This window comes from Streptosporangium sp. CA-135522, from assembly GCF_050949235.1.
In the GTDB taxonomy this organism is placed as follows: Bacteria; Actinomycetota; Actinomycetes; order Streptosporangiales; family Streptosporangiaceae; genus Streptosporangium.
Genome location: NZ_CP192026.1, coordinates 5953739 through 6006904, shown reverse-complemented (window position 1 = coordinate 6006904; position 53166 = coordinate 5953739). Strand labels below are relative to the sequence as shown.

Annotated in this window: 60 protein-coding genes and 6 pseudogenes (1 of these 66 running past the window's edge); 39 read left to right on the top strand and 27 right to left on the bottom strand. The window is 67.5% G+C overall.

The genetic code is table 11. The features are described 5' to 3' along the window. Positions 1–17: 17 nt before the first annotated feature. Positions 18–1022 carry an AsnC family transcriptional regulator gene (locus ACQPYK_RS28615; protein ID WP_433237301.1) on the bottom strand — a complete coding sequence of 335 codons (1005 nt, stop codon included), beginning with the start codon at positions 1020–1022 and terminating at the stop codon, positions 18–20. 125 nt (positions 1023–1147) lie between these two features. Here ACQPYK_RS28615 and ACQPYK_RS28610 point away from each other — a divergent pair, with 125 nt between their 5' ends. Next, a complete protein-coding gene (locus tag ACQPYK_RS28610) occupies positions 1148–2647 on the top strand; it encodes an MFS transporter (RefSeq protein ID WP_433237298.1) in 1500 nt (499 codons plus the stop codon). A gap of 1 nt (position 2648) precedes the next feature. Here the strand turns inward: ACQPYK_RS28610 and ACQPYK_RS28605 are convergent, their stop codons facing one another. Further along, entirely contained in the window at positions 2649–3032 is a 384-nt protein-coding gene (locus ACQPYK_RS28605) for a hypothetical protein (RefSeq protein WP_433237295.1), read from the bottom strand. A 232-nt stretch (positions 3033–3264) separates the two neighbouring features. After that, positions 3265–5406, bottom strand: a complete 2142-nt coding sequence (locus tag ACQPYK_RS28600; protein WP_433237292.1) for a LuxR C-terminal-related transcriptional regulator — start codon at positions 5404–5406, stop codon at positions 3265–3267. 87 nt (positions 5407–5493) lie between these two features. On the opposite strand from ACQPYK_RS28600, the gene ACQPYK_RS28595 reads away from it, so the two are divergent. From ACQPYK_RS28595 to ACQPYK_RS28565, 7 genes and pseudogenes are all read left to right on the top strand, one after another. Beyond that, positions 5494–5661 carry a hypothetical protein gene (locus ACQPYK_RS28595; RefSeq protein WP_433237289.1) on the top strand — a complete coding sequence of 56 codons (168 nt, stop codon included), beginning with the start codon at positions 5494–5496 and terminating at the stop codon, positions 5659–5661. Between the two features lie 212 nt (positions 5662–5873). Continuing rightward, positions 5874–6464, top strand: a complete 591-nt coding sequence (locus tag ACQPYK_RS28590; RefSeq protein ID WP_433237286.1) for a GNAT family N-acetyltransferase — start codon at positions 5874–5876, stop codon at positions 6462–6464. A gap of 10 nt (positions 6465–6474) precedes the next feature. Then, positions 6475–7554, top strand: coding sequence for an alkene reductase (locus ACQPYK_RS28585; RefSeq protein ID WP_433237283.1), 1080 nt, complete (start codon positions 6475–6477; stop codon positions 7552–7554). Continuing rightward, the gene (locus ACQPYK_RS28580; RefSeq protein ID WP_433237280.1) at positions 7551–8006 is read left to right on the top strand and encodes a hemerythrin domain-containing protein; all 456 of its coding nucleotides are present in this window, start codon (positions 7551–7553) and stop codon (positions 8004–8006) included. Before ACQPYK_RS28585 ends, ACQPYK_RS28580 begins: the two co-directional genes overlap by 4 nt. A 330-nt stretch (positions 8007–8336) precedes the next feature. Next, positions 8337–8681, top strand: a pseudogene (locus ACQPYK_RS28575) (IS982 family transposase); the annotation flags it as partial. Positions 8682–8873: 192 nt separating this feature from the next. Beyond that, positions 8874–9738, top strand: a pseudogene (locus ACQPYK_RS28570) (IS5 family transposase). Positions 9739–10262: 524 nt separating this feature from the next. Continuing rightward, positions 10263–10850 (top strand): isochorismatase family protein, encoded by a 588-nt coding sequence (locus tag ACQPYK_RS28565; RefSeq protein WP_433237277.1) that lies wholly within the window; start codon positions 10263–10265, stop codon positions 10848–10850. A 160-nt stretch (positions 10851–11010) separates the two neighbouring features. Here the strand turns inward: ACQPYK_RS28565 and ACQPYK_RS28560 are convergent, their stop codons facing one another. After that, the gene (locus ACQPYK_RS28560) at positions 11011–11145 is read right to left on the bottom strand and encodes a hypothetical protein (RefSeq protein ID WP_433237274.1); all 135 of its coding nucleotides are present in this window, start codon (positions 11143–11145) and stop codon (positions 11011–11013) included. 348 nt (positions 11146–11493) lie between these two features. Between ACQPYK_RS28560 and ACQPYK_RS28555 the strand changes: the two genes are divergently transcribed. Together ACQPYK_RS28555 and ACQPYK_RS28550 are read left to right on the top strand one after the other, a co-directional pair. Further along, the gene (locus ACQPYK_RS28555; protein ID WP_433237271.1) at positions 11494–11769 is read left to right on the top strand and encodes a hypothetical protein; all 276 of its coding nucleotides are present in this window, start codon (positions 11494–11496) and stop codon (positions 11767–11769) included. 23 nt (positions 11770–11792) lie between these two features. Continuing rightward, entirely contained in the window at positions 11793–12863 is a 1071-nt protein-coding gene (locus tag ACQPYK_RS28550; protein ID WP_433237268.1) for an IS701 family transposase, read from the top strand. A 201-nt stretch (positions 12864–13064) separates the two neighbouring features. Here the strand turns inward: ACQPYK_RS28550 and ACQPYK_RS28545 are convergent, their stop codons facing one another. After that, positions 13065–13826 carry a hypothetical protein gene (locus tag ACQPYK_RS28545; protein ID WP_433237265.1) on the bottom strand — a complete coding sequence of 254 codons (762 nt, stop codon included), beginning with the start codon at positions 13824–13826 and terminating at the stop codon, positions 13065–13067. Between the two features lie 536 nt (positions 13827–14362). Between ACQPYK_RS28545 and ACQPYK_RS28540 the strand changes: the two genes are divergently transcribed. Then, the gene (locus tag ACQPYK_RS28540; protein WP_433237262.1) at positions 14363–14944 is read left to right on the top strand and encodes a permease; all 582 of its coding nucleotides are present in this window, start codon (positions 14363–14365) and stop codon (positions 14942–14944) included. A 578-nt stretch (positions 14945–15522) separates the two neighbouring features. Here the strand turns inward: ACQPYK_RS28540 and ACQPYK_RS28535 are convergent. After that, the gene (locus ACQPYK_RS28535) at positions 15523–15744 is read right to left on the bottom strand and encodes a hypothetical protein (protein WP_433237259.1); all 222 of its coding nucleotides are present in this window, start codon (positions 15742–15744) and stop codon (positions 15523–15525) included. Between the two features lie 114 nt (positions 15745–15858). Here ACQPYK_RS28535 and ACQPYK_RS28530 point away from each other — a divergent pair, with 114 nt between their 5' ends. Next, complete coding sequence (locus tag ACQPYK_RS28530) at positions 15859–16137, top strand: zinc finger domain-containing protein (protein ID WP_433237256.1); 279 nt, start codon at positions 15859–15861, stop codon at positions 16135–16137. On the opposite strand, the gene ACQPYK_RS28525 is transcribed toward ACQPYK_RS28530, so the two are convergent. Together ACQPYK_RS28525 and ACQPYK_RS28520 are read right to left on the bottom strand one after the other, a co-directional pair. Continuing rightward, complete coding sequence (locus tag ACQPYK_RS28525) at positions 16066–16803, bottom strand: ABC transporter permease (protein ID WP_433237253.1); 738 nt, start codon at positions 16801–16803, stop codon at positions 16066–16068. The two genes, ACQPYK_RS28530 and ACQPYK_RS28525, sit on opposite strands and share 72 nt — an antisense overlap. Then, positions 16800–17513, bottom strand: coding sequence for an ABC transporter ATP-binding protein (locus tag ACQPYK_RS28520; RefSeq protein ID WP_433237250.1), 714 nt, complete (start codon positions 17511–17513; stop codon positions 16800–16802). The genes ACQPYK_RS28525 and ACQPYK_RS28520 overlap by 4 nt, the downstream gene beginning before the upstream one ends. Positions 17514–17651: 138 nt before the next feature. Between ACQPYK_RS28520 and ACQPYK_RS28515 the strand changes: the two genes are divergently transcribed. Then, a complete protein-coding gene (locus ACQPYK_RS28515; protein ID WP_433237246.1) occupies positions 17652–18845 on the top strand; it encodes a sensor histidine kinase in 1194 nt (397 codons plus the stop codon). Positions 18846–18848: 3 nt separating this feature from the next. Next, positions 18849–19487: a response regulator gene (locus ACQPYK_RS28510; RefSeq protein ID WP_433237243.1), complete on the top strand. Its 639-nt coding sequence runs from the start codon at positions 18849–18851 to the stop codon at positions 19485–19487. A gap of 251 nt (positions 19488–19738) precedes the next feature. Here the strand turns inward: ACQPYK_RS28510 and ACQPYK_RS28505 are convergent, their stop codons facing one another. Continuing rightward, positions 19739–20017, bottom strand: coding sequence for a hypothetical protein (locus ACQPYK_RS28505; RefSeq protein ID WP_433237240.1), 279 nt, complete (start codon positions 20015–20017; stop codon positions 19739–19741). Between the two features lie 332 nt (positions 20018–20349). On the opposite strand from ACQPYK_RS28505, the gene ACQPYK_RS28500 reads away from it, so the two are divergent. Together ACQPYK_RS28500 and ACQPYK_RS28495 are read left to right on the top strand one after the other, a co-directional pair. Further along, positions 20350–21072, top strand: coding sequence for an alpha-L-fucosidase (locus tag ACQPYK_RS28500; RefSeq protein ID WP_433237237.1), 723 nt, complete (start codon positions 20350–20352; stop codon positions 21070–21072). 7 nt (positions 21073–21079) lie between these two features. Then, a protein-coding gene (locus ACQPYK_RS28495; RefSeq protein ID WP_433237234.1) for an IS5 family transposase occupies positions 21080–21897 on the top strand; the annotation gives its coding sequence in 2 pieces (ribosomal slippage) (positions 21080–21422 and positions 21422–21897; 819 coding nt in all). Between the two features lie 8 nt (positions 21898–21905). Here ACQPYK_RS28495 and ACQPYK_RS28490 read toward each other — a convergent pair. Beyond that, positions 21906–22100, bottom strand: a pseudogene (locus ACQPYK_RS28490) (IS256 family transposase); the annotation flags it as partial. Between the two features lie 312 nt (positions 22101–22412). Next, the gene (locus ACQPYK_RS28485; protein ID WP_433237231.1) at positions 22413–22736 is read right to left on the bottom strand and encodes an ArsR/SmtB family transcription factor; all 324 of its coding nucleotides are present in this window, start codon (positions 22734–22736) and stop codon (positions 22413–22415) included. Positions 22737–22834: 98 nt separating this feature from the next. Between ACQPYK_RS28485 and ACQPYK_RS28480 the strand changes: the two genes are divergently transcribed. Beyond that, complete coding sequence (locus ACQPYK_RS28480) at positions 22835–24043, top strand: MFS transporter (RefSeq protein ID WP_433237228.1); 1209 nt, start codon at positions 22835–22837, stop codon at positions 24041–24043. 21 nt (positions 24044–24064) lie between these two features. Here the strand turns inward: ACQPYK_RS28480 and ACQPYK_RS28475 are convergent. Continuing rightward, a pseudogene (locus ACQPYK_RS28475) lies at positions 24065–24214 on the bottom strand (tautomerase family protein); the annotation flags it as partial. A 92-nt stretch (positions 24215–24306) separates the two neighbouring features. Here ACQPYK_RS28475 and ACQPYK_RS28470 point away from each other — a divergent pair. Beyond that, a complete protein-coding gene (locus ACQPYK_RS28470) occupies positions 24307–25203 on the top strand; it encodes an IS3 family transposase (RefSeq protein WP_433237225.1) in 897 nt (298 codons plus the stop codon). A gap of 59 nt (positions 25204–25262) precedes the next feature. Continuing rightward, positions 25263–25858, top strand: a pseudogene (locus ACQPYK_RS28465) (helix-turn-helix domain-containing protein). Between the two features lie 261 nt (positions 25859–26119). On the opposite strand, the gene ACQPYK_RS28460 reads toward ACQPYK_RS28465, so the two are convergent. Continuing rightward, positions 26120–26719: a TetR/AcrR family transcriptional regulator gene (locus ACQPYK_RS28460; protein ID WP_433237222.1), complete on the bottom strand. Its 600-nt coding sequence runs from the start codon at positions 26717–26719 to the stop codon at positions 26120–26122. Between the two features lie 206 nt (positions 26720–26925). On the opposite strand from ACQPYK_RS28460, the gene ACQPYK_RS28455 reads away from it, so the two are divergent. The 5 genes from ACQPYK_RS28455 (at position 26926) to ACQPYK_RS28435 (ending at position 30331) form a co-directional block, all read left to right on the top strand. Beyond that, on the top strand, positions 26926–27645 hold the full coding sequence (locus ACQPYK_RS28455) for an SRPBCC family protein (RefSeq protein ID WP_433237219.1): 720 nt from the start codon (positions 26926–26928) through the stop codon (positions 27643–27645). 143 nt (positions 27646–27788) lie between these two features. Then, positions 27789–28187, top strand: a complete 399-nt coding sequence (locus ACQPYK_RS28450; RefSeq protein ID WP_433237216.1) for a hypothetical protein — start codon at positions 27789–27791, stop codon at positions 28185–28187. 476 nt (positions 28188–28663) lie between these two features. After that, entirely contained in the window at positions 28664–28978 is a 315-nt protein-coding gene (locus ACQPYK_RS28445; protein WP_433237213.1) for an erythromycin esterase family protein, read from the top strand. Between the two features lie 129 nt (positions 28979–29107). After that, entirely contained in the window at positions 29108–30043 is a 936-nt protein-coding gene (locus ACQPYK_RS28440; protein ID WP_433237210.1) for a proline dehydrogenase family protein, read from the top strand. A gap of 27 nt (positions 30044–30070) precedes the next feature. Continuing rightward, the gene (locus tag ACQPYK_RS28435; RefSeq protein ID WP_433237207.1) at positions 30071–30331 is read left to right on the top strand and encodes an ATP-binding cassette domain-containing protein; all 261 of its coding nucleotides are present in this window, start codon (positions 30071–30073) and stop codon (positions 30329–30331) included. A 47-nt stretch (positions 30332–30378) separates the two neighbouring features. Here ACQPYK_RS28435 and ACQPYK_RS28430 read toward each other — a convergent pair whose 3' ends face one another. The 3 genes from ACQPYK_RS28430 to ACQPYK_RS28420 form a co-directional block, all read right to left on the bottom strand. Then, positions 30379–30930, bottom strand: a complete 552-nt coding sequence (locus tag ACQPYK_RS28430) for a hypothetical protein (protein WP_433237204.1) — start codon at positions 30928–30930, stop codon at positions 30379–30381. A gap of 190 nt (positions 30931–31120) precedes the next feature. Continuing rightward, positions 31121–31327, bottom strand: coding sequence for a hypothetical protein (locus ACQPYK_RS28425; RefSeq protein WP_433258929.1), 207 nt, complete (start codon positions 31325–31327; stop codon positions 31121–31123). 373 nt (positions 31328–31700) lie between these two features. After that, positions 31701–32147 carry an OB-fold nucleic acid binding domain-containing protein gene (locus tag ACQPYK_RS28420; protein ID WP_433258927.1) on the bottom strand — a complete coding sequence of 149 codons (447 nt, stop codon included), beginning with the start codon at positions 32145–32147 and terminating at the stop codon, positions 31701–31703. On the opposite strand from ACQPYK_RS28420, the gene ACQPYK_RS28415 reads away from it, so the two are divergent. Continuing rightward, positions 32146–33753 carry an N-acyl-D-amino-acid deacylase family protein gene (locus ACQPYK_RS28415; RefSeq protein WP_433237201.1) on the top strand — a complete coding sequence of 536 codons (1608 nt, stop codon included), beginning with the start codon at positions 32146–32148 and terminating at the stop codon, positions 33751–33753. The two genes, ACQPYK_RS28420 and ACQPYK_RS28415, sit on opposite strands and share 2 nt — an antisense overlap. Positions 33754–34731: 978 nt before the next feature. Here the strand turns inward: ACQPYK_RS28415 and ACQPYK_RS28410 are convergent. Then, a complete protein-coding gene (locus ACQPYK_RS28410) occupies positions 34732–35223 on the bottom strand; it encodes a hypothetical protein (protein WP_433237198.1) in 492 nt (163 codons plus the stop codon). A 284-nt stretch (positions 35224–35507) separates the two neighbouring features. Between ACQPYK_RS28410 and ACQPYK_RS28405 the strand changes: the two genes are divergently transcribed. Further along, positions 35508–35738: a TOBE domain-containing protein gene (locus tag ACQPYK_RS28405; RefSeq protein ID WP_433237195.1), complete on the top strand. Its 231-nt coding sequence runs from the start codon at positions 35508–35510 to the stop codon at positions 35736–35738. A 65-nt stretch (positions 35739–35803) separates the two neighbouring features. Here ACQPYK_RS28405 and ACQPYK_RS28400 read toward each other — a convergent pair whose 3' ends face one another. Together ACQPYK_RS28400 and ACQPYK_RS28395 are read right to left on the bottom strand one after the other, a co-directional pair. After that, positions 35804–36313, bottom strand: coding sequence for a molybdopterin-dependent oxidoreductase (locus tag ACQPYK_RS28400; RefSeq protein WP_433237192.1), 510 nt, complete (start codon positions 36311–36313; stop codon positions 35804–35806). A 508-nt stretch (positions 36314–36821) separates the two neighbouring features. Then, on the bottom strand, positions 36822–37610 hold the full coding sequence (locus ACQPYK_RS28395; protein ID WP_433237189.1) for a S1 family peptidase: 789 nt from the start codon (positions 37608–37610) through the stop codon (positions 36822–36824). Between the two features lie 576 nt (positions 37611–38186). Here ACQPYK_RS28395 and ACQPYK_RS28390 point away from each other — a divergent pair. The 4 genes and pseudogenes from ACQPYK_RS28390 to ACQPYK_RS28375 all read left to right on the top strand — a co-directional run. Beyond that, a pseudogene (locus ACQPYK_RS28390) lies at positions 38187–38460 on the top strand (hypothetical protein); the annotation flags it as partial. A 50-nt stretch (positions 38461–38510) separates the two neighbouring features. After that, entirely contained in the window at positions 38511–38750 is a 240-nt protein-coding gene (locus ACQPYK_RS28385) for a hypothetical protein (protein WP_433237186.1), read from the top strand. Continuing rightward, positions 38747–39910 carry a cyclophane-forming radical SAM/SPASM peptide maturase GrrM/OscB gene (gene grrM, locus ACQPYK_RS28380; protein ID WP_433237183.1) on the top strand — a complete coding sequence of 388 codons (1164 nt, stop codon included), beginning with the start codon at positions 38747–38749 and terminating at the stop codon, positions 39908–39910. The genes ACQPYK_RS28385 and grrM overlap by 4 nt, the downstream gene beginning before the upstream one ends. A gap of 350 nt (positions 39911–40260) precedes the next feature. Beyond that, positions 40261–41226, top strand: a complete 966-nt coding sequence (locus ACQPYK_RS28375; protein WP_433237180.1) for a serine hydrolase domain-containing protein — start codon at positions 40261–40263, stop codon at positions 41224–41226. Here ACQPYK_RS28375 and ACQPYK_RS28370 read toward each other — a convergent pair. Together ACQPYK_RS28370 and ACQPYK_RS28365 are read right to left on the bottom strand one after the other, a co-directional pair. Beyond that, positions 41141–41695, bottom strand: coding sequence for an AraC family transcriptional regulator (locus tag ACQPYK_RS28370; protein ID WP_433237177.1), 555 nt, complete (start codon positions 41693–41695; stop codon positions 41141–41143). The two genes, ACQPYK_RS28375 and ACQPYK_RS28370, sit on opposite strands and share 86 nt — an antisense overlap. A gap of 292 nt (positions 41696–41987) precedes the next feature. Next, complete coding sequence (locus ACQPYK_RS28365; RefSeq protein WP_433237174.1) at positions 41988–42569, bottom strand: TetR/AcrR family transcriptional regulator; 582 nt, start codon at positions 42567–42569, stop codon at positions 41988–41990. Positions 42570–42855: 286 nt separating this feature from the next. Between ACQPYK_RS28365 and ACQPYK_RS28360 the strand changes: the two genes are divergently transcribed. Continuing rightward, complete coding sequence (locus ACQPYK_RS28360; protein WP_433237171.1) at positions 42856–44004, top strand: FAD-dependent oxidoreductase; 1149 nt, start codon at positions 42856–42858, stop codon at positions 44002–44004. Between the two features lie 126 nt (positions 44005–44130). Beyond that, positions 44131–44292, top strand: a complete 162-nt coding sequence (locus ACQPYK_RS28355; RefSeq protein WP_433237168.1) for a hypothetical protein — start codon at positions 44131–44133, stop codon at positions 44290–44292. Positions 44293–44607: 315 nt separating this feature from the next. Here ACQPYK_RS28355 and ACQPYK_RS28350 read toward each other — a convergent pair whose 3' ends face one another. Then, positions 44608–44904 carry a hypothetical protein gene (locus ACQPYK_RS28350; protein ID WP_433237165.1) on the bottom strand — a complete coding sequence of 99 codons (297 nt, stop codon included), beginning with the start codon at positions 44902–44904 and terminating at the stop codon, positions 44608–44610. 92 nt (positions 44905–44996) lie between these two features. On the opposite strand from ACQPYK_RS28350, the gene ACQPYK_RS28345 reads away from it, so the two are divergent. From ACQPYK_RS28345 to ACQPYK_RS28335, 3 genes are all read left to right on the top strand, one after another. Beyond that, positions 44997–45584: a TetR/AcrR family transcriptional regulator gene (locus tag ACQPYK_RS28345; RefSeq protein ID WP_433237162.1), complete on the top strand. Its 588-nt coding sequence runs from the start codon at positions 44997–44999 to the stop codon at positions 45582–45584. A gap of 328 nt (positions 45585–45912) precedes the next feature. Continuing rightward, the gene (locus ACQPYK_RS28340) at positions 45913–46572 is read left to right on the top strand and encodes a class I SAM-dependent methyltransferase (protein WP_433237159.1); all 660 of its coding nucleotides are present in this window, start codon (positions 45913–45915) and stop codon (positions 46570–46572) included. A gap of 72 nt (positions 46573–46644) precedes the next feature. After that, entirely contained in the window at positions 46645–46845 is a 201-nt protein-coding gene (locus ACQPYK_RS28335) for a hypothetical protein (RefSeq protein WP_433237156.1), read from the top strand. 117 nt (positions 46846–46962) lie between these two features. Here ACQPYK_RS28335 and ACQPYK_RS28330 read toward each other — a convergent pair whose 3' ends face one another. Next, positions 46963–47889, bottom strand: a complete 927-nt coding sequence (locus tag ACQPYK_RS28330; RefSeq protein ID WP_433237153.1) for an NAD-dependent epimerase/dehydratase family protein — start codon at positions 47887–47889, stop codon at positions 46963–46965. A 64-nt stretch (positions 47890–47953) separates the two neighbouring features. Between ACQPYK_RS28330 and ACQPYK_RS28325 the strand changes: the two genes are divergently transcribed. Further along, positions 47954–48550 (top strand): TetR/AcrR family transcriptional regulator, encoded by a 597-nt coding sequence (locus ACQPYK_RS28325; RefSeq protein WP_433237150.1) that lies wholly within the window; start codon positions 47954–47956, stop codon positions 48548–48550. 25 nt (positions 48551–48575) lie between these two features. On the opposite strand, the gene ACQPYK_RS28320 is transcribed toward ACQPYK_RS28325, so the two are convergent. Continuing rightward, the gene (locus tag ACQPYK_RS28320; protein ID WP_433237147.1) at positions 48576–48707 is read right to left on the bottom strand and encodes a hypothetical protein; all 132 of its coding nucleotides are present in this window, start codon (positions 48705–48707) and stop codon (positions 48576–48578) included. On the opposite strand from ACQPYK_RS28320, the gene ACQPYK_RS28315 reads away from it, so the two are divergent. After that, on the top strand, positions 48697–49005 hold the full coding sequence (locus tag ACQPYK_RS28315; protein ID WP_433237144.1) for a TetR/AcrR family transcriptional regulator C-terminal domain-containing protein: 309 nt from the start codon (positions 48697–48699) through the stop codon (positions 49003–49005). The two genes, ACQPYK_RS28320 and ACQPYK_RS28315, sit on opposite strands and share 11 nt — an antisense overlap. A 68-nt stretch (positions 49006–49073) precedes the next feature. Here the strand turns inward: ACQPYK_RS28315 and ACQPYK_RS28310 are convergent, their stop codons facing one another. Further along, the gene (locus ACQPYK_RS28310) at positions 49074–49544 is read right to left on the bottom strand and encodes a hypothetical protein (RefSeq protein ID WP_433237141.1); all 471 of its coding nucleotides are present in this window, start codon (positions 49542–49544) and stop codon (positions 49074–49076) included. Positions 49545–49996: 452 nt separating this feature from the next. On the opposite strand from ACQPYK_RS28310, the gene ACQPYK_RS28305 reads away from it, so the two are divergent. Further along, positions 49997–50122, top strand: a complete 126-nt coding sequence (locus ACQPYK_RS28305) for a hypothetical protein (protein ID WP_433237138.1) — start codon at positions 49997–49999, stop codon at positions 50120–50122. Between the two features lie 68 nt (positions 50123–50190). Here the strand turns inward: ACQPYK_RS28305 and ACQPYK_RS28300 are convergent, their stop codons facing one another. Further along, positions 50191–51552: a sensor histidine kinase gene (locus ACQPYK_RS28300; protein WP_433237135.1), complete on the bottom strand. Its 1362-nt coding sequence runs from the start codon at positions 51550–51552 to the stop codon at positions 50191–50193. Next, positions 51545–52207: a response regulator transcription factor gene (locus ACQPYK_RS28295; protein ID WP_433237132.1), complete on the bottom strand. Its 663-nt coding sequence runs from the start codon at positions 52205–52207 to the stop codon at positions 51545–51547. Before ACQPYK_RS28295 ends, ACQPYK_RS28300 begins: the two co-directional genes overlap by 8 nt. 67 nt (positions 52208–52274) lie before the next feature. Between ACQPYK_RS28295 and ACQPYK_RS28290 the strand changes: the two genes are divergently transcribed. Then, a protein-coding gene (locus tag ACQPYK_RS28290; protein WP_433237129.1) for a UDP-N-acetylglucosamine--N-acetylmuramyl-(pentapeptide) pyrophosphoryl-undecaprenol N-acetylglucosamine transferase crosses the window boundary here: on the top strand, positions 52275–53166 show its 5' portion. 179 nt of this gene lie beyond the right edge of the window; 892 of the gene's 1071 nt are visible here — the first part of the coding sequence; the start codon lies at positions 52275–52277; its stop codon lies beyond the right edge, outside the window.

The following is a 53166-nucleotide window of genomic DNA, read 5'->3' as shown; positions in this document are numbered from 1 at the left end:
ACTGAACGCCTCAGCCGTCAGCGGCGCGGTGTATCCAGGAAGGCCGGGTCGAGGACGGCGCCGACGCGCTTGACGTTCTGGACGATGGGGGCGGTCTCGACGTGGCCGATCGACTTCAGGGCGGCCACCCGTTCGGTGAGGTAACGGTAGAGCTCGCGGGAGTTACGGCATACGACCTGGACGGCCAGGTTGGTGGGCCCGGTGGTGGCCGCAGCGAAGACGACCTCGGGGTGCCCGGCGAGCGCCTGCCCGGTAGCGACCAGCTCCGCGGGGGCGACCGTCGCCCACAATCGGGCCGCGGTGTGGAAACCGACGTATGAGAGATCGAACTCGGCGTAGTAGTGGAGCACGCCGATGCCGCGCAGATGGTCGAGACGGCGTCCGACGGTGGACTGCGACCAGCCGGTCGCGGCGGCGAGCTCGGCGTGGCCGGCCCGGCCGTCACGGGCCAGGATGTCGAGGAGCTGCTGGTCGCCAGGATCCAGAGGCTGGATGTCGTCGATCTCCGGCGCCGGCTCGGGGCTCAGCCGCTGGACCTCCTCCGGGCTGAGAGCCTCCAGGCTGCGGATCCTGCCGGGTGAGCCGTAATAGGTGTGCAGGACCGAATGCGCAGCGATGGCGACGACCCGGTTACCGCGCGGCAACCCGTCCAGCAGGAGCTGCTCGCTCTCGACCTGGCTGCGGGTGCGTGCGATGCAGAGCAGTTCGGTACCGCCGGAGACGATCTGGACCCAGGCGGTGTCAGGACGCCGCGCCAGGGTGGCGGCGACGCTCTGCGCTGCGCCGGGCGCGCAGCGGAGCCTGAGGAGCCATCGGCCGTGGGCGACGTAGTTGGCTGGGGGGACGCCGACGATGCGCAGCACGCCCTGCGAGCGCAATCGGCGGTAGCGGCGGGCGATCGTCTGGTCGGAGACGCCGAAGACGTCGGCGATACGGCTGAACGGTGCCCGACCGTCCAGTTGCAGCGCGTGGATGAGCTTGCGATCGAGGGCGTCGGCAACGGCGCCGATGGGGAAATTCACCACTCAAGAGTAAAAGATGTCGAAAATATGGATTTACGCCCTTCTGGATGGATCTCTCACAATTCTTCGGCGATCGTTGCCGCCTGACCGCTCCGGCGGTCCGCAACGACCGACGGAGGACTGATATGGGCAAGTGGTGGCCGCTGACGGCGGTCTGTCTCGGGGCGTTCATGCTGCTGGTGGACGTCAACATCGTGACGGTGGCGCTGCCGGACATCGCGATGGGGATGAAGTCGTCGTTCTCCTCGCTGCAGTGGGTCATGGACGTCTACGCGCTGGTGCTGGCCGCGCTGCTGATGGGTGCGGGCGCGCTCGCCGACCTGGTGGGACGCCGCAAGGTGTATGTGAGCGGGCTGGCGCTGTTCGCGCTGTCGTCACTGGTCTGCGGGCTGGCTCCGGACGCGGTGGTGCTCGTCGGCGCGCGGGCGGTGCAGGGCGCCGGCGCGGCGATGATGTTCGCGACGACCGTCGCCTTGGTCAACGCCTCCTACGAGGGACGTGACCGGGGAGTGGCGTTCGGCGTCTGGGGGGCGGTGAACGGCGCGGCAGCGGGCGTCGGGCCGCTCCTGGGCGGGCTGGTGACGCAGGAGTTCGGCTGGCGGTGGATCTTCCTGGTGAACCTGCCGGTCAGTGTACTGGCCGTGGGGCTGACCCTGAGGGTGGTTCGCGAGTCGCGCGACCCGGCGGCACGGCGGATCGATCTGCCCGGTGTGGCGCTGTTCGTCCTGGCCGCTGGCGCGGTGACGTACGCGCTGACAAGGGCGGGAGAGAACGGATGGACCTCGGCGACGACGCTCGGCATGTTCGCGATCGGGACAGCCGCCTTGATCGCCTTCGTCGTGGTCGAGATCCGTGCCCGGCATTCCCTGCTGGACCTGCGTCTGTTCCGCAACCCGACGTTCGCCGGGATCATGATCGCCTCGCTGGTGATGTCGGGGGCGGCCTTCGCCCACCTGCTCTACACCTCGCTGTGGCTGCAGTCCGTCCAAGGGTTGAGCGCGATCGGGGCCGGGCTGGTCATCCTGCCGATGAGCGGCCTGTCGTTCGTGACCTCCTGGCTGACCGGGCGCTTCCTCCACCGGGTGTCACCCCGGTGGACCGTCGGCGCCGGAATGCTGCTCATCGGGATCGGGACGCTGAGCCAGGCGGTGCTGACCGCGAGATCGGGCTGGACCGCCGTCATCCCCGGGTTCGCGATCACCGGGATCGGCGTCGGACTGGCCCTCCCCAACGTCACGGCGGCGGCGATGGGCTCCGTTCCGCCGGAGCGAAGCGGGATGGCGGCCGGTGCTGTCAGCGCGTTCAGGCAGCTCGGCTACGCGCTGGGAATCGCGGTGCTTGGCAGCGTCTTCCGTGCGACGCTGCAACATTCCCTGGAGGGCGAGGTGCCCGATCCCGCCGCCATGACGGAGGCTCTCACCGGCGGCCAGGCCGCGCAGGCGATCAGCCAGTTCTCCGACGCGACCGTCGTCCCGGCCGCCTACGCGGCCGGCCTCAACGCCGCGACCATGACCACGGCGGCGATTGCGCTCGCCGCCGCAGTGGCGACGATCGCCCTGGTACGCCGTCCGGCTCCGGCCCCGAGCCCGGCCGCGCCCGAACCCGCTACGGCCTCAGCGCCCTGACCTAAGCTTGATCTTTAACCTGTCTGTCCAAGCCGGGCAGCGAGGGCGGTTTCTCGCTTGATGGTTTTGCCGACGTCGTAGTGGGGTGCCGGTCGGCGGTTCGTGGAGCCGGATGGTCGTCCGGGGCCGGGATTTCCGGGTTTGGGTGCGTGGTCCAGCCCAGAGTCTGCTTGAACAGCCGGAAGGTATGCTCAAGATCGAACCTGCGCGGGAACACCTGCCAGAGCCGGTCGACCTGTTCTGCGGTCAGGCCGGTGTGCGAGGACCACAGCCACACCGGCTTGGGCTCGTTGTCGCCGGGCAGGCGCTCAACCTGCAGCCGGATCGGTGATCCTTCCAGAATCGGGGTTGAGGAACAGCGGAACGGCCGTTGGCGGTAAGCCACTACATCGCAGGTCTCGGAAGGCTGTGCGGGGTCCCGGTAGTAATGGCTGTGAATCCAACGATGTTGTCGCTGATCTGCGGAGACTCCCGGGGAACATGATCACGAGAACGGTAGGTCAAGCTCTATCCACGCAGGTCAGACGCATATCCGTGGGATTTTCCGCGATTACTCCCTGGACCCCGAGCTGACGGGATCCCGTCTGATCATCGCGATCAGGCGGGATCTTGTCGTTTCAGGATTTCCGCGCCGGGCCACCCGCGGCTGAGGTCACGCGGCCACCCTCGTCACCTGTAGGGGAGCCGTTTCTGAGCACGGTGTGAAGTTCGTGTCGGGAGGCGACGCCGAGTTTCGGATATGCCTTGTAGAGGTGGTATTCCACGGTTCTCGGACTGATGAAGAGCTGTGCGGCGATCTCACGGTTGCTGACGCCCGCTGCGGCCAGCCGGACGATGCGGCGTTCCTGTGAGGTGAGTTGGCTGAGCGGGTCTGCTCGCGAAGCGGAGTGTTCACCGGCCGCATGCAGTTCGGCACGAGCCCGCGTGGCCCACGCTGCGGCGCCGAGATGCTCGAACAGTTCCGCCGCCAGGCGGAGCGGATGCCTCGACTGGGACGTGCGGTGTGCTCGGCGGAGCCGCTGACCGTACAGCAGAGCGGTGCGGGCTCGCTCGAAGGGACGTCCGCCCCGCTCGTGAAGGTGCACGGCGCGCGCCAGCAGGTCGTCGGCCTGTTCGCCCTGGCCGGCCAAGGCCTGGATGCGCAGTGCCACCGCCATGGCCCAGTCCTGGCCGGCCCGCTCGGCCCACTCGGTGAAGCGGGCGAGCGGCTCGGCGGCGCGTTCGGGCCTGCCGGCCATGATCGCTGCCTCTACCAAGTCGGCGGCGGCGATCATGGGAGTGTCTGGTTGGCGCCAGCGCGCTTCCAGGTGGGGGAGGGCCTCGTGGAACTGGCCGAGCCCGAGTTCCAGCAGACCCGGCAGACCATCGGAGGAACCTTCGAGGGCGGCGATTTCGGCGAGGAGGTCAGGTGTGGGAGCAGCGTCAGTGGCGATCTGGGCGGCCTCCTCGACAGCTGCTCTGGCCTCGGAAAACCGGCCTGCGGCGATCAGAGCCCGGGCCAGCCAGCCGAGCGGTTCTGGCAGCGCGTCGCATCGGCCTTGCTCGCGCAGCCGCGCCACCTGCCGGGTGGCGAGAGCGAGGGCGGCGTCGTCGTCTCCGGCCAGCAGCAGTGCTTGGACGCTCTCCTGGCCCGCGAGGCGGGGCAGCGCCCGCTCGTAGTCGTGGGCGCGCAGGAGTCGTCTGGCGGCCGCGCCGCTGCGCCGGGTGCGTTGTTCCGGCTGGGCGCTGAGGAGCGCGGCGTGGTCGTAGATGCAGGCCGCCAGCAGGGGATCGGCGCGGCGGGCGAGGTCTTCGAGCTCTGCTGCGATCTTCTCGTCCGGGGTCATGGTGGCCGCGAGTTGGTGCGCCAGGTGGCGGACCGGGTCGTGTACGGCGTTGGACAGCAGGCGGTGCGCGCGTAGCCGGTCCGCGAGCGGGACCAGATAGTAGGCGGCGGCGCGGTCCAGGGGGTGCCGGAACTCTACCCGCATCCCCGTGACACGCAGGACGCCCTCTGCTTCCGCAAGGTCGTTCTCGGTCAGGCCGAGCGCGGCCGCTGCCGTCATGATGGCGGCCAGGTCGCCATCGCGTTCCGCGGCGATCAGGGACAGGAGCGGGCGGCTGCCCTCGGAGACCGCGGCGGCCAGCCGGTGACCGAACCGGCCGAGCACGCGCGGGCGTACGGCGAGCAGGGGCGGCGGTATTACGCGGCCGAGACGTTGCTCGGTGGTGAGTGCGGCGGCGAACTCGCGCAGCGCGAGCGGGTTGCCTTCCGCTTCCCGCACGATCCGCTCGCGGACCTGGGGGTTCAGTTCGACGTCGGCGATGAGCTCCGCTGCCTCGGCCGCGTCCAGGGCGGGCAGGGCCAGCTCCGGTACGCCGGGAGCGTCGAAGTCGTCGTCGGCCGCGAAGATGATCGCCACACTCTCGGCATGCGCTCGGCGCGCGGCGTAGACAAGCGCGTCTGCGGAGAAACGGTCCAGCCAGTGGGCATCGTCGACCAGGACAACCCGAGGGCCTTCCCTCAATAGCGCTATCAGCGCCTCCCCAGCCTGGAACGGGTCGGTGGCATTGCGCAGTGATGTGGGACGTAGGAGCCGGTCGAGAGCTGCCGTCTGCAGGCCGTACTCGGTCTCGATGCCGGTGGTGCGCAGCGTTCGCCGACCGTGCGCGGCCTCCTCCAACAGGGTGGACTTGCCCGATCCCGCCGCGCCTCGGATGAGCAGGGTGCCGCCGGTTGCCTGCTTCACCAGCGCGGATATTTCCGTTTTTACTGTCATCTGCACCCCCGTGACGCTACCCCGCGGGCACTACGGATGTCGGCCCAGTGGTCCCGTCCTTAACGTCCCTGTCTTGGCCAAGACGTCATGGCCAAGACACTGTTTGACAGCGTGACCGTCGGCAAGCTCGACCTGCCCGACCGGCTGGCGATGGCCCCGATGACCCGCAGCCGGGCCGCCACCGGAGGGCTAAGCGCCTATCCAGAAGTTCTGCGCGTAACAGAGCGTGAGGCCGCCGGGATAGGCAGGCATTGACAAGGGCATCGCCGGGACAGAGCTCCGATCCGCGTCCCGGACAATATGACGCAGATCTGCTTTCCCGGGCTGTCGGCGTGGGGCCGAAGGCCGGGCTGTTCCGTGATCTACGGGCTCAGTAGTAGCGCGAGTGGATCCTCTCGGCTCGCGAGGCCACGAACGGGCGCCATCCCCCTGCACCGCGCACTGGGTGAGGGCTTACGCTGCACACCATGTTTCCTCCAGTGAAGATCATCTCCGGTGGGTTGGAGATTCGTGAGTTCGGGCCGCAGGATGCTGTATCTGTGGTGGCATTCGTGGCGGCCGGGGATCGAACGGCACTGCCGCCGGGCTCCCCTGGGGCGGTCGCTGACGTGGACGGATGGCTGACTGACAAAGTGCACCAGCGGCGATTGGACGGCGAGGGTGTCCACCTGGCGATAGTGGAGCAGAGCACCGGCAAGATCGTCGGCAGCATCGGGTTGCGGGACACCGACTGGGAGGCTGGTCGCACCGAGATCGGTTACGGAATGCACACCGGTCAACGAGGTCGAGGCTATGCGACCGAGGCGGCGCGCGCGGTTGGACGGTGGGCGCTTACCGACGGCGGGATGCGGCGGGTTCAGTTGCACTCCCGCGTCGACAACGTCGCTTCCCTGCAGGTGGCCGAAAAGGCCGGATACCAGCGGGAGGGCACACTGCGGATGGCCGAGCAGGACGGGTGCGAGGCTCATGACCTGGCCGTCTTCTCGATGATCGCCACGGGGGCAACCGCCGACAACCACCCCAAGGCTGAACAAGCCGACAGAAGGTCATCACTGTAGCGATCATGTGATGGATGCGGCGGGACAACCACCGCATACGTCAGGTACCTGGGACTGCGTCAGGCATGACGGGACGCAAGACCTGGCTCTCGGCTGGTTACAAGCGGAATTTCTGGAATGCCGCTTAGCCACGGAACTGACCGCCGAGTACTACACCCAGCGCGCCAGCGCAGGGCTGATCATCACCGAAGGCATCCAGCCCTCCGTGATCGGGCAGGGTTCCATCGACACCCCGGGCCTGCACAACGCTGAGCAGGTCAAGGCGTGGCGCCGAGTGACCGATGCCGTGCACGACCGGGACGGCCGCATCTTCGCCCAGCTCTGGCACAGCGGCCGGGTCGCGCATCCCAGCCTGTATCCCGATGGCAGACTCCCCGTGGCGCCCTCGGCCGTCCCCTCAGGCGGGCAGATGACCGCGCGCGACGGGACGATGCTCGACCACCCCACACCGCATGCGCTGACCATGGCGGAGATCGCTCAGACGATCGCCGACTTCGCCCAGGCCGCACGCAACGCCATTGACGCCGGGTTCGACGGGGTGGAACTGTACGGCGCCAACGGTTACCTGATCCAGCAATTCTTGTCCGACAACGTCAACCTGCGAACCGACGAGTACGGAGACAAGATCCGCTTTGCCGTCGAGGTCACTCACGCGGTGACCGAGGCGATCGGCCCCGAGCGCACCGCCATCCGGCTGTCCCCGGGGAACCCGTACAACAACATCGAGGAAAGCGACCCGATGGGCGTCTACACCTGTCTGGTCCGCGCGCTCCGCCCCGACCTGGCCTACGTGCACCTGCCGGAAGTCGGGAACAGGCGGGTCACCGAGGAGATCCGCGCTGCCTGGCCCGGCGTGCTCACGCTCAATCCCCACTCCGGGACCACCCCGGTAGAGGAGATCCGCGTCTCGCCCGAAGCCGCCGAGGAGGCGCTGACCGTCGCCGACGTCATCAGCCTGGGCGCCCTCTGGCTGGCCAACCCCGACCTGCCGGAGCGGGTACGGCGCGGCAGGCCGTACAACGAACCGGACCGAGCCACCTTCTACGGTGGGGACCACGAAGGCTGCACCGACTACCTCGCGCTGTCGTGAGCGACGGACGCGCCCGGGCTGTCGGGGACGAGTTGGTCGCCATCCACGCACGGTTCCGCGAGGAACTGACCGAACTGCGCAGGCAGCTCGCCGAAGGGAAGACCCCGGCTCTCGGCACGGACCTGCGCACCTGCTGCCTCACCTGGTGCGACGCACTACACGAGCACCACACCGGGGAGGACACCCTCGCCTTCCCGCTCTTGGAGCGGGAGTTCCCCCAGCTCGCGCCCACCCTGGATCGGCTCAGACGAGACCGCGTCATCGTGGCCCACCTGCAACGCGAGCTGCGCGAAGAGCTCTCCGCCGCGGGAACAGGCAATGCGCAGCACGTGATGGTCACGCTGGACAGGCTCGCCGAGCAGCTCGAAACCCACTTCGCTCACGAAGAGGAGCAGCTGTTCGAAGCGCTCAACAGGCTGGCCTTCACCCCGCCGAAACCAGAACCACGGTGAAGCGGCGGCCGACCTGCTCCTCCTCGGCAGGCCGGCCGGTCGGCGGTGATCGCCGCCGGATGTATCCGTAATCGGCATGCCCTTACCGCGCCCCGGGTTTTCCTGCCCGGGGCGCGGAGAGCCGGCAGATCCTTCAGCCGAGAGACAGTGGAGGTCATCGTCTCGGCTGGGGAATGACGGGGGATCTGCCAGAGCGTGGCCGGCGGCGCGGATCGTGGCGTGAAAGGCCGTTCGGGATCGGGCCTGCGTCGAGGTCGGTGCCGCCGGGTCTAGATGAATGAGTCCAAGGCGTAGCTGCGGAGATAGGGCGAGGGCGCCCACCCTCAGTTTGTGACGACCAAGTTGGACACCCTCGCAACCGCACTGTATGTGAAGGTCGATGATCTACTGAAGGCCTCACCGGGCCTGGCCCCATGGCGGCCGAAGACGGGTATCGCGCCCACGCTCAGCGACGCTGAACTGGTGACCTTGGCGGTCATGTCGGCGTTGCCGGGCTTCGTCTCCGAACGACGCTGGCTGCGCCATGCCCACGCCGAACTGGGAGGGATGTTCCCCTACCTGCCCGGACAGTCGGGATACGGCAAACGGCTACGGAAGGCATCGGGGCTGGTCCTGCACGTGATCAGAATGCTGGCGGCCGATACCACGCTGTGGAGCGATGAGTGGGCATCTGACGGCGATTTGATGGGTTTTGATGGTGTTTCAGTCATGCCTGAAGCGCGTCGATTAAGCGGTATGTAGCGTTTCGAAGTGCGAGGAAAGCCGTGGGCGCCCACAGGTTCGCCCGATCGGTGACCTCATGCCCGTCTAATCTCGCGATGGGATGGAAACGCCCAAGCCCCGAGATGCCGGCTCTCGGACACAGGTCTGCTACCACGATGCCATGACCCCCGCCGTCCCTACCCGTCTGACCTGTCCGATGCTCGCTGGGCGTTAATCGAGCCGCCCCTCTCCGCCTGGCGCGCCGCGCGCCTGCAGGCCCGCGCACAAGCCGGCATCAACGTCGCCGACCCGGCCACCAGCCTGCGCGACATCTTCGACGCGATCCTCTACATCGACCGCACAGGCATCGCCTGGAAGTACCTGCCGCACGACTTCCCGCCGCACGCCACCGTCTACCACTACTTCTCCACCTGGACCAAGGAAGGCATCTTCGATGCGGCTGGGCCTGGAATTGACCGGCATCACCCGCGTCAAGGAGGGCCGCAAGACCGAGCCCAGCGCCTGCATCATCGACAGCCAGAGCATCAAGACCTCGACAAACGTCTCGCTCGACACCCAGGGCGTCGACGCCGGCAAGAAGATCGCCGGGCGCAAGCGCGGCATCCTCACCGACACCCTGGGCCTGCTCCTGGCCGTCATCGTCGTCGCCGCCGACCTGTCCGGCAACGCCATCGGCAAGACCCTGCTCACCCAGGCTCGTGCCACCTATCCGACGATCACCAAAGCGTGGGTGGACACCGGCTTCAAGAACGCCGTCATCGAACACGGCGCCACGTTGGGGATCGACGTCGAAGTCGTTCCACGCCGCACTGACCATCCCGGCTTCCACGTCGTCAAACGCCGCTGGGTGGTCGAGCGCACGCTGGGCTGGCTCATGCTCCACCGCCGCCTCGCCCGCGACTATGAAACCCGGCCCGATCACGCCGCAGCCATGATCCGCATCGCATCAATCGACAACCTTGCCCGGCGCATCACCGACGAAACCACCCCAACCTGGCGAGACACGTAACCGACAATCAATCAGGAACTACGCTTTTCAGACGCCCACTAAGGATCGTGTTATCGCGCCGGACTATGCCGTCCTGTTCGGGCCGACAGGCTGACCCGACACTGCCGCTCACGAGCCACCCTGACCTGCTTGAAACAGCCTGTACCGCTAGGGGTTCCGGTAGTAATCGCGGAAAATCCAACGGATATGGGTCTGACCTGGAGCTTGGCCCGCCGTCCCGTGATCGTGTTTCCCGCGGAGTCTTCGCAGGTCATCAGCAACATCGTTGGATTCACAGCTATTTCTACCGGGATCCCCGGGAGCGGAGGGCCTACTGGGACCTCCTTCTGCCCCCAGTGCGAACACGTATAGTGAGTATACTTACACTGAATGTCACAGTCGGGTGGATGTGGCCCGGATCTGGAGCGGTGAACCGCGTCGCTGTGCGCGCCAGGCCGGTCGGTGAACGTCCGGCGAGTGGTGTGCCCGCCCACCGGCGGAAGGGTGATCATCGGAGAGATGCACCCGAGGAAAGGGGATTTTCCGTGAGTCGTGCACTGATCATCGTCGATGTGCAGAAGGACTTCTGCGAGGGCGGCAGCGTTCCGGTGAAGGGCGGCGCGGATCGAGCCGCCGCCATCGCCGAGCTGGTCCGGCGCGCCGAGGGGCAGTATGCCTTCGTCGTCGCGACCCGCGACCACCACATCGATCCGGGCGCTCACTTCTCCGACAACCCCGACTTCCAGGACTCATTCCCTGTGCATTGCGTCGTCGGTAGTGAGGGAGGCGAGTTCCATCCGGATTTCGCGCCCGCCGTCGACTCCGGGCACGTCGACGAGGTCTTCTTCAAGGGCGCTCACTCCGCCTCCAAGAGCGGTTTCGAGGGCTCGACCCAGGACGGCACGACACTATCTACCTGGCTGAAGGCCCGTGACATCGCCGACCTCGATGTCGTCGGCATCGCGACCGATCACTGCGTGAAGGCCACGGCACTGGACGGAGCGCGCGCGGGCTTCACGGTGCGGGTCCTGCTCGACTACACCGCCGGCGTCGCTGCCGACACCACGCGCACCGCACTGGACGAACTGCGCCGGGCCGGCGTCGCACTGAGCGGCGAACCTGTCGTCGCCTGAACAGGCCGGTCCGGCCCGTTCAGGCGACGGTTCAGATGACTCCGCGGATCAGCCCTTGGCGTTACCGCCCGCGAGGAGAGTCCCAAAGCCCTGGCACGCCTGGGCGTTCCGGCGTGGCCCGCATCCGCTAACTAATAACCCTTGATCGGGCTCCGGGATGTCAGCGGCCGTATCCCCGGCTGGGGCTTTGCGGGGTGATGCCGGGCGACGGTGGCCGGTAGCTGCGTCCCTGCTCGCGTGCGCGGCGCCGCGCTTCGGCCTGCTGGGCCTGCTCGGGGTCGTGGTCATATTCCAACGAGACTTCTCGATAAGCGCTGAGCCGCAGGTCAGCGGGGTTCGTCTCGGGTGGTCCAGCCGTGCCGGGCAGCAAGCCGGGCGAGGCGTGCAACAAGGCCATGACGTACGCGCGCTGGGCGCCGACGGGGGTCCAGGCTTCTGTGTGGCGTCCAGACTCCGCTTGCAGGAGGAAAAGCGTCCTATCCCTTCAGTTGTAGTTCCGGGCGAGGTCTTGGGTATGGCGTCGGCGGTGGTGGCTGGCGACAGCTTGGTGATGGCGTCGCTAATCGGTGCTTTGTTGACATGGGGTTGATGCCGAGGTAGGCCGGTGGATAGGGGTAGTCGGTGCTGTTCAGGGGTGGTTGTGATGGCGACCACGCGACGTCCGTGTCCACCGGCGCCGGGTCCGTTGGAGGACTACGCGGCCCGGTTCGATGATCTGTGGTGCTCGCTCGCGCAGCGCCGGGGGTTTCGTGAATATCTGGCCGGGCTGCTGCTGCCGCGCGACCGCAACAAGACGTTGACGGCCCTGGCCGGCGCGGAGCCAGTGGCCGGAGTCCAGAGCGCGGCGGTGCAGCGGCTGCAGTTCTTCTGCGTCGGAGTCGCCGTGGGATCACGAGAGGGTCAACGCCCGGCGTCTTGAGCTGCTGCGGGCCGATCCGGCGGTTGCGCCGCACGCAGGCGGAGTGCTGGTGGTCGACGACAGGAGGCGACCGCAAGAACGGCACCGCCATCGCACACACCGCCCATCAGTACCTGGGCTCGGTCGGGAAGATCGAGAACGGGATCGTGGCGGTGACCACCCTGTGGGCCGACGAGCGGGTCTATTATCCGCTGCACGCGGTTCCCTACACCCCCGCGAGTCGGCTGCCTGGTGGCCGTAGCGATCCGGACTTCCGTACCAAGCCGCAGCTCGCGGCCGCTCTGGCGGGTCGGGCTCAGGCCGTCGGGGTAGATTTTCAGGCAGTGGTGGCCGACTGCGCCTACGGCGACAATGCGGCCTTCACCGCTGAACTGTGGGCCGCTGGGCTGCCGTTCGTACTTGCGCTCAAGCCGCACAAGGGTTCTTGGGCCCCGGTGGAGGAGGCGCACACACCGGTCGACGCCGCCCGCGAGCTGTCCTGGGCAGGTCCGCACGCGCCGGGTGCCTGGACCACGGTCGTGCGGCGCTTCCGCGACGGCCGCACCAGCGTGTGGTGGGCCGCGGAGGCGGCCTTGGGCGGCTACGGCCCCAACCAGGCGGTCCGGTTGATCGTCGCGACCACCGACCCGGCGACGCTGCCGGCCAAGGCGACCTGGTATCTGGCCACCAGTCTGCCCCGCCCCGGCGCTCCGCGCGCTGCGCTCTCGTCTTTCCCGGCCGCCGACCTGGCCGAGATCGTGCGCCTGTACGGCCTGCGCACCTGGATCGAGCAGGGCTACAAGCAGGTCAAGGACGAACTCGGCTGGGCCGATTTCCAGGTCCGTTCCGATGCCGCGATCCGCCGCCACTGGGCCCTGGCGGCCTGCGCGTTCACCTTCTGCTGGCATGCCCGGCCCGCCGATCCGGCCCCGCCACCACACCTTCCGCCCACCCCGGCCGACGCCGACGGCGCAGAGAGGGGGCCCCGGCGCCGCAGTGCCACCCGTGCCGCTGTGCTGGCCCCAGGCCGCCCGCCACGTCCGCGGCTGGCTGACCCCCTGCGCACTGCTGCAACGCTGGTGGCGAAGCTGGTCGAGCAGGCCCCCGCCCGCTGAGCTACAAGCCCTGGTCACAGCCGTCACTACAGGACGGTCCCTCAACCTCTACGCCCCGCCTTAACAAACCACCGATTAGTGGTCGCGCCCGTTAATTCGAGGGCGGACCTGCAACGGAACCGGCTTAGCGTGCGATCCGGTTCCGTTGCAGGTCCACTCCCGAGTAAGGAAATCCGACGAGGAGCCGGAGCATCCCCTGTGTCAGGTCCCGATGAGGACCGCCTCGATGAGGCCGCCGCACAGGTTCCCCCGCCGGGCGGCGGTACCGACCGCGCGTAACACGGTCCTCAGGTCCCGGTCCGGGCGCTGGCCGATCCCCAGCAGCCCGGCATACAGCCGGATCACGCCGGAGGCGGAGGCGGCCTGCACCCGGTCCCGGTCGACGACGATCGCGGCGTCGGCCGCGACGATCCACGGCCTGCGCCCGAGCGCGGCGCCGTCGCAGGTGATGGTCGCCCGCAGCAGGTGCGGGCGCTCGCCCGAGGTGAGGACCGCCCGCCATCTGGGCACCGGGACAAGGTCGTCGACGTCGTGAACGCTCAGCAGTGGCAGGCCATGGCGCAGGAACCGGGTCAGGTAGGCGTGGGCCGGGGCGTCGGCCTTCTCCACGCCGGGAAACAGCGGTTCCATCAGCAGCCCCGCGGTCACCGGGCCGTCGTCCGCGGTCACGGTGGGAACCAGGCGCATGCGTTCCATCACCGCGGCGATGTCGAACACCACGTCGCTGTCGGACACGGCCGAGGGTGCACAGGTGGCGTGGGCGAAGAGGACATTGGCGACCATGCCGCCGCCCGAGGCGGGGTGGCGCACGACCACGACGCTGACCGGCTCGGCATCGGCGTCGGCCGGCTGCTCGCAGCGCACACACTGGGCAGGCCCGGGGTCGGCGCCACTCCGCAGTGCGTTGATCTTATCTGCCGTCAAGATCGACGCGACGTCGTCACTGATCCGGATGTCCCGCATGTCTGGACGCTACGACGGCGCGCGATCACCTGCCACCGTCTTCGTCGTCTTGGTCGTCGGTGCGCGCGGCGGGCTTGGTCGGGCGGGCCTGCTGGCCCGGGGTGGAGGGCTTGGTCCACGTCGATCAGACCGGCGGCCGACACCGCGAGGCTCACGTTCGGCATGCGAGTAGTACACACACCGCCGCCATCCGCAGTCCAGCGGTGAGAACTCCCAGGGCGGCCGAAGGTTTGCCCCGTGTTTTCGCGTCATGCTCCAAAGCCGGGCGCCGAACGTCTCGGCCAGATGCCGGCGCGCGACGGGCGTGACCCCCCCCCGTGATGCCTGCCCCCCTCCCGCGGAAGCGGCCTTTCGCCCTAACCTGTCAATCACAGCTGGCCCGGCGCCCCTCGGCTCGCAGCCGGCTTCCGCACCCGCTAGCAACACGCCCCTTGGAGTCACATCGTGGCTTTCTTCATAGGAACGATCTTGTTCGCCGCCCTCGTCGGCGCGCTCGACGCCCGTCTCCCTTGGCCCTCCCCTCGATCGGAAGAAAAGTGATCACCGGACATTTCGGACTCGCCGCCGCAGTGAAGTCCGCTGAGCGGCAGGTGCCGCTCTGGGCGTTGATGCTGGCCACCGTCTGGCTGGACGTGGTGTTCGCCCCGCTCTTCATCGCGGGCGTCGAATACATCGAACCGGTGCCCGGCACCGACGGCGGGTACGGTCAGGGCGTCATCTACGCCGACTACACCCACTCCCTGCTCGGCGCCCTGGTCATCGCCGCCCTCACCGGCGCCGTGGCCGCCTGGCGGTGGAACAGGCGCTCGGGCGTGGCCATCGGCGCGGTGGTCTTCTCGCACTGGCTGCTCGACCTCGTCGTCCACCGCGCCGACCTGCCGCTCCTGCCCGGAAACCTGGGCGGCCTGCCCCGGCTCGGCTTCGGCCTGTGGCAGTATCCGTGGGTGACGGTCATCATCGAGGCCGCCCTGCTTCTGGGAGGCACCCTGCTCTACTGGCGGGCCGCCTCCCGGGCCGCCTCCCGGCCGGGCGGCTCCCGGCGGACGGCGACGTTGACCACGGTTCTGATCGCGGTGATCGGCGTCGTGACGCTGGCCCTGGACGTGGCAGGCGTGTGACACCTTCCTTCGCGCCCGGTTTGGCCATGTCGGTGCGAAGTGGTTCTGGCTCAAAGTCAGTGAAACCAGTGGATCCGGGCGACCGAAGGGTGTCTGTCTGGTCTGTCGGCGCAGGTCATGATGATCCGCCTGCGGGACCGTCAGGGTCCTTCACGAAATGTGCGCCAGACTCTGCGAAGTAGCAGCGGATGTTCACGAGTTTCAGCAACACTCTGCGATCTTCGCTCTGGCGGAATGTTGGCGAGAAGCGACAGTACGGGGGACAGACCAAGTACGCCCTGAAAGGGGCAGCGGTGCGCTGAGCCGCTGGTCAGAGCGGCTTGCATGTCGGGACAGGTCGAAAGGGACGTCCGAAGCCGTCTCTATGGCTTCGGACGTCCCTTCTTTTTGTCTCGCCACCGAGTCGCCTCTTTCCCGTCATCGTCGATGTGACTGGTGTACTGCTGGATCCAGGTTCGACGCAGTACGTCCGCCGCGGGCAGTAGGCGCAGAAACGGTGGGGCGGCTGGTGACCAGATGGCTTTGAGGAGCGTGATCCCGTCCATCCCGATCTGATCGGCATGGGTGTTTTGAGCACTTCAGCGAGAGGGGAGCTTGTTGTCCTCCGGCCGCTTGGCGTAACGGGTGAACCACTCGTGTGGCGCCGTGGTGATCAGCCAGTCCGGCGCCACGGCAGAGAGTGTGTTCAGCGCAGCCCGGAGGGTCTCGTGAACGAACTCCAGCCGGTTCAACTCCCTGGTCGCCGCGAGCACATGGGTGGAATCGCTGCGCAGGTCGTCGAGCAGGTGGTAGTGCAGCAAATGGCCCGTCGTGTAGCAGCGGTCGTAGTCGAGATGTTCGGACAGCTCAGCAGCGACAGCTGGGTGGAGACCGCTCCGTAAGCGGCCAGGCGCGCGGCGTACCGCGAGTCCGGGTTGGGCATCAGTCAGTGCGGTGTCAAGGCGGGTTCGCCGTGCCGCTCCCACGGCGGTGCGGTCGCCGGGACCTACCACACCGGCCGCTTCACCCAGGTGGCCCGCATGGCCGAACTCCTGCGCGTGCGAACCCCGGCCGATCGCGGGCCGGGCCAGCCTTGGCGGCCCGGTACCCGGCACCGATCGCAACCAACGGCCCTACCGCCGTCAGCCGATCTCCTTCCTCGAGATGCGCAGCATCCCTGCGGCCACCGGAACGACGATCCACACGAACACTGACACGGCCAGCCGAAGGGCGGCGTCGCCGGTGAACCCACCGTTCATCAGGGGGTTGGTAGTGAGGTTGAGGTCGAGCCAGCCCGCCAGGATCGCGCCCATGTCGCCGAGCCGGGCGACAGTGCTCCACAGGGCCGTGCTGGCCAAACAGATCACGATCGCCGCCGGCGTGTTCAACAACGCCAGACCCATGCCGAGGCCCTGGCCGGTCACCAGCACCATCGTCGCGATCCAGCCCAGCACCTTGGCCGGCGTGACGGTCCACGTGGCCTCGACGCCGTGAACCGCGGCGGCGACGGCGGTCATGGGCAGGGCCGCCAGTAGGGCGAACACGCAGCCCGCCACGGCGACCGCCAGTGGCGGCAGGCACTTGGCCGCCAGCACCCGCCCGCGCCGGGGCTCCAGCGCGAACGTGGTCAGCGCGGTGCGATGCCGCCATTCGCCGGTCACCGTGAGAATGGCCAGCACGGGCAGAAACGTCCCGAGCGGGATGGCGGCGGTCCCGGCCAGGGTGAACCAGCGCGGCTCCGACGTGAGACCCCGGGCGACGACGGCCACGAGCGCCAACCCGATCGCGCTCACCGCGAGGATGAGACCGCTGCGCGTGTCGAACAGCTTGCGGGTCTCGACCCGCAGCAGCCCGGTGAACGGGATGTCGGTAGGGGTCATGCGGCGCTCCTGTCGGCTTGGGCGGTCAGTTCGAGGAAGGTCTGCTCCAGACCGCCACCGCGGGCGAACTCGGCGACGGTGCCCCGGGCGAGCACGCGGCCGCGGCCGATCACCACGATCTGGTCGGCGACCTGCTCCACCTCGTGCAGCAGGTGTGAGCTGAGCAGCACCGCGCACCCGGCGTCGGCCAGGCTGCGCAGCAGCCCGCGCATCCACTGGATGCCCTGCGGGTCGAGGCCGTTGGCGGGCTCGTCCAGGATGAGCGCCTCGGGCCGGCCGAGCAGCGCGTGGGCGATGCCGAGCCGCTGCCGCATGCCCAGCGAGTAGCCGCCGACGGCCCGTCTGCCCTCCTGGCCGGTCAGCCCGACCAGCTCCAGGCTCTCCTCGACGCGCGAGCGGGGCAGGCCCAGCATCATCGCCCCCAGCGTCAAGACCTCCTGCCCGCTGCGCCCCGGATGCAGGGCGCTGGCGTCGAGCAGCGTGCCGACGCGGCGGCCGGGACAGGCGAGTTCGGCGTACGGCCGCCCGAACACGGTGGCCGACCCCGACGTCGGCCGCGAGAGCCCGATCAGGATGCGCAGAGCCGTCGATTTTCCCGCGCCGTTGGGTCCGAGGAACCCGGTGACGCTGCCTGCCCCGATGGTGAAGGACACCTCGTCGAGGGCTTTCACCCCTTTGTATGCCTTGCTGACGCCATGGAATTCGATCACGGGCCTAGTTCACCGGATTTCCCGCCTCGGGTCATCGGACCCAGGTCGATGGCCACCGGCCGAGAAATAGACCCAGGGCTACCCGCTCTGGACCCTGGTAGCTAGGGGCGGCTCCGGCGCTTCCCTAGGCTGTCGGGCGTGAATGAGCCAGGGGTGGATGAGTGGGGCGTCGATGAGTCGGGCGTGAAAGGAAAGAGCCGGGGCGAGGCTCTGCGTTACCTCTGCGCCACTGTGCCTGCGCTGTTCGTCGGCGGGATCTCGATCCTGTCAGCTGTGAACCGCGAGGTCGCCCCCGGCCTCGCCCAGATTGCGCTGGATTTGGCCCTGTTCGGGGTCGGTCTGGGGTTGATGCGATGGCGGCACCGCTTCCCCTGGCAGGTCGCGCTGGCGACCGCGCTCCTGACCCTCTACTCGACCACAGCGGCCGGCCCCGCGTACGTCACCTACGTCTCTGTGTGCACGCATCGCCGTTGGCGCCAGATCGTCCCGGTCGCTCTCGCCCTGTGGCTGTGCCCTGTGGCGCAGATCCTGTGGCGGAGCGCCGACCGGCTCAGGGTCGTCTCCGTCACGAGCGTCACCATGGTGACCGGCAGCGTGATCGTCGGCGGGCTGACCGTCTTCGGCCTCTACCTGCGCGCGCGGCGCGACTTGGCCGCCTCGCGGCGACAGGTCGCGCTCGAGGCGCAGGCGCACCGCGTCGAGCAGGCCAGACTGACCGAACGGGTCAAGATCGCCCACGAGATGCACGACGTGCTGGCACACCGGATCTCTCTGCTGGCCATGCTCGCGGGCGGTCTGGCACACCGCACCGACCTCACCGCTGAGCAGACCCGCGAGGCGGCCCAGGCGATTCAGGAGAACGCACACCAGTCGCTCAATGAGCTGCGCGCCGTACTCGGCACGCTGCGGTGCGACGGCGGCGTCGAGGACCCGCAGCCGAACCTGGCCGACCTCGACGCCCTGTTCGACGAAGTACGCGTGGCCGGGCAGCAGGTCGAGGTGGCCGACACCGTCGAGGGGCGCGAGCTGCTGCCGGCGCAGACAGGGCGGCACGCGTACCGGATCGTGCAGGAGGCGCTGACCAACGCGCGCAAGCACGCGCCGGGCAGCTGGGTGAGGGCCGAGCTCGGCGGACGGCCTGGCCAGGGCTTACGGATCCGGATGAGCAACCCGGCTCCATACGCCGGATCGTCCGGCCCCGGCCCCGGCCCCGGCGGGCGGCTGGGCCTGGTCGGGCTGGCCGAGCGTGCCCGGATGGCCGGGGGCACCCTGAGCCATGCGGTCAAGGACGGACACTTCGTCCTTGACGTACGGCTGCCGTGGGAGGCTTGATCCGTGATCAGAGTGGTGATCGTGGACGACGACCCGATGGTACGCACGGGGCTGCGCCTCATCCTCGGCGGCGAGCCCGACCTGGACCTCGTCGGCGACGCAGCGGACGGCAGGCAGGCCATGACCGTGGTCCGCGATATGCGGCCCGATGTCGTCCTGATGGACATCCGGATGCCGGTCCAGGACGGGCTCACGACCACCGAGCTACTGCTCGATCGGCCGTCGCCGCCGCGCATTTTGGTGCTGACCACGTTCGACGCCGACGACATGGTGCTGCGCGCGCTGCGGCTCGGCGCGCACGGCTTCCTGCTGAAGGACACGCCGCCGGCGAAGATGATCGAGGCTGTGCGCGCGGTGGCCCGGGGCGAGCCGGTCCTGTCACCGAGCGTCGCCCACCAGGTGATCGCGGCGGCCACCGGCCGGTACAAGCCGCAGGCCGTCAAGGAGCTGGACCAGCTCACCGAGCGCGAGCGCGAGGTGGCGATCGAGGTGGCCAAGGGCAGCTCGAACTCCGAGATCTCCACGAACCTGTCGGTGAGCGTGGCCACGGTGAAGGCCAACATCACCCGCATCTTCGCCAAACTCGGCACCGACAGCCGCGTGGACGTGGCGAACAGGGTACGCGACGCCGGCCTCCTGTAGCCCGAAATCGGTCGCAGGCGGCAGTGAACCTCGGCGTACGGCAGTGCGTCGAGGTCAGTGATCAGGCCTGCTTGGTCAGGTGATGGGTTCGAGAATGACGCGATAGCTGGTTTCTGAAAACCGCCTTGCCTGCTGTCCCTATCGCCACAGGTCAGCACCAAATCCGTTAGATCTTTCGATCAGACTACTGGGACCCCCAGAAGATCATGATCACCCGCGCCACAGGCAATCCCACGAATTCGCCAACAGTGTCAGGTGTGGCCGAACAATCCGCAGGAGCGGTTGAACAAGGAGATCCGTCGCCGTACCGATACCGCTGCGTCCTCGATGGTGGACGGGACGGGATCGCCGAAGTGCGTCACCTCGTGGTCCTCCTTCCGGGCGGCACGCAAGACGGCCGGCGCCGTGAACAACGCCTTGACGTCGTACCGCTCGATGACCCGCCAGAACGCGCCGACGTCCGGGGTATCGACCGGCTTGCCCTCGTAGAGGATCGTCGTGGCACCGAACAGCAGCGGTGCGTTCACCATGTAGGAGTGCCCGACAACCCAGCCGATGTCCGAGGCTGCCCAGACACGTCGCCGGGCGCTAGGTCATAGACGTTGCGCATGCTCCACAACAACGTGACGGCGTGCCTGCCATTGTCCCGTACGGCGCCCATGGGCTTACCGGTGGTGCCGGAGGTGTGCCGGATACGGGCGTTCTGCCCGGACCCGAATGGGTGCTGACGTGAGCCCGGGCGGACTCACGGGACAAAGGCGACGGGACCGAGGGGCAAGTTGGACACCATGACGGATGCGGGCGGGGTGGTCTTGGCCGTCTCGGTCACCGCCGCGACGGTGAACACCTTCACCGGCGAGGAATGGGGCATGGCACCGAAGACCCGGATGTGTTCAACCCCACCAACCTGGACACCGACCAGTGGGCGGCCATGTTCAAGGACGCGGGCTTCAAGAAGGTCATCCTCACGGCCAAGCACCACGATGGCTTCCTACTGTTCCCCTCGTCGTATTCCACCCATGGTGTGGAGTCGAGTTCGTGGCGGGGCGGCAAGGGCGACGTCGTGCGGGAATTCGCTGACTCGGCACGTAAGTACGGGCTCAAGGTCGGCCTCTACCTGTCACCGTCGGACCTGCACGAAGCTCTGCCCGGCGGCAGGTACGCCAACGGCAGCGCCGGCAAGCCGGTGACCATCCCGTCGGATGCGTCCGATGTGGTGGGTGGTGTCACCTTCAACTTCACCGCCGATGACTACAACGCGTACTACGAGAACACGCTGTACGAGTTGCTGACCCGATACGGGCAGATCGACGAGGTGTGGTGGGACAACGCCAACCCGCTGGCGGGCGGCACCCCGCCCCGCTACCAGCCCTACGCCTTCACCGACTGGACGCGGATGGTCCGCACCCTGCATCCCAACGCCGTGATCTTCAACGACAACGGGCCGGACGTTCGCTACGTGGGGAATGAGGCCGGTGCGGCTCGCACATCGGAGGGGTCGACACTGCCGTTCGCCGGCGATCCGTCCATACTGCGGGTGATGCCATGCTTAACAGCGTGTCCTACATGGTGGGTGAGTCGTTGAACTCACCATGGACGGCGGGCAATGGGACTGGATCGTCCCGGCGGGGTTGTGGGAGATCGCACGGCCGTTGCTGCCGGCGCCTCGGGTGCGCCCGCAGGGCGGCGGGATCGTCGGTGTCGCTGATGAGGCGGTGTTCGCCGCGATCGTCTACGTGCTGGTCAGCGGATGCTCCTGGCGGGCGCTGCCGCCGTGTTTCGGAGCCTCCAAGTCCACTGTGCATCGCCGGTTTTTGATCTGGTCGTGTGCCGGGGTGTGGGAGCGGTTGCACCAGGCCGTCCTGGACCAGTTGGCCGGCGATGGCCTGCTGGATGTGTCGCGCGTGGTGCTCGACTCGGCGCATGTGCGCGCCAAAAAGGGGGCGAACACACAGGTCCTTCGCCCGTGGACCGGGGTAAGCCCGGTTCCAAGCTGCACGTCCTGTCGGACGCGGCCGGACTGCCTCTGGTCGTCGGCCTGTTCGCGGCCAACGTCCACGACAGCCGCTGGTTGAAGCCGATGGTGCTCGCCCTCCAATTGAGACACAGCCCTGTGCAGGGCCGGTATCGCAAGATCGGCAAGCTCCACGCCGACAAGGCCTATGACCATCCTGAGCTGCGGCGATGGCTGCGCGGCAAGCGCATCGGAGTGCGTATCGCCCGCAAGGGCGTCGAGTCCAGCCAGCGACTGGGCCGCCATCGCTGGGTGATCGAACGAACTATCTCCTGGCTGTTCGGCTACCGGCGCCTGTCACCCCGTTACGAGCGTCACCCCTACGCCTACCTGGCCTTTCTCACCCTCGCTGCAGCCATGACCTGCCATAAGCGACATCTCAAACTCACCATATAGGACATGGTCTAAGCGGTAAATGTCTGCGGGATGGGGTTCTGCTGCGGTGTGTCGCCCGCGATCACCCGCATGCGGGCTTTGGCCAGCACGTCCAGGCCCATGTGGCGGCGGGCCTCGGTCCATTCGTCGGTCTGTTCGGCCAACACCGCAGCGACGAGCCGGACGATCGGGCCGTGATCGAGGAAGATCCCCACCACGCCTGTCATCAGCGAAAACTCGTACACCACCTCCGTGGAGGCAACCGTCGCCTGAATAAGGCGTGCCGAAGGCGCGATTTCGTGGCGGGTGGCGACTGACGACCTCGGAGCGTGGCGAGGACGTCCAGACCATCAGATGATCGGTATCCCGGCCGGGGTGCGGGTCAAGTGGACCAGAGCGAGAGCACTGGTGCAGGAAACTGCGAACTCGGCCGCCCGGGCTCTGCGGCAGGATCAGCCCGGTTCCTGCCGTTGCCGGTCGCCCGGATCACCGTCCTGGCGCGCCGGTGCCAAGCCCCCGTCGCCTCGTCCCGGCCGTCACCGGGTAAGGCGGCGCGGGGGAGTCGCGGTGAGGATCGAGGCCAGCAGCCCGGGGAAGCGGCGCTCCAGATCCTCCCTGCGCAGCCGGCTCGGCCGCGCCGTACCGTCGATGCGCGTGGAGACGATGCCGCTTTGACGCAGGACGTTGACGTGGTGCGACACCGTCGAGACCTTCACCGGCAGGTCGAGCGCGGTGCACGTGGACTCGTCCGCCTGGTCGAGCAACTGCACGATGCGTAGCCGCATCGGGTCGGCCAACGCCTGCAGCACCGTGGACACGTCGATCTCGTCGAGGTCCGGCTGCGCCATCCAGGTCTCCACCGCGCCACTCCTTCCGACGGCCGTACCCCTTTACGATACTCGTCGGAATAGTATTACGATGTCGATCGTAATTAATGACGTCTATCGGAGGATGCGTGATGGCCTCGACGCTGCACACCGACCCACCTCTCACGCGCTGGCGGCCGCATGCCGCCGTCCTGGCCTTCGGGGCATTCGCCGTCGGCACCGACGGCTTCGTGGTCGCCGGTCTACTGCCGCCCATCAGCGCATCCCTGCACGTCAGCGTGGCGGCGGCCGGACAGTTGGTGACCGTGTTCGCGATTGCGTACGCGGTGTTCGCGCCCGTGCTCGCCGCCCTGACGGCGTCATGGCCGCGACGCAGGGTCCTGGTCACGGCGCTCACAGTCTTCGCTGTCGGCAACGCCGTCACGGCGCTCGCGCCCGGCTTCGGCCCGATCCTGGCATCCCGGGTGATCGCCGGCGCAGGCGCCGCCATGTTCACCGCCACCGCGAGCGCCACGGCGGCCATGCTGGCGGGCGAGCGCGAACGCGGGCGGGCGATCTCGATCGTGATGCTCGGAATGACGTCCTCGCTGGTCCTGGGCGCGCCCCTGGGCACAGTGATCGGCGGTTTGTTGAACTGGCGCGTCACGATGTGGGTGGTCACCGCCCTGGCGCTGCTCGCGGTGCCGGCCATCGCCTGGCGCCTTCCCCCGGTACACGGCAGCGGCAACCGTGGACTGCGGGCCTTCCTGGCCCCACTGCGCGATCGGCGGATCATCGCCGTGCTGGCCACGACCGTCGTGGCGTTCGTGGGCATCTACATCCCGTACACGTACATCAGCGAGATCTTCGCCCCCGCCGCCTCGGGCGGCTCGACGCTGGCGGTCCTGCTGCTGGCCTTCGGCCTGGCCGGCACGGCGGGCAATCTCACCGCCGGCCGCCTCGCCGACCGGTACGGCCCCCGGCGAGTGATCATAGTCGTGACGCTCACCCTGGCCGCCGCCTTCGTCCTCATCCCGCTGGGACGCGACACGCTCGCGGCGGCCGTGGTGGCCGTCGTGGTGGCCGGCTTCCTCTCGTTCTCGATCACCGCACCACAGCAGCACCTGATGATCACCATGGCAGGGCCGGGCTCCGGGATGGTCACCTCGCTCTACCAGTCGGCGCTCTATCTCGCCGTGTCGTTGTCGGGCGCCTTGGGGGCGTTCGGGCTCGAATGGCAGGGCGCGGCCCGCCTGCCGTGGCTGGCCGCGCTGCTGGTACTGGCCGCCGCGGTGCTCACGGCCGTTACGGCGCGGCGGTCGCCTTCGCCGCTACCGGCAGAGGCCCGGGGACGCGGCTGAGTCCCTCCCGTCGTGGCCGTTTCCGCCGTTGGACTTGACGACCGTGAAAACCGAGCCCGGTGGCTTGTCCAGCGCCCTGGTGATCTGGCTGATCGACTCGCCCGCCTTCCACCGGCCCCACAGCTCCCGCTTCTGCTCATCCGACCTCCCCGGGCGGCCCATCCTCGCCACGCAACACCTCCGTGATCATCATCCCGAATGGTGTTGCGCTGACCGGTTGACTGCACCGCGGTTTTCTTCGCGCGGGAGACGGATCGGCCGAGATGAGATTCCGGCTGATTCATGCGGAGAAAGACCACCACGGCGTCTCCCTGCTGGCCCGGGTGCTGGGTGTGTCGCGCCAGGGCTACTACGCCTGGGCCGGGCGCGGCCCGTCGGCTCGCGCCCGTCGCGATGCGGAGCTGACCGAGAAGATCCACGCTCACTATCAGGCCTCCGATGAGATTTACGGAGCGCCGCGCATCCACGCCGACCTGCGCCAGATCGACGGGGACAACGTGGGCCGCAAGCGGGTGGCCCGGCTGATGCGCGCGGCCGGGCTGGCCGGAGTGTCTCGGCGTCGGGGCTGTCGCACGACGATTACGGATAGGAAGGCGGCTGCCGCCTCAGACCTGGTGAGGCGGACGTTCGAAGCCGACGAGCCGAACCGGATCTGGACCGCCGATATCACGTATGTGCCGACGTGGCAGGGCTTCCTTTACCTCGCGGTCGTCTTGGATGTCTTCTCCCGCAGGATCGTTGGTTGGGCGATGGCCGAGCACATGCGCACCGAACTGGTCACCGATGCCCTGGCGATGGCGGTTGGTCAGCGCCGCCCTGACGCCGGGGTGATCCATCACAGCGACAAGGGCGGTCAATATACGTCGATTGCGTTCGGCCAGCGGTGTGCGCAGGCCGGCGTGCGCCCCTCCACCGGCCGCACCGGCACGTGCTTTGATAACGCGATCACCGAGAGCTTCTTCGCCTCGCTGGAGTGCGAGCTGATCGACCGGCGGACTTTCCACACCGGGTCAGAGGCCGGGCGCGCGGTGTTCGCCTACATCGAGGGCTTCTACAATCCACGCCGCCGTCACTCCGCTAACGGCCAGCTCAGCCCGGCCGAATATGAGCGACGCCAAGCCCTCAAGCCCATTCAAGAAGACGACTATGCTGCCGCGTAGCCGAAAGCCCTGATGTGTCTACCGAACCGGGGCAACTCCAGTTTTGGCAAGCTGGTCCCATGGACCCTGCAATGGAAGACGTGCTTGACGCGGTCGGACTGCGGCTGCGTGCGCTACGGCGTGCGCGCGGGGTGTCACCCTCGCTGATCTGTCCGTGACCACCGGAGTGTCGGAAAGCACTCTGTCCCGCCTGGAGAGCGGTCAGCGCCGGGCAACCCTTGAACTGTTGCTGCATCTGTCCAAGCTCTATGACGTCCCGCTGGACGATCTCGTGGGCGCCCCGCGTGCCGGCGACCCGCGGATCCATCTGAAGCCGATTCGACGGTTCGGGATGACGTTCGTACCCCTGTCCCGGCGGCCGGGCGGAACGCAGGCCTTCAAGATGATCATTCCGGCACGGCCAGAGCCACTCGAACCGACATTGCAGACACACGAGGGCTTCGAGTGGCTGTACGTACTCAATGGCACTCTGCGCCTGGTGGTCGGAGAGCGCGATCTGATGGTGAAAGCGGACAATGCCGCCGAGTTTGATACCTCTTTGCCGCATTGGCTGGGAAGCGCAGATGGCGGAGCGGTAGAACTTCTCGTCCTGTTCGATATGCAGGGGGCGCGCGCCCACGTGCATGCCGACCGCACACCTCGGGCGAAGACATAGCCCACATGGGCGGGGCTGACCTGACGCGGCTGGGAGGTCACCGCGGTCGACATCTCCGAGGTCGCCCTGCAGCAGTCACCACGGTGGTCGTGCCCCGACGGTTGCCGGCGGCGTTGTCTCGGATCCCGGTGAGCACGGTCTGGATACCTGTATCGGCCAGGATCTCCTCCATGAGAGCGGGAACTTCCCATCCCGGTCTCGAATGAGAAAGCGGGTCCGGCAGCCCGCATCTTCCAGATCCCGCTGTGACCGACGACGTGGTCACTGTGTCAGCAGGTTGTTCAGTTCGTCGGCGATCAGGAGGTCGGGGTCGAACTTCATTCCGGTGAAGTGGCCGGCGAGTTCGAGTGAGAGTACGCCATGCAGGCGGGTCCAGAAGGACAGGGCGCGATGCAGGGTCGTGGCTGCTGCCGGGTGGTCGTTTGCCCATTCGCGGTGGTTTTCCAGGTGGGCATCGAATGGTGTTGCCGGCTTGTCCATCGTTAGCGCACCGCAGGCCTCGAACAGCACCGTCATGACCTCGAACGAGATCGCGGTGATGTCGTCGGGTGCGTGGTAGCCGGGGACGGGCGTGCCATAGATGAGGAAGTACCGCTGCGGGTCACTCCGGGCCCATTCCCGAATGACGTGGGCCAGTCCGGCCAGGTCGGCGCCGGAGTCGAACGCTGCCCGGACGGTGTCGGCGAGGCTTCGGTAGGCGTCGCGGATGAGTGCGGTGATCAACTCGTCGCGGCCGGCGAAGTACCGGTAGAGGGCAGGGCCGCTCATGCCCATCTGTTTGGCGATCGCGTTGAGCGATAGCGCGGGCACTCCCGCCGTGGCGATTTGCTCCCACGCGTGTTGCTTGATCTCCGCGTGCACCTGAGCCCGGTAGCGCTCTCGCGGGCTCTGCCCCCCTGGGTCCGTCATCAGCCGCTCCTTCCTGGTCAGTGCGACAACGCCGAAGTCTAGTTAGAGGTTCTCACTTTTGCTATTGACGTTAAAATTCGTTGTGTTATAGCTTCTAACTATAGCGATATCCATTAACTCTCAGCCGTTGAACCGGCCAGGGAACGAGGAGAAGAACCATGATCGACACCAGCCCGTCCGCATCGCCGAACCCGCAGACCCCGACCAGCACCACACGATCCCCCCGCCGCCAGACCCGGCTGCGCTCCGCTCTGCTCGCGATCCCGCTGGCCACCACCGGGCTCCTCGGCGCCACCGCCGCCGCACCGGCTCATGCCGCCGCCGGTCAGAGCGCGACGTACGGCCACGCCACTCCGCCAGAGTCGCTGACCTGCCGGGGCAAGGGCATCGATCCCACCGCCAAGCTCCATCACCGGGCCGAGACCTTCATCAAGGCGCCGCTGAGCAAAATCTGGAAGCTGCACACCGACGTGGAAGGCTGGCCCTCCTGGCAGGCACCCGTCACCAGCATGAAGCGGCTGGACCCGGGGCCGTTGCGGAAGGGTTCGCGGTTCCGGTGGACCACTCCGGCGCCCGCCACACCCGCGACCCCCGCCACCACCCTGGTCATCACCTCCTCCGTCCAGCAGGTCAAGCACAACCAGTGCATCCGTTGGAGCGGGCCCGCGATCGGCAAGGGACTGCGCATCGACCAGGGCATCCATCTCTGGAACTTCATCAAGGTCAAGGGCGGTGTCATCGTCCGCACCGAGGAGAGCTGGACCGGCGACCAGATCGAGTCCGACCCGGCCACCTCCATCAAATACCTCGCACCAGGTCTCGATGTCTGGCTGGCCGACCTCAAAACCGCCGCCGAAGCCCGCTCCGGCCACCACTGAGCCAACCGTCGTCAGCCCGGCCCTTGCCGCCGACGTCTACCGCCGGTACATCCGTCCGACCGAACAGCGAGGCGACGGCCGCGTCCGCCGCGGCACAGCAGCCGACCTCGCACCCACCGAGAAGACCGCCCGTGGGAGAAGCGATGATCATCATCACCCCGAACCGCGACCGCACGAACCGCACCGCCAACCGCACCGCAATCCACACCTCGCCGCCCGTCCTCATCGCCGCCTGGGCCGTCCCAGTCCTCGTCCTTGGCCAGTTCGCCCTGATTGCTGGCATTCCTATCGCCGTCGTGCTGATCGGCACCCTGCGCGACCCCCGCCTGCGCGCACTCCGTTGGTGGACCGGCGCCCTCACCGCGGTCTACGCCGTCACACTGGCGCTCTGGGTATTCGGGCCGACCAGCGCGCCGAGCCTGTCGAAGTACATGAGCCCCGTCGCTACCGCACTCTTCGTAGCGACCGGCGTCGCTGTCGCCATCGCGCACCACGTCCAGCGCAGGCGCTCCGGAGCACCGACCCACGAACAGTCCGTCTGAACCCATCCGGGCCTGGCTGGAAAACGGCTCGGTCGCAACATCTTCGGCTCCGTCACCTGCTGTCTGCCCATCTCTGTCGCGATCTCTGCGGCCAACACCCACGACGGCCAGGCCTGTCATGACCGTTCCCGCCGCCCTGGTGGCGTCGTTGACCCCGGCGGGAGTGTCGGTGGCGGCGACGGACACCTTGAGCTGGAGGGAGTGCCCGGAGGATGTCACCGGAGGCCGGTTCTGGAGCGTGCGACGCTCGACGTTCCGCTGGACTACCGCGACCCCGACGGGCGCACGATCGTGCAACGAACCCCAGGGAAATCACGTGATCGTCCACAAGAAGCTTCGCGAACCGCTGGCTTCGACCACGACCGACCGGAGTTGAACACCATGAATCACATTCCCCCTGGCCGCCGGCGTGGGGCGGCCGGCGCCGCGTCCTCGTCGTGCAGGGCGCGGCCCGGTCGGTCAGGTCGTCGGCAGAGATGAGCAGCATCAGGTGCCCGGCAGCACATGCGGGACCGTCGATCGCGAGGTCGCCGCGCTCGGCGGACCCGGCCCCCGGCTGGCTCGACGCCCGGCTCGCCGCGGCCGGCCCGTCCGCGTCGCACTGGCTGGACCTGCGCGTCGCCGACCTGCGCCGCCAACGGGACGGACCCGCCAAGGCACGCGTCATCAGCGGCGCCTACGATCCCTCCCGCGACGCCGCCGAGCACCTTGCCGTCACCTCCCTGCCTGAGGCGTTCGACGTGCTCGTCCACCTGTGCCGCGTGTCCCCGGTGCGGTGGCTGCCTGCGTAGCTCATTTGCGCACATCACTCATCACTGCGCCTGAATCGAGAAGGCGCTCGAGCCCGCGAGGCAGACATCCCCTTCTAAAAAAAGATTGATTGGTGATAGATTTCCTAGCCTCCGGACGAAAGGACGACGATGACCCTGATGGAGCAAGCCGCCCAGGCGATGCGGACCCTGGCCCTTGACGAGGAGCTCAAGAACCGGGTCGCCGCAGATCCCGTACTGCGCGAGCTGGCCTGGCGGGTGGCCGAACGGTACGTCGGCGGCCAGACCGTTGGCGAGGCGCTCGGCCGGGCCGCCCTGCTCAACGCGGAAGGCAAGTCGGTCTCCCTTGACTACATGGGCGAGAGCTGCCGAGACGCCGGCCTGGCCACGGCCGAGACCGAGGTGTTCCTGGACCTGTCACGGCAGGCCGCAGCCCGCGGGGCGAACTGCTCGGTGTCCCTCGACCTGTCCCACATCGGCTCCGTGGTGGACCGCGAGCTGGGGCTGGCGAACGCCACCCGGCTGGCCGAGGCCACCGCCGCCGCGGGCCAGGAGATGATGATCTCGATGGAGGGGTCCGATCGCACGGACCTCATCCTGTGGACCCACGAACGCCTCTGCGAGCGTTTCGACCACGTCGGTGTCACCATCCTGGCCCGTCTGCACCGGACGGCCGAGGACCTGCCCCGCCTGCTGCAGCGGCCCGGCCGCATCCGCCTGGTGAAGGGCGCCTACCTCGAACCCGAGTCCATCGCCCACCCCCGCGACAGCCGCGAGCTGCGGGAAGCCTACCTCGCCTACGCGACCCTCCTACTGAACAGCGGCCACCTCTGCTCGATCGCCACCCACGATCTCGGCCTCCTGACCGAACTGCAGCCGCACATGCGGCCGGACTCCGGCGCGTACGAGGTCGAGATGCTGCTGGGACTCGGCATCGATCAGCTGCCGACGATGCGGGATCGCGGACATCCGATCAGGGAGTACATCGTGTTCGGCGCTCAGTGGTGGCTGTACGTCTGCAACCGCATCGCCGAGGACCCGGTCCGCCTGCTCCAGGCTCTGATAGACGCCGACCAGCGCGCATAGGCTCCTGCCGAAGTAGGGGTCGCCGATGTGGCGTTCGAACCGATCCAGCCGGAACACCATCACCTGGAATTCGACTCCGTCACCTTCCAGCACGGCGACCGCACGGTGATCGACGACGTGTCGTCGTCCGTGCCGGAGGGGCAGCGGCTCGCCGTCGTCGGACCCCCGGGTGCGGGCAAGAGCACATTGCTGCAGCTGCTCGCGCGCTTCTACGACGTGGACGCGGGCCTCCCCTTGCCCGGTCTCGCCCACGGTCCGCCAGGTGACAAGTCGGCTCACCCGCCGTAGAACAGCGATGGCCTTGGGGTCCGCCCCTTGCTGAGCGTGAGGCGGGTTCAGGTGGTGGTCGGCCGACGACGCCGCACGTAGTAGGCGTAGGTCAGGGCCAACACCATGGGGCCCCACAACATCCCAGGGGCGATGCACACGTTCGCCAGCGCTTCCCACCAGCCGTTGGAATACCCCAAACTGTGGAATCCCGGGATGTTCAGCCAGGCCGGCAATCCGCTTCCGTATATCGCGGTCGCAACCAGGCCGCCCAGAATGGAGGGGATGACCACCGCCAACGGCGGGATACGCCTCCCTCCAACGATCGGGAGCCAGACGGGCGCGACCTCACCCCATCCCCGCACCAGACCGAGGGAGAGCAGCGCCGCCGCTTCCGACACCACGCTGAGCCCGAAGACATAGGGGACGGCCCACCACACCCATGCCGACGCGTTCGGATCGATCATCCCCATCCTGAAGTCGAAGGCGAACGGCAGCCGCCACAGGCAATGGGGAAGCAGCAGGAAAGGGATCGCATGGGCGGTGATGACCGCCCATCTCGGAACGGGTTGTTCGGTATCGCGCACAGCCGGCGTCGGGGTCATCAGCTTGATCGCCATGAGACCACCGTCTCCGATCTTCGGTGGCTGGACCTCCCTGTCCGGGTGACCTCACTCCCCTCAGCGGGGGAGAAGTCGTTCGTAAACGCCCGTGACCCAGCATCCGACACAAGAGCGGTTTCAATCATGAAATGCGCGCCAGATCCCACTATTCACCCGTGAAATCAGGACACGTTCGGGGAAGGCGCCGTTACCTGTCGTCGGTGTCGCCTTCGGCTGGGCCCGGCGTGCTGAAGGCGAGCCGCCGGTCGAGGTTGAGCTGGATGTCGACGTACGGGGTCATATTGGTGCGGAACAGCGGGGTGAGGCCGCGCCGGTCGAATGCGCCCTCGGCCTGGTGAAGGTCCCCAACGCTGACCTGCAGGTCGAAGACCGGCTTAGCCGCCATGCCGGGGATCGTTGTGCTGCCGAGGCCGATGGCGAACAGGCGTGCCTGCCCTGTTCACAGGGACGTGCTCTCCAGTATGGCGAGGACCCTTGGCCCGCAAAGTTCACGTATTTCGAGAAGCGAATCGAGAAAAGACTCTATTGTTCGATCTCAACGGTTTCCCGTAGATAGGCCGACCGGATGCGTATTTGAAAAATATGAGCAAAGTTGACTTTCTCGGGATTGCCTGTATCACTTCAAGGCGAGCATTGTTGTGGAGATCGATGTCCTTGAACTCCGGTACTCGTCGTCTTCGTCGTTAGAGCCGGCATACACGCAGTCGCACGGTTCGGAAGACCACGCGTAGTACGGCTTCCCCGGAACGACTTCTCTCGGGGCTGATTCACGGCGCCGCGGACAGGTCTCGCCGATCCGGGGAGTGGAGCAGGCGGCGGCAGAGCGCGTCGATGCCGTGTGAGCGCCGGATGGCGCGCAGCTCGACGAGATCCCAGCAGCCGATGGCGGTGACCGGCGCGCTGCGCGGGCTGCGGCGGATCCGGCCGCGCGCCGGCAGCAGGCACCCGCCTTGCACGGTGGTCACGCAGGCGACGTGGGTGTGATCGAAAAAGGTCACCTCGGTGATGCCGGTGCCGTCATCCAGACTGCAGAACAAGATCCGGCGTCCAGTGCGGGTGGCACCGCGCCGGGGCGGCTGCGGTGGGTCGTCTCTGGGCCTTCGGTTTGGGCGGATGGGCCAACGGGGGCGTGTTCTTTCGGCTGTTGCGACGAGGTTTTGCGGGGGGTGGGACGCGAGAATCCCGAGTGGCGCAGTGGAAAGGGAGGCTCGCATGCCCAGCACGCTGATCATCCGGGGCGGGACGGTCTATGACGGGACCGGGGCTCCGGGGCGTTTGGCCGATGTCGCGGTGGAGGGGGATCGGATCCTCGGCGTTGGTTCCATCCCTGACTCGGAGGGGGCGATGGTGCTCGACGCGGCGGGGTGCGCCGTCGCTCCCGGGTTCATCAATGTGCTGAGCCATGCCTATCTGGCGCTTCAGCAGGATCCGCGTGGGCTGTCCGATCTTTATCAGGGTGTGACGACGGAGGTCTTCGGCGAGGGCGTCTCTCTGGGACCGGTCGCCGGGCGCATGCTGGAGTCGGTCTCCGTTGATAAGGTGCAGGCCGACGGCACGCGGCTGGGCTGGCCGCGGCTGGCGGATTTCCTCGGCGACCTGTCGTCGGCGGGCGTCGCCCCGAACATCGCCAGCTTCGTCGGGTCGCACAACCTGCGCATGCTCGGCGCCGGGAACGACAATCGGCCGCTCACCCGGGCTGAGCTGGACGAGGCCGCGGCGCTGCTGGATGAGGAACTGTCCGACGGGGCGCTGGGCGTGGGCTCTGCGCTGATCTACCCGCCGGACAGCTACTCCTCCACCGAGGAGCTCATCGCCCTGACGCGCGTGCTGGGCCGGCACGACGCCCTCTACATCTCCCACATCAGAAGTGAGGGCGATCGCCTGGTCGAGGGCATCGAGGAGATCTTGCGCATCGGCCGCGAGGCCGGGACACGCGTGGAGGTGTACCACCTCAAGGCCGCCGGGCGGGACAACTGGCACAAGATGGCGCTCGCGATCGACCTCATCGACGCGGCTCGTGCGTCGGGCCAGCCGGTGACCGCCGACATCTATCCCTACGAGGCGGGCAGTACGTCGCTGGGAGCGGTCATCCCACCGCCGTTCCACGCGGGCGGCCAGAACCGGCTGTTGGAGCGGCTGCGCGATCACGGGGTTCGGGAGGAGATGAAGGCCGCCATCCGACGCCCCTCAGCCGAGTGGGAGAACCTTTACCTCGCCGCGGGCGGGCCTGAACAGGTGCTGCTGCTGTCCAACGCCGCGGACGGCTCGCTCACCGCGGGGCTGACCCTGGCCCAGGCCACCGCTCGCGCCGGAGTGGATGATCCGCTCGACCTGCTGCTGGACCTGGTGGCAGGCGACCCCGAGATGATGGCGGCCTACTTCATCGGGCATCAGGACAACATTCGGATGGCGCTGCGCCGCCCCTGGGTGTCGGTCTGCTCCGACTCCGAGTCGGTGCCGGCCGAGCCGCCGTTCACCGACCTGCCGGTCCATCCCCGGTCGTACGGCAGCTTCGCCAGGATCCTGTCGCGGTACGTCCGCGAGGAGGGACTGCTCAGCCTGGAGGAGGCCGTACGGCGGATGACCTCGCTGCCCGCCGACACCCTCCGGTTGGCGGGGCGTGGCCGGATCGCTCCCGGCGCCTACGCCGACCTCGTGGTCTTCGATCCGGAGACCGTCCGTGACCACGCGACCTACGAGCGTCCACACCGGTACGCGACCGGCGTCCGCCACGTGGTGATCAACGGAGCCGTCGCGCTGCGGGACGGCACCCCCACCGGCGCCCTGCCGGGACGCGCACTGCGCCGCGGTCAGGGGTGAGGGCGGGGAGGGAGTACCGGCAAGCGCTGACTCGGCAGGTGCCGGCCCGGTAAGTGGTTAACGGGAAGGTTGCCGTGGCGAAACCTCGGCCTGGTCGCCCCCGCAAGGCGCGGAAAGCGGTCGCGACCGCGGCGCGCGTCTCGGGGCGTGGTCATATCCGGCCGGAATTTCCCGCTTGCTGTCCGGCCGCTGTTCTCGGAAGTCCTCAGTTCGAGGGCTTCCGAGAAGACGGTCTTCTCGGAAGGCGCCGGCTTGTGTCGATGGCGGGTAGCGGGAATTCCCGGACGGATATGACCACGGCCCCAGGCCGACGGGACAACTCGTTCCCCGGGGTCGGAAGCCTCCTTCGAAGCCATGCGGGCTGAGTCTTTCGGCAATGCGCTGAAGTGCCGGACTCTCGCCGGACTTCTGCGGGTGCGGCGGTCTTGAGGTCGCGGCGTCGCGACCCGGGCCGCGGCCTCTCAACGGCTCTCTGATCACCGGCGATATCGGTCACGGGTCACTGGGTGGCCCTCTCAAGGACCGGTTCGGCCGTGCGCTGCAGGTCCATGACGCGCGGATCCTTCACCGGCAGCACGTCGCCGGGCCTGAGCCAGGAGGCGACCTGCGCGATCGGCGGCCCTTCCCCGTGGTATTACGGCCCGCCACCCGCGCCGATGCCCTCCACCTGGCCGATCTGGGGTATTTCGGCTCCCGTGATGCCTTGTTCCAGGCGCATGGCCAGACGTTATGCCTGCCGGTTCGCATCACCGCGGACCTCGTCATGAGTCGCTGGGCGGCTTGAGCTCTGCCGACACCGGCAGAGGACTCAAAAGAGGCAGGGTAAGTCTTGAACAAGCTGCTCCATACCCGAGCGCGCCAACCTGTCCCGACGAAGAGCGCGCCATCCGCCGCATCCCCATCGGCGAACAACACGCTCGTCCCGACATTCCCCCTACTACGGGGCCCATCTTTCGGCCACGATCTCTCAGCAGGTAACTACCCGGACCGGTTCCGCAGGCATGCATCGGCGCAGATCCGGATCTCCGTGATCCGGCTGATGTGCCTGCCTCCGCTCCGATCTCCTGGAACCACCAGATGCGGGCCCTGCTCGTCGAGGTCGTCGCCGTCCATCCGGACACTCGGAAGAACTGGTGCGTTGCCGAACTCCGGATCGATCTCTCCCCAGGACAGCACCGCGCGGTGGCCGTCGCTGCCCAGCACCGAGACCAGGAACCGCAGCCGGTCTTTGCGTTCGTCCGGATCGAAGATCGGCTCGACCGCATGGACCACCTCCACCAGCAACGGGCCGGTGAAGTGATGCCGTCGGACCCCGGACTTGCGGCAGGAGAAGCTCACCTCCGCCTCCTGCTGCGGCAACATCCGCAGATCGGCCACGCTCAGCAGCGCCGGAGTGCGCACCTGGCCTGCCAAGCGAACCCGTCCGCCGCCGAGTTCGCTATCCAGAGTGCCGATCGACGCGGGTTGCATCGGCCCTCCCTCGCCCGTCGCACAGGGGCTCAGTACAGCATGCCCCGTTTATGACGAAAGGATACTTATTTGCGACCTTTAGAGAGATTCATCATGGCAAATACTGGTTCCATGCGAAGTTTAACTTCGTTTTTGCGGCAACAGTGACATGGGTGGGGCGGCTCAGCACGCCGGGCGCACGGGCGGTGTCGAGGTGAGGCTGCATCTGGTCGCGAAGGCTCTCTACCAGGTCACATGGCGTGGAGATGGTCGTGGGGGCCGGCCGGTCGCGTAGACCGGCGCTGATGTCGATCAAGGAGAACGTCATGCGCTTGAGCGCGCGTAACAAGATTCCGGCCACGGTCACGGGCATCACGCACGGGGAGGCGACGGCGAACGTCGAGCTGGATGCAGGCGGGGTGCGCCTGGTGGCTTCCATCACTCAGGAGGCCGCTCGTGAGCCGGGCCTGTCGCAGGGCAGCCAGGTCATCGCCGTGATCAAGGCGTCCGACCTGATCCTGGCGGTCGAGGACTGACAAGGGCGCACGGGCGGGCCGAAGCGGTGGACACGTGCCTGCTTCGGCCCACTCCGGGCCGTCTGTCAGCGAGTGTCGGCGTCGCCGACGTACAGGTGAGTGACGCCGCTGACGTAGCGCCCGCCCTTGACGTCGCCGGGCACGACCAGGCGGGGACCCTGCTCATCGAGCGGCTCGCCGTCCTGGCTGACGGCCAGCAGGACCTTCTTGCCGGAGAAGCCGGGGTCGAGCTCGGCCCAGGCCACGGTGGCGCGATAGCCGTCGGAGGCGGTGGCGGTGACGTAGAAGCGCAGCGGATCGTTCTTGGTCTCCGGATCGAAGCGGGGCTTGGCCAGGGCGAGCACGCTGGCCAGCAGCGGGCCGGTGAAGATGTGCTTCTCCGGGCCGTGGGAGGTCGTATAGCCCACCCGGACGGTGTGCTGGGGCAGGCCGCGCAGGCGCGCCAGGCTGAAGGAACGCGGATGGGCGACCTCGCCCCGGACCTTGACCGGCGAGACGATGCTGCTGGTGTCGCGTTGCGCGGCAGCAACGGGCGTGGCCGAAGCCGCCGAAGCGGCGCCGGCCGGAAGCGACACCAGCGCCGCCAAGAGCGGGGCTGCCAGCAGGGTCGCGGTGATCTGTCGGCGACGGCGGGAGAGACGAGACTCATCTCGTGCTCCCGATCTCGTGGATGCGATGATGAGAGCGTAGATTACGCCGCTGTTGCGATGAAAAGTGGGTGTTAACGCTGGAATATAAGTCTGTATGGCTAATGTCGTGACGACGCTTTGGATCAGCGAGGCAGCCGCTCCGCCAGGGTCGGCGCCGGCACCGCCCGCCCCGGGTTCGCCGCCGGTCCTCCCGGATCTCGAAGTCCATCGCATCCCCTCAACTGGGGCGTTGCGACGATGCCTTGAACCTAAGGCTTATCCCGGGGAACCTAAGGCTTATCCCGGGCCGATCGGCTCGAGGACGACGATCTGGCCCCGGCACAGCCGTTCGGCGGGAGTCCGCCCCGCGAGCGGTCCGGCCCAGCGGTCTTCAGCCGGATCCCGCGCCGGCGCCCCCCCGATCCGTGGTCATGCCAGGAGCAGGGGCAAGGGGTCAGCTGTACTTGCGGATCGTCTTGTTGATCCAGTCCGCGTAGGCGGGCACATTGGTGTAAAGACCGGGACCTTCCGCGCAGGACGGGCTCTTGGCGCCGGGGCCCGAGGTGGCGCCGATGAGCTCCCATCGGCCGCCCCTGCCACGCTGGATCTGCGGTGAGCCGGAGTCGCCGTTGCACGCCATGGCTTTGGGCACCTGGCTGATCGTGCACAGCCGGGTGCTGCTCGCGTAGCCGGGACCGCACTCGGAGATCGCGCCTCTGCGGGTGTCGAGTTGCTGGAGTCGCTTGGACATCTTCCAGTCGGCCGGGTTCTTGCTGAACGAGGTGATGCCGAAGCCGATGATCCGGGTCGGGGTGCCGGGCCGTCCTGGCTGTTCGGCGATCTGGATGGGCTTATAGGAGACGGGGTGGTCCAGGCGGACCAGCGCGATGTCATTCTTGTTGGGCGAGCTCTGGGCAAAGCCGGGGTGAGTCACCGCCTGCGCGATCTTACGGACCGTTCCGCCTGACCTCCGCTTGTCGCTGCCGATGCGGACCGTTCCCTTTGGGATCGACCCGATCTCCATGTTGAGGCAGTGAGCTGCGGTCACCACCCACTGCGGGTCGATCAACGTTGCCCCGCACACGCCGTCCTTGAGGCCCAGAGCCGGGACCGAGATCGGGATGGATGCCATGAACGGGTAGGACTCCGTGGAGTCCTTGCCGTTGATGATCGCTCCGGCGCTACCGGCGGTGGCGGCGAGACAGGCTACGCCGGCCACAGCGACGACAGCGGAACGTGACATAACGCGACGGAACGATTTCGTGCCAAACACCGGGAATAACTCCTTCGATGGGGGATTAAGACGTTATGAGGCTATCTGTCCTCATAACGCAGGGTGATGATGCCAGCACGACAACACGGGGTAGGGATAACCCCACCTGACCAGGTCGGACATGCCGCCATCAGGGTTCGGCGACACGCTCTCGAAGAGGCGGGCACGTCCAACGCCTCACAGCCATCGCCCGCCGATAGCGCACCGTGCTTGTCGTGCCTCGCCGTACGTCCGCTGCAGCTTCTGGCCTTCTTGTTCTGTTGATCCGCGCACCACGGCCATCCTGAACCGGCGTGGGCGGGGGAGCTCAGGCGGGGACTCGGTGGGACGGGCGGCCGGAACTGCTGCCAGGCAGGGCTGCATGCCCGGCTGGCGGCCAAGCGCAGGGCCGCTCACGGCGGCACGGAGCGCTGTCGCCTTGAACGGTGAGGCTTCCATCCTGATGGTTCTGGTCACGGCGGGCTTGTGGAGGACGGTGGCGGATGAGAGGAGGCTCCCCGTAAGACAGCAGCCGACCAAGATCCGATGCCCCAACCGGGAGCCTCGCTGCTGTCTTACCGTGCCTCGATTCCGCTGTCCCACCGCACCCCGGTCCGCCTGGCCGAGCTCATCCGCGCGCGGCGTTCCGAACGCCGCCGCCGAGCGCGCCTCCCGATCGGCCTACGCCATCGTGGACGGCACGCTCATTCCCATCGACCCCGTCGCCGGCGAGCGGCCGTATTACGGCAGGAAACACAAGCAGCACAACTCCATCGACCCTGAGGTCGGCCCTGTGGCCGAAAACTACGGCACGGTCCATCTCGCCTTGCCCGACACGCCGTCGCATGGTGATTGCTGCATTCCCGTTCGATGCGTGTTCACACTGCTGATATGGACGAACCGCGCGAAGCGCATCATCAAGACCCCAAGCTGACGGAGACGATCGACGAAGTCCAAGAGCTTCTCCGCGCGCGCATAAAGCGCCTTCATCCCGATACCGTGGTGAGTTTTCGCGCTGGCCCGAAAGAGTCGGACGACACCCGCGTATGGTGGTGGAACTCATTTAGAAAGACATGGAACGACAATGGTCACTGGATGGATATATTCGGCAAATCGGGCGGGGCGAAATGAAGATCCGGCTCGTCGTCCTCCAGCCCATCTCGCTGTGCAATCTCAACTGCCGGTATTGCTACGTTCCGGGACGCCGCGACGCCCGCATCATGTCGAGGGAGACTCTTGAGGTAACTATCCGCGCGGTCTTGGAGAGCGACTTGGTCGACGACCACGTGGAGTTCCTCTGGCACGCCGGTGAACCCCTCACGGCTGGTCTGCCGTTCTACGCGCACGCGGTCGAACTCATAGCGGCCCACAACCCTCACTCCCGAAACGTGTGCAACATCATCCAAACGAATGGGACGCTGCTCGATGACACATGGGCGCGATTCCTGGCCGGTCACGGGTTCTCCGTGGGGCTGAGCATGGACGGGCCATCGTTCCTTCACGACCGGCAACGACCGACGTGGGGAGGGCGCGGTAGCCTCACGCGCACTCTTCGCGGCCTACATCATCTCCGCGCGCACGGCATCGACCCAGGAGCCCTGTGCGTGCTGACGCGCGAGGCGCTGCTTCATCCCGACGAGCTGTTTGAGTTCTTCCACGAAAACAACATCAGATGGCTCGGGTTCAACGTCGAGGAGATCGAAAACCAGCATCGCACCACATCGCTCAAAGAGGCCGACACCCAGACGGTGATAAAAGAATATCGTGCGTTCATGGAGCGTATCTGGCGGCTGTGGAGATCCCGCGCCCCCCAGATGGTCATCCGCGAGTTCGAGGACGTCGTCTCCCTGATCGCAGATAAGCTGGAGAATCCTTCGCTCATACGTGTTCCATACGAGACGGAGCCGTTTCGAATCATCACTGTGAACCGAGACGGTGATGTCTCGACGTTCTCACCCGAGTTCACCGGGGCGGCGAGCACGCAATATTGTGATTTTCGCCTGGGAAACGTCCATCGGGAGAAGCTCGCCGACATGATCGCCAGCCCGCTGTTCCACCGACTTTCACGGGACGTCGCAGAAGGGGTTCGCCGCTGCAGGCAGACCTGTCCATACTTCGATTTCTGCGGAGGGGGATTCGTATCCAACAAATATTTCGAAAACGGATCTCTGACCACAACCGAAACCCTCACCTGCCGCTTGCATCGCCAAACCCTTACCGACGTGGTCGTGGAGGCTCTCGAACGAGCCGACCGGGAACGGATCGCGGCCGGTCCTGTGCGGGATGAGTGAGCCTTTTCCATCCTGAGGGGGCAGGTCACGGGCTCGTTGCGAGCTGCTGAACCTGATCTACAAGCAGTGAAGCCCCGGTAGTCGCGTTGTCGACCAAGAGCGACAGCATCCCCAGGAGCTTCGCGTGCTGTTCTATCGTGCTGCGCTGTCGTTGTCACGCCGGACGTTGACGTACCTGTCCGGCATCATCCGCCGCCACCGGGAGAAGATCGACTCACGCCGGCGCAGGCTGCCCCGGGCCGGCAGGCCATCCTCGTTCTTCAACTCCGCGAAACAGGATGAAAGGCGCTCAACGAGTGTTCTTCTGGCCAGGTTGGCCCTGACACCCCGGTAGGGCATAGAACTGGACCATGAGCAGTCACACACTCGCCGATCACCTCGCGAGGGCCATCGAGCAAAACCAGGTGCCTGATCTCCACGCCGTCGTCGCCGTCCGCCACGGCCAGGTGGTCCTCGAGCACTATGGTGAGGGCGAGGACTTCAAACTGAACGAACCCCTCGGCCACGTGCGCTTCACACCCGACACGCTCCATGACATCCGCTCGGTCACCAAGAGCGTCGTCAGCCTCCTGTACGGCATCGCCCTGGCAGATGGCCAGGCCCCGGAGCCGCACGAGCCGCTGCTACGGCACTTCCCCGAATATCCGGACCTTGCCGAGGACCCCCAGCGCGCCGTGCTGACGATCGAGCACGCGCTCACCATGACGCTCGGGCTGGAGTGGAACGAAAACGTCCCTTATACGAGCGCGGCCAACAGTGAGATCGCGATGGAGCTCGCCCCCGACCGTTTCCGCTACATCCTGCAACAGCCGATCGTGGAAAAACCCGGTGTCAGATGGTCCTACTGCGGCGGCGCCTCGGCGCTGGTGGCGCGGCTCATCGAGAAGGGCACGGGGCTGGCGCTGGAGGACTACGCGCGCGCCAGGCTGTTCGAGCCGCTGGGAATCACGCACTTCGAGTGGTCGACCGGCGAAGACGGGACGGCCCTTGCGGCCTCTGGGCTGCGGCTGACCCCTCGCGGCCTCCTCGCGATCGCGCAGCTCGTGCTTGACGGAGGCCGCGGCATCGTGCCCACGTCCTGGCTGGCGACGGCGTTGCGCTCGCACGTGCGCATCGATGAGGGCTTCCACTACGGCTACCAGTGGTACATGGGCGACACGTGGATGGGCGGGTTCGGCAACGGCGGCCAGCGGATCTACGTGGCGCCCGCGCTGGACCTCGCGGTCGCCATCACCGCGGGACAGTACAACAGGCCCGATCAGCCGACCGCCTCAGTCGTGCTCGACGAGGTGATCCTGGCAGGGACCAAGCACTGAAGTGCGCCGACAGCGGCCTCGGTCTCCGGATGTCGCTCCGGACTCTCGGCCAACGACGAAAATCCACGAGACAGGGCCTACGAGCGCAGGCGGCGGTGCGGAACCGCCGCCGGTAGGCGGCCGGGGTGGCGCCGGTCTCTTTGCGGAAGACCCGGGTGAAGTGCCGTTCGCTCAGGCTCACCCGCTCGGCGAGCGCTGCCGCCGACAGGTCTGCGGTGAGGTTCGCGATGATCCACACCCGCAGCTCGTCGATGTCGCGGCGCTCGGCCGGGGCCTGCCACAGCGGGACGCTGAACTGGCTCTGCCCGCCCTGCCGCTTGAGGTACATCACCATCTGCCGGGCGACCGCCCAGGCGAGCCGTTCGCCATGGTCCTCGGCGACCAGAGCGAGCGCGAGATCCATGCCCGCGCTGATGCCCGCGCCCGTCCACACCTTCCCCGACCGGATGTAGATCGGGTCGGGGTCCACGGTGACATCGGGGTGGTCGGCGGCCGGCCGGTCGGCGGTGGCCCAGTGCGTGGTCGCCGTCCGGCCCGGCCAGCAGCACCTGGTAGGGCGTCTGGCCGGACATCTCCCGGTTCGCGACCGCGAACACCTCTGCGGGCCCGGACATCGACGCCCTCCAACGCCCTGATCTGTGAGAAGGCATTGTCAATCCCTGCAATGATCTTGCTGGTAGGGCGCGGGCCTCCGTCAACGAGGACGACGGCGAGGGCGAAGTGAACCCGCCGCGCATGATGCCCGACTCGGATCCCAGCCGCTAGCCGGGCGGGCGCCAGCCGTGTGCGAGGAGGCCGAAGACCTCCTCGACGGCCGTTCGAGGATCCTGCCGGCCTCGGGTGAGTGCCGGTATCTCCAGAACGAACCGGGCGAGTGCGTGGCAGGCGATGTTGTCGTGGCTTACACCGGCGTCATCGGCGATGGCTGCGCTGAGGGCAGCGGCGTGCCGGGTCCACATACGTTCGGCGTACTCCTGCAGCGCCGGCGTGGAGTCCACGAGATCGGTGAATTCGGCCAGGCGCGGGTGGGTCGCGACCGGGAGCCAGGACGTGAGGACGTGCTCGCGGAGCGCATCGACGACGCCCTGACCGGCGGGGCGTTGACGTACCGCGGCGACCAACTCCGCCTCTCGGTCTTCGTCCTGGTCGAAGACCAGTGCCTCCTTGCCCGGGAAGTGCTTGAACAGCGTTGTGGTCGACACGTCGGCCGCTTCGGCGATGTCTCTGATGCTCACCCGGTCGTAGCCTCGCTCCAGGAACAGCTGCAGGGCGGCATCGGCGATCGCTTGACGGGTAGCCGCCTTCTTGCGTTCGCGGCGACCGACGACGGGTGGCTTGTCCATGCACCCACCCTATCCAAAAAGTGGTTACCGACAATTAGTGGACCAGTTGCACTTTTTTACTCGTTCTGCTTTTCTGGGATGGCGGGGTTGCCTCCAGCTCCTGGGATCTCGGGGACGACGTACACGAGCGGCTGCGGTATGCGGCCGGGTGGTGTGAACACCCCATCGCGGCGGCGGCCTCGCAGGAATCGGCAGGCGAACACGGCTTGCGGCCCCGCGCGTCACAGGGAGTCGCATCCGCAATCCCGCCGCGGCTCGCACACAGTCATGAACGACAGGACCAGCAATGAACTCACCAGCACCGGCCACCGCGAGGATCAGCATCATCGGAGCAGGTCCCGGTGGCCTCACCTGTGCCCGCATCCTGCAGAAGCACGGCATCCCCGTGACGGTCTATGACCGCGACCCGCACCCGGAGGCGCGCAATCAGGGCGGCACCCTCGACCTGCACGCCGACGACGGGCAGCTCGCCCTGCGCGAGGCAGGCCTGATCGACGAGTTCTTCGGGCTGGCACGCCCGGAGGGACAGGAGATGCGCCGATTGGATCCGACGGGGCGGATCCTGAGCCACCACGTCCCGGCCGAAGACGAGTTCTTCAAACCGGAGATCGACCGGGGCCAGTTGCGCAATCTGCTGCTCAACTCGCTGGAGCCGGGGACCGTGCAGTGGGACCACTCCGTCGAGAAGGTCGGCGGCCCGGCCGATGGCCCGCGACGGGTGCACTTCCTCGATGGCGCGACCGTCGAGACAGACCTGGTCATCGGTGCCGACGGTGCGTTCTCCCGAGTCCGCCCGGCGGTGTCGTCGGCCGCGCCGCAGTACACCGGGGTCAGCTTCCTGGAGGCCTGGTTCCAGGATGTCGAGAACGCGCACCCCGACCTCGCCGCGCTCGTCGGCCAGGGTGGCGCCGTCGCAGCCGACGGCGACCGCGCTCTGTTCGCCCAGCGCAACAGTGGCGACCACATCCGGGTCTACATCATTCAGCGCCTGCCCGCCGACTGGATCACCGCGAGCGGTCTGAATGTCGACGACACCGCGGGGATCCGCGCCCGGCTGCTCGACGCCTTCTCCGGCTGGTCGCCACCCATGCTCCAGATGATCACCGACAACGACGGACCGTACGTCGATCGTCCGTTGTTCGCCCTGCCGGTCCCACACACCTGGGAACCCACACCGACCGTGACCCTGCTCGGCGACGCCGCCCACCTCATGCCCCCGCTCGGCGTCGGCGCCAACCTGGCTATGCTCGACGCCTGCGAACTCGCTCTCGCGCTGGCCGGCTCCACCACGGTCGGCGAAGCCATCGGCACCTACGAAAAGACCATGCTCCCTCGTGCGACGGACGCGGCCCGGCTCCTCGAAAACGGCGCCGAGGCCCTGCTCGAGCGACACGACAGCGGCGACCTCGCAGGGTTCGGCCCGCCCCAGCACTGACCGGTCAACAGATACCGGTCCTTACCCAGACACCCCAACCGCTCCTGAAATCCAAGCTCCAGTTCGTGAACCGAAGCGGCCCACGACCGGTGAGTTCCCGGTTGGACACCCGTCAGTAATCGTGTGGTGGACCGCTGGGACGAAGAGGACGAGCAGCGGCGGATCCGGTCGCGTCCCCGCACGATCGGTGAGCTGTTCGCCGTCGATCGTCCGCTGCTGCGGCCGTTAACGGACGAGCCGTTCGAGACCGGCGCCGACTCCTACCGACTCGCCCAGACCCGCGCCTGAGCCGGGCACGCCGTCGGCCGAGCGGGCCTTTGAGACTGGCGGACATCGGCAGGGTGCCGGCGCCGAGCTGCGCGATGATCGCCGGCCGCAGCCGCACCTGGCCCTCGCGCTGCTCGGTGACGGGATTCTTGCGTAACGGTTCGATGCTGATGATGCCCGGACTCGCTGACATCCGGTCTTGCATCGGCACCGTTTCATGGTGCCGATGCAAGAGACAAGCGGTGCTCGTTCCATGTGCGGAGCCATCGGCGCCGCCTCTACCGGCGCCGCCCCTCGCGCCGGCCCATCACCGCGCGCTCGGTCGGCCTGTGCCTGTCAGGCGTATGGGTTCACGATCGGACTGATCCCCAGCCACACGCCGTCGGGGAAGCCGATGGCGCCGCAGCGCTCCCTGACCCCCGCCAGGGTCTGGGAGTTCACGTACCTGCGGGCGGCCTCCTCGGTCTCAGCCTCCAGGAGCACTATCACCGTGTCGTCGTGGTCGGCGTCGACGAAGCTGCCGACCGCCGTGAGGCCGTACTCGCGGCGGGCCGCGTCGAGTTGCGGCTCGTAGAACCACTTGGCCCACCGGTCGATGTCGAGAACGCGCTGCTTGATGAGCATGGTGCCCATGTCCGCCTCCTAAAACGAAGGTTCGTTTTTTTTAACCTTCCCTGGAAAGTGGTGCACTTGTCAAGAGAGCGAACATTCGTTTTACTTTGACCATGCCACGCGTCTCCGCCGAACACCTCGAGGCCCGCCGCCGCCAGATCATGGCCGCGGCCCGCCGGTGCGTCGGCCGCAAGGGCTTCCACTCGGTGTCCGTTCAGGACGTGCTGGACGAGAGCGGATTGTCCGCCGGCGCCGTCTACCGCTATTTCTCCAGCAAGGAGGAACTGGTCACCGCGGTGGCCGACGAGGTCCTCGACAGCGTGCGCCTCACCTTCGAGCGGTCACTCACCCGGCACCCGCTGCCGCCGTTGTCCGATCTCGTGGCCGAAGTGTTCAGCCAGGGCGCCCCGATGGACGCCACGCCGGAGTCCTGTCGGCTGATGCTGCGCTTCTGGGCCGCAGCCGCCGACGAGGAGGCTCTCGGCTCGCGCCTGGCCGGCATGCTCGCCCAGGTCCGCGCGCTGTTCGCCGAGACTGTCCACGCCTACCAGGAGCGCGGGCTGGTCACGCGCGACGCCGATCCTACGGCCATCGCCGATGTTCTGATCGGCGTCGTCCATGGCTTCATCGTGCGTGCGGCCTTCACCGAGGACACCACGGTGGACTCCCTGCGCGCCGGCCTTCGGGCTCTGGCCGGATGACACCACCCCCGGGACAGAGCGGTCAGCGGACGCGCCACCCTCAGCCGGGTTGCCTCAGAGCGCGATGACACCCGCGGACGCGGACACCCCGGTGCACCGGAATGCCTGCCAAGCCTCCTGCACCGGTGGGAACCGTCACGTGCCGAGATCACGGCTTGGCGTACGTTCCACATCAAGGCTTCCGCGAGCCGGCACCGTCGCCGAATCTCATCGAGATCACCGCCCCGACGGCCCCGCAATCGTCACTCGAAGCAGCGAACAAACGTTGTTGCTTCTCGCGGTCACAGTCACCCGCGTTCTTGTCGGTGCCGGGTGACACGCTCTGCCAATGCGGGAAACCAGTGCTTCAATCGCGTCCTTCTGGGATGCCTTCGCCGCCTCCTTCGACGAGGAGGCCGATCACGGCCTTCGCGATCCCCACGTCAGGGCCGCATGGGCAGGGCGCTTGCGCTCGTGGACGCCCCCTTCGCCTGCCGACGTGTTGGACCTGGGGTGCGGCACCGGCTCGTTGTCCCTGGTGCTTGCCGAGCAGGGCCACCGGCCGGTCGGGGTGGATCTGTCGCCGCTGATGGTCGGGCAGGCTCGGCGCAAGCTCACCGAGGCCGGCTTCGATGCCGTGATGATGGTGGGTGACGCGAGCAACCCGCCCGCAGCGGCGGGGACGTCCTTCGACGTGATCCTCTCTCGTCACCTGCTGTGGACCTTGCCCGACCCGGAGGATGCGTTGCGCCGATGGATCGGCCTGCTGCGCCCCGGCGGGCGGTTGGTGCTCATCGAGGGACGCTGGGCCGGCGCCGAGCCGGATGAGGACCAGTCCTATGAGGTCGAAGCCGAGTCGATGCCGTGGATGGGCGGGGTCGAGGCCGAGCGGCTCGTGCAGGCCCTGCGACCGATGGTGAGGACTCTGCGCGTCGAGCCCCTTCTCGATCCCACCCTGTGGGGGCGGTCCATCCAGGACGAGAGATATGCCGTCATCGCCTTCGCGTAGCGATCGGCCCGGCGCTCTTCCCGGATTCCTGTCCCTTGTCCGGCCGGCCGACGTCACCTGCGCCAAGGGCCCTTGAAGCGGTGCCGCCCGGCCGACGGCTCCTACCCGTCGATGCTCGGCACCGTCGCGGTCCGCGTCATCGACTGCGAGATCACCATCGCCACGGCCACCGGCCGCCGCACAGGCCTGTACCGGCTGATCCCCCAAGACCCTCCTGCGCCCCACGCAGCTCTCCACTTCGTACGTGACGTACACCCGGGCAGCGGACGGTGACGGGGTCTCCGAGATCAATGACGGAGTGTTATCTGAACGTCACGTACAGGGTCGCGGCCAGTTGGAAAGGTTTCTCAGTCGCCGAAAGCCCGTGAACGAACGGATCACCGCGGGGACTCAGGCTGCGTTGTGCCGATACCAATCGAGTGTCGCGGCCACGCCTTCGGCATGAGGAGTCGCCTTGACCGGCCCGAACGTCCTCCGGAAGGCCGAGTCGTCGGAGATGAAGGGGCGGTCGCGCTGGTACCAGGTCTCCCCGAGCTCGCGCACGATCGGGTTGAACAGTCCGATGAGACGCTGCGCTCCCCGGCCGAGCCCGGAGATTTTGGGCCTGCCTCCTGCCGCCGCCCACACGAGGCCGAGGAAATCGCGTCCGGTGACCGCTTCGGCGGCCGGCAGATGCCAGGCGTGCCCGTCGGCCTCGGCCCGCTCGCCAAGGGTGGCCAGTCCGGCGGCGATGTCGGGGAGATACGCGACAGTGTGCGGCTGATCGAGGTCACCGACCCAGCGGGCGGTCTTTCCGGCCAGGGCGGCGGCGAAGACGGTCGGGCCGATGATGGTGTTGACACCTCCGGGGCCGTAGTAGTCGGAGGCCCGTCCCAGGGTCGCGCGGACCCGCCCGGACCGGTGGGCGGCGAGGATCAGCTCGTCGACTTCGGCGCGGGCCCGGCCTTTGGGATTGGCGGCGGCGTGCGGCAGGTCTTCGGTCATGGGGCCGTCGACGGGCCCGTAGACGTAGAGGTTGTCGGCCATGACCAGCTTCGCCCCGGCGGCCTCGACTCCGGTGAGGACCGTGCGGGTGAGACCGGGGAACTCATCGGTCCAGCGCTCATACTTCGGCTGCGCGCACTGATAGACGACTGCGGCGCCCTCGCAGGCGGCGATCGCGCCATCGGTGGTGGTGACGTCGGCCCGGAAGCCGTGCGGACCGGTGGCCGCGCTCCGGCTGACGGCGCGGACCAGGTGGCCGCGAGCGGTCAGTTCGGCGACGACGGCCGAACCGATCGCGCCGGTGGCGCCGAGGACTACGTGCAGTCCAGACATGACATTGCTCCTGGATCATTTTTATAACATCGTTACGTAACGGCGTAACGATACCATGGTCGCCATGGCACGACCCAGAAATCGGGATTACGTCGAACTTCGCCGCGAACTCATCGACGCCGCCGGCCGACTCCTGGCCGCCGAGGGCCCGTTGGCGTTGAGCACCCGCTGCATCGCGCAGCAGGCGGGCGTGTCCACCTCGGCCGTCTACAACCTCTTCGGCGACAAGGCCGGCCTGGTCCGAGAGATGTTCCTGGCCGGGTTCGAACGCCTCGCCGAGGCGTTCGCCGCGGTTCCCCGCACCGGTGACCCCGTCGCCGACCTGCTCGCTCTCGGTCACGCCTACCGCGCCAGTGCCCTCGCCAACCCCCACCTCTACGAGCTCATGTTCGGGCGGCCGGTCCCCGAGTTCCAGCCCGACGCCGAGACCGGCGCGCTGATCCAGCCGTCTTTCGATGCACTGGTCGCCGCCGTAGTCCGCTGCGTGGAAAAGGGCGCTTTCGCGCCCGCCGAGCCCTATGACCTCGCCGTCAGGCTCAACGGCCTCGCACATGGGCTGTGCAGCCTCGAACTGCGCGGCGCACTCGGCGACGTCAACGAGGCGCGCCGCCACTGGGACGGCGCCTTCGACACGATGGTGCGGGGGATGGCCAGGGGATGAGCGCGAGCGCGTGGCCGGGGAACCCTCAGGACGGCCATCGTACGGGAGACACCTGGCGGATGTGGATGAGCACGTCGAAGGCGTCGGTAAGGGAGGCGACGGCCATGTGCTCGGCGGCGTCGCGGGATGGGTCGTAGACGCCGCTGATGACGCGCATCCGGCAGATCAACGCCGAAACGGAGCACATCCCGCCGGCCGCGCTGAAACTCTGGCAGGACGCCGGCCCGGGCCGCGTCCGGCGCGAACTCGCCGAACGGCTCCGCCGGATCGCCGACCGCGGCGGCCTCACGATCGACGACCTCGTACGCGCCGTCGGGCACCTGATGCTGCTCATCTCCGCCGACAACCTGACCGATCGCACGCCCTGCAGGACGAGGCCGAACTCAAAGTCATGGTCACCGCCGGAGTGCACACCTTATGTCACGTGCCCCGGCACGCGCGTACCGAATGGGTAGGGATGCCGCAGCGGTTCGGCCCTCTCACCACCCGCGGAAGATTACGAGTTGAAAGTCGGCGGCCGTGCTCACCAGCAGGTGAACCTACCGTCGAACGAGTAACTGTAATACTTCCGCTTTGTGATTTCGGTTACTCCGCTGAAGGGGCGATTGCAGTCGACGACGACGTCTTTGGCCTCGGCGAGGAGATCGTCCCCGGAGACGTCGTCCTCCCATACCTGGATTGTTAATTTAGTGCCCACCGGAAACTTGAGGGGGTTTGCTGACGGGATTTCGACCCGCCGGCCCTCGTCGGATTCGTCGACGTCGATCGTGCCGTCGGTCGGGGCATAGCGCTGAGTCGACCCATCGCGCGTGACGCTGATGAAGACTTCGTCGCCGTTGCTCCAGGTTCCCTCCTCATCCACGTCCTGGACATATAAAGTAAGGCCGAGTCCGGCTTCGGCTGAGGCATGCGCGGGGGTTGCGCTGGCAAGAACCAGTGACCCGAGAAGGCCTGCCAGCGACAGGAGAGAGCCGGACTTGGAACGCACGAGCATGGTTTCCCCTTTTCTCGCCCGATCGATCACGACCAAGGTTTCCGAAGTCCACTTGGAGTGGACTTGCAGATGGCTTGGAGTCGGCCCGATTCGGTGGAAAACTGATCTCTGGGAAATCTCGGTCCGGAATAATGGATCTGCCGTGCCGGACAATCACCGGCCTCGACTCCAATACGCGGATTCGACGGCAACGGGCGGGGGATCGCCGCTCCAGCGCCCTTCGCCGCGCATTCAACCGGATGTACGGCTGTCTTTTCACCTTCGATGTCGATTAATAGTCTCTATGGCCTGGATGGGCGGGTCCCTGATAGGTGGCACGACCATGGTCAGGGCGGCTTTTTCATGACGAGTCGCAACGAAACGGAATAGAGGCTGTAATGGTAACTCCAGTTGGGCGAGAGAAGTCCATGAGAGATAATTCTCTATCCGCTGGAACCCTGTACTACGCCTACATGAACGATTCGGGGCAATGGTCCGGGTGGATCCCGAACTTCAATGACGCCCCCGAGATGACCTCGGTGTTCGCGCTCAATGGCGTCACCCGCCAGACCGATCTGTTCGGCATCGGGACGACCTGATCGCCGTGACGTGCGGCCGCTGACCTGCCCGAAACATGACACGGGACCACGAGCGGCCCCGTGGTGGACTATCTGGCTGGGTAGATGGGGGGCAGTCCGAGTACGGCCGGGCCCCCTTGCCGCTGCCCATCCATGATGATCCGGATCACCGTTCCACCCCCCGGGGCGTTGCCGACGCTGACCGAAGCGCCGTGTGCGTGGGCGACCTGCTGCACGATGGCCAGGCCGAGCCCCGAGCCCGGCAGGCCGCGGGCGGCGCGCGAGCGGTAGAAGCGGTCGAAAATGCGCGGCAGGTCCTCCGCCGCGATCCCAGGCCCATGGTCGCGCACCGACAGCTCGCCTGGGCTCAGCCGCACCTCCACCCGGCCGTCACCGAACTTCGCCGCGTTGTCGATCAGATTGTTGATCGCGCGCGCCAATCGGGCCCGCACGCCGTACAGCGTGACAGGCGCAAGCGACGCCGAAAACGACACGGCCGGCCAGTTACGGCGAGCCCGCGCCAAGCAGTCGGCGGCCAACGCGTCCAGCCGCAGTTCCTCGAGGTCGGTCGGTGCTTCCTCACCTCGCGCCAGTTCGATCAGGTCGTTGATCAGCGCCGACAGCTCAAGGGCCTGCCTGCGCAGTGCCTGGCTGATTCGCGAGCGCTGCGCAGGTGTCAAGTCGCGATCCAGCAGCCCGATGTTGGCGCGCAGCGAGGTCAGCGGGGTGCGCAGTTCGTGCGAGGCGTCGGCGACGAGCTGGCGTTGCGCGGTGACCGAGCGGTCCAGCTCACCGAGCATGGTGTTGAAGCTGGCCGACAGCCTGGCCACCTCGTCACGGCCGCGCACGTCGATACGGTGCGATGGATTACGGGTGGCGGCGATCGTCTCGGCGACGGAGGTGAGCCTGGCGACCGGCTGCAATCCCGTCCGTGCAACCAAATATCCTGCCAAAGCTGCAACAAGGACGCCGAAGCCGCCGAGAATCGCCAGGAGAGCGCCGATCCGGGTCGTGCCACGTTGGGCGGTGTCGGAGCGCACCGAGGACATGATCGCGCCGCCGCCCTCCATCGGCGTCACATAGCTGCGGATGGGCTCGCCGAGCAGTGTGCCGTCCAGGAACCGCGGCCCGCTCTGACCGCGCGCCACGCGCTGAGCGGCTGCTGGTATGGCAGGCGTGTCCGCCACCGGATCGACCAGACTGCCGTCGTGCGACAGCACCTGGACGCACCCCGGTGAGGCCAGATTGGCGCAGGCGGTCGGCACGAGTCCAGTTCCCGCCTTCACCTGCAACTGCGCCGAAGTGGCACTCCGCACCAGGCTGAGATCCAGCTCACGGTAGAGCTCGCGTCCGACGATCACGTAGGACGCGCCGAGGACCGCGATCACCACAGCGGCGACAGCGAGCGCGGCGGTGGCCGCGAGCCTGATCCTGATCGGAATGTCAGGCATCGCGCATCACATAGCCGACTCCTCGGACGGTGTGCACGAGCTTCGGCTCGCCCAGCTTGCGCCGCAGATAGCCGATGTAAACCTCCAGCGCGTTCGTGGACGGGTCCAGGTCGTAGCCCCACACCCGATCCACGATCAGCTCCCGGGTGAGTACCTGCCCCGCGTTGGTCATCAGCAGCTCCAGCAGAGTGAACTCGGTCCGCGTGAAGTCGATCACCCGCTCGCCCCGCCGCCCCCTGCGGGCTTTGACGTCCACGACCAGGTCTGCCAGGCGCAGCTCGTCGGGTGTGGCCGGGTAGGCCCTTCGAAGCAACGCCCGCAGCCTGGCCAGCAGCTCGTCCACGTCGAACGGCTTGACGAGGTAGTCGTCGGCACCCGCGTCGAGGCCGTCGATCCGGTCGGCGACGGCGTCGCGGGCGGTGAGCATGAGGATCGGCACCCGGTCGCCCGTGGCCCGCAGACGGCGGCAGACGGAAAGCCCGTCGAGCACCGGCATCAGTACATCGAGGATCATCGCGTCCGGCTGCCAGTCGAGTGCCTCATCCAGCCCCGCGTGCCCGTCGGCGGCCCACGCCACCTCATAGCCGTCGAGCTCCAGCGCGGTGCCGACCGCCTCGGCGACCCCCTGGTCGTCATCCACCACAAGCACGCGCATCTCACCGAGGCTACATGGGCGAAAACGCTCTTAGTTTTCTCTTAGACCAGGTCAGCACTGTGGCGTCATGCTGCTTCAGGAAGACCTGCACCCCACCGGGGCGCTCCGCACGGGTCCGTCGATCCTCATCGGCGCCGGCGGGACCGGCGGGCACATCTATCCCGGTCTGGCGCTGGCCGCCGCGATTCTGCGGGCCCGGCCGGATGCGCGCATCGACTTCACCGGCACCGAACGCGGCCTGGAACGCCGCCTGGTCACCCACTATCCGCTGCACACCGTGGACATGGTTCCGATGATCAAGAGCGAGACGCTGCGCTTCCCCGCAGCTCTCCTGAGAGCCTCCCTGCAGTGCCGTGACCTCATCCGCGAGACGAGGGCGCAGGTCGTCGTCGGCATGGGCGGCTACTCCAGCGCGCCGCTGATCGCCGGCGCCCGCCTGGCCGGCGTGCCCGCGCTCGTGCACGAGTCCAACGCGGTCCCCGGCCGCGCCAACCGCTTCTCCGCCGCGCTGACCCCCCACGTCGCGCTGGCCATGCCGTCGGCGGGGCTCAGGGGACGGGTGGTGGGCATGCCGCTCATGCCGGGCCTGCTGGGCGCCTCACGGGCTGAGGCCAGACAGTCGTACGGCGTCGCCGACCACGTCAAGCTGATCATCGTCAATGGCGGAAGCGCAGGAGCGGTACGGCTCAACGCCGCGGCCGTCGAGCTGGCGCACCGCTGGCGCGACCGCGACGACGTGCGCATCGTGATCAAGGCCGGGGCGGAAGGCGCCGATCTGCTCAACGAGCGACTGCCCGACACCGGGATCGCCGCGGCCGTGCCGTACCTGGAGCGCATGGACCTGGCCTACGCGGCCGCCGACCTCATGATCTGCCGCTCGGGCTCGGCGACCGTGGCCGAGCTCGACGTGTGCGGGATGCCCGCCGTACTCGTGCCATATCCGCACGCCCCGCACGATC

Coding starts and splice junctions, on each gene's coding strand:
- ACQPYK_RS28340 (WP_433237159.1), top strand. CDS start 45,913: ATGCGGGAAACCAGTGCTTCAATCGCGTCCTTCTGGGATGCCTTCGCC.
- ACQPYK_RS28440 (WP_433237210.1), top strand. CDS start 29,108: ATGACCCTGATGGAGCAAGCCGCCCAGGCGATGCGGACCCTGGCCCTT.
- ACQPYK_RS28480 (WP_433237228.1), top strand. CDS start 22,835: ATGGCCTCGACGCTGCACACCGACCCACCTCTCACGCGCTGGCGGCCG.
- ACQPYK_RS28405 (WP_433237195.1), top strand. CDS start 35,508: ATGTCGATCAAGGAGAACGTCATGCGCTTGAGCGCGCGTAACAAGATT.
- ACQPYK_RS28545 (WP_433237265.1), bottom strand. CDS start 13,826: ATGCGGGACATCCGGATCAGTGACGACGTCGCGTCGATCTTGACGGCA.
- ACQPYK_RS28595 (WP_433237289.1), top strand. CDS start 5,494: ATGGCCAAGACACTGTTTGACAGCGTGACCGTCGGCAAGCTCGACCTG.
- ACQPYK_RS28420 (WP_433258927.1), bottom strand. CDS start 32,147: ATGCGAGCCTCCCTTTCCACTGCGCCACTCGGGATTCTCGCGTCCCAC.
- ACQPYK_RS28505 (WP_433237240.1), bottom strand. CDS start 20,017: ATGGTGAACGCACCGCTGCTGTTCGGTGCCACGACGATCCTCTACGAG.
- ACQPYK_RS28430 (WP_433237204.1), bottom strand. CDS start 30,930: ATGGCGATCAAGCTGATGACCCCGACGCCGGCTGTGCGCGATACCGAA.
- ACQPYK_RS28470 (WP_433237225.1), top strand. CDS start 24,307: ATGAGATTCCGGCTGATTCATGCGGAGAAAGACCACCACGGCGTCTCC.
- ACQPYK_RS28330 (WP_433237153.1), bottom strand. CDS start 47,889: ATGTCTGGACTGCACGTAGTCCTCGGCGCCACCGGCGCGATCGGTTCG.
- ACQPYK_RS28345 (WP_433237162.1), top strand. CDS start 44,997: ATGCCACGCGTCTCCGCCGAACACCTCGAGGCCCGCCGCCGCCAGATC.
- ACQPYK_RS28450 (WP_433237216.1), top strand. CDS start 27,789: ATGATCATCATCACCCCGAACCGCGACCGCACGAACCGCACCGCCAAC.
- ACQPYK_RS28455 (WP_433237219.1), top strand. CDS start 26,926: ATGATCGACACCAGCCCGTCCGCATCGCCGAACCCGCAGACCCCGACC.
- ACQPYK_RS28500 (WP_433237237.1), top strand. CDS start 20,350: ATGGGGCATGGCACCGAAGACCCGGATGTGTTCAACCCCACCAACCTG.
- ACQPYK_RS28360 (WP_433237171.1), top strand. CDS start 42,856: ATGAACTCACCAGCACCGGCCACCGCGAGGATCAGCATCATCGGAGCA.
- ACQPYK_RS28350 (WP_433237165.1), bottom strand. CDS start 44,904: ATGGGCACCATGCTCATCAAGCAGCGCGTTCTCGACATCGACCGGTGG.
- ACQPYK_RS28365 (WP_433237174.1), bottom strand. CDS start 42,569: ATGGACAAGCCACCCGTCGTCGGTCGCCGCGAACGCAAGAAGGCGGCT.
- ACQPYK_RS28610 (WP_433237298.1), top strand. CDS start 1,148: ATGGGCAAGTGGTGGCCGCTGACGGCGGTCTGTCTCGGGGCGTTCATG.
- ACQPYK_RS28585 (WP_433237283.1), top strand. CDS start 6,475: ATGGATGCGGCGGGACAACCACCGCATACGTCAGGTACCTGGGACTGC.
- ACQPYK_RS28590 (WP_433237286.1), top strand. CDS start 5,874: ATGTTTCCTCCAGTGAAGATCATCTCCGGTGGGTTGGAGATTCGTGAG.
- ACQPYK_RS28385 (WP_433237186.1), top strand. CDS start 38,511: ATGGACGAACCGCGCGAAGCGCATCATCAAGACCCCAAGCTGACGGAG.
- ACQPYK_RS28525 (WP_433237253.1), bottom strand. CDS start 16,803: ATGACCCCTACCGACATCCCGTTCACCGGGCTGCTGCGGGTCGAGACC.
- ACQPYK_RS28555 (WP_433237271.1), top strand. CDS start 11,494: ATGGCGACCACGCGACGTCCGTGTCCACCGGCGCCGGGTCCGTTGGAG.
- ACQPYK_RS28395 (WP_433237189.1), bottom strand. CDS start 37,610: ATGTCACGTTCCGCTGTCGTCGCTGTGGCCGGCGTAGCCTGTCTCGCC.
- ACQPYK_RS28320 (WP_433237147.1), bottom strand. CDS start 48,707: ATGCGCGTCATCAGCGGCGTCTACGACCCATCCCGCGACGCCGCCGAG.
- grrM (WP_433237183.1), top strand. CDS start 38,747: ATGAAGATCCGGCTCGTCGTCCTCCAGCCCATCTCGCTGTGCAATCTC.
- ACQPYK_RS28295 (WP_433237132.1), bottom strand. CDS start 52,207: ATGCGCGTGCTTGTGGTGGATGACGACCAGGGGGTCGCCGAGGCGGTC.
- ACQPYK_RS28300 (WP_433237135.1), bottom strand. CDS start 51,552: ATGCCTGACATTCCGATCAGGATCAGGCTCGCGGCCACCGCCGCGCTC.
- ACQPYK_RS28445 (WP_433237213.1), top strand. CDS start 28,664: ATGAGCAGCATCAGGTGCCCGGCAGCACATGCGGGACCGTCGATCGCG.
- ACQPYK_RS28310 (WP_433237141.1), bottom strand. CDS start 49,544: ATGCTCGTGCGTTCCAAGTCCGGCTCTCTCCTGTCGCTGGCAGGCCTT.
- ACQPYK_RS28325 (WP_433237150.1), top strand. CDS start 47,954: ATGGCACGACCCAGAAATCGGGATTACGTCGAACTTCGCCGCGAACTC.
- ACQPYK_RS28415 (WP_433237201.1), top strand. CDS start 32,146: ATGCCCAGCACGCTGATCATCCGGGGCGGGACGGTCTATGACGGGACC.
- ACQPYK_RS28305 (WP_433237138.1), top strand. CDS start 49,997: ATGAACGATTCGGGGCAATGGTCCGGGTGGATCCCGAACTTCAATGAC.
- ACQPYK_RS28410 (WP_433237198.1), bottom strand. CDS start 35,223: ATGCAACCCGCGTCGATCGGCACTCTGGATAGCGAACTCGGCGGCGGA.
- ACQPYK_RS28375 (WP_433237180.1), top strand. CDS start 40,261: ATGAGCAGTCACACACTCGCCGATCACCTCGCGAGGGCCATCGAGCAA.
- ACQPYK_RS28315 (WP_433237144.1), top strand. CDS start 48,697: ATGACGCGCATCCGGCAGATCAACGCCGAAACGGAGCACATCCCGCCG.
- ACQPYK_RS28600 (WP_433237292.1), bottom strand. CDS start 5,406: ATGACAGTAAAAACGGAAATATCCGCGCTGGTGAAGCAGGCAACCGGC.